Below are 57,671 nucleotides of genomic sequence, written 5' to 3'. Positions count from 1 at the left end.
TTTTATAGGACTTTTTTATTTATTTTTGAATTATATAGATATAGTTTTATTTTTAGGAGGATATAATATGAAAAAACTACTTTTTCTTTCAATCTTAATATCTCAACTGACATTTTCTGAAAAAAATGATTTTTATGATTTTAATATCATAAGAGATGATCTTACTTACAAAACAACTATGCGGTATGAAAATATTCTAAATTTTTCAAAATCTACCGATAAACTAAATCTTTACTCAACCTATGTTGATCTCAGGCAGTATAATGACTATTCTAAAATTTATTGGAACTTAGGGCAGGGATATATCTATCTTTCACAGACTTGGGATTTGGAGTATAGTATCGAAAAAAACTTCGTTACCTACCAGGAAAAAGACCTTGGAGATAAGGATTACGATGGATGGGAGTTAGATTTTTTACTCCGAAATCACTTGGAAAAATTTGATTGGGTAGGACATAGATGGTCCAGGTCATGGGGCTTTGGTACCAGTTATTCCGATGGAGGAGATTTAGAATTTGATCTGTTCGATGAAGAGGTTACCGATATATTTCTTACGTATAGAATATCCACAAACTTTGACAATATTGGACTAGGAGGAAGTTATCTGAGTTTAACTACCAATGGTGGTGGGGTCTTAAGTTCTGTAAAAGATAATGGATACAGATTAAATTTTATAGTAGATACCTTTACAAATTGGGGATATGGGTTCCAAACGGCTAACAGTCTCACCAATGAGCTGCGAAGTTACGGGAATTATAGTGATTCCTATATGCTAAATTTTGCTTCTGTCACATCTTGGACATATGAACTCTCCCATGATTTTGCATTTATTACCGATGTTTTTTTTGAGAGTGAAAATTTCTTTAACGGAACTGACAGGCCAAATAAGATAGAATTTAATATCTTTCCCCACATAGGATATAATAAAAAATTAAATGATTCCTTTCGTTTTTTTGCTAAATTAGGAGTGACTCCCGTATCTATAGTAAAATATTCCAATGGCTTCGACGACAGTGGTTTCTATGCCAAGGGAGTAGCAGGAGTTAGTTATAGATGGTAAGAATTAAGAAAGGAGGTCCGCATATAAACTGTAACCATGAAACTAGACACTTGAAAAAGAGTGTTAGTTTCATGGTTTTTTTGATACAATTTTTTAATAAGAGTTTAAAGGAGTGAATTAAATGTCTAAAAAAGTATTTTCAGATATAGAAGTTACTAAATTATCTAAAAATAAAAATATTTCTAAAGTTTCAAATAAAGCTATTACATATACTTTTGAGTTTAAGAAGAAATTTATTGATGAATACAAAAAAGGAAAGCTTTCGCGCATAATTTTTGAGGAAGCTGGTTTAGATATTGAGATTCTTGGAAAAAAGAGAATCCAAACTGCAAGTAACCGTTGGAGAAAAGCGTTTAAAGAACAAGGAGAATTGGGTTTAAAAGATACTAGAAAAACCTCTTCTGGAAGACCTCTAAAAAGAGAGTTAACAGATTTAGAAAAAATTAAACGCTTAGAAGCACAGATTGAGTATTTAAAAATAGAAAATGAATTCTTAAAAAAGTTAGACGAGATCGAAAGGGGGGATGCTTAAATAAAACTGAGATTTTTGAAGCTATTGAATTAATAGTTAAAAAATATAAGTTAAAATCAAAAATTAAATTCTTATGCTTTCAAGCAGGGGTTTCTAGGTCTGGTTTTTACAACTATATTAATTCAGAAAAAAATAGAAATAATAAAGAAGCTCAAGATTTAAAATCCAAAAAATTAATTTTAAAAGCTTTTAATAGAAGAGGTTTTAAGAAGGGCGCCCGAAGTATCAGAATGATTTTAGAGAATGAATTTGATACTATTTTTAATTTGAAAAAAATAAGAAGAGTTATGAAAAAATACAAAATAATATGTCCTCATAGAAAACCTAACCCTTATAAAAACATAGCTAAAGCAACTAAGGAACATTCAACAGTCCCAAATATATTGAATAGAGAATTTAAACAAGGAATTCCTAGAAAAATTCTCTTAACTGATATCAGCTATTTAACTTATGGGGTTGGCAAAAGAGCTTACCTCTCAACAATAAAAGATAGCAGCACTAATGAAATACTAGCTCATGAAGTTTCACATAGCCTCAGTCTAGATATTGCTTTAGACACAGTTAAGCGCTTAGTTAGAAGAAAGTTTAAACTGCACCCAGAGTGCATTATTCATTCAGATCAAGGTTTCCACTATACTAATCCTAAGTTCCAAAGGTTAGTGAAATCAAATAAAATTCTCCAATCAATGTCGCGAAAAGGGAACTGTTGGGACAATGCTCCCATGGAATCATTTTTTGGACATATGAAAGATGAAATAAATTTAAAACCCTTAAAAACATTAGATGATGTAAAGAAAGAACTATCTAAATATATGAATTATTACAATAACCATAGATATCAATGGAATCTAAAAAAGATGACTCCTGCGCAATACAGAAATCATCTTTTAACAGTATCTTAACCATACCTTTTTTTAAAGTGTCCTTGACAAAGGGTACAGTTTAATATGCGGACCTCCTTTCTTAATTCTTTCTTACTTTATTAATATCTCTCCACCCATTTCTTTTGGTACTTCTATTCCTAACACACTTAATATTGTAGGAGCAAAGTCTGCTAATTTTCCGTCTTTTACTTCTGCATCCTTATATCTATTAGATACCAAGACAAACGGTACATCATTTGTTGTATGAGCAGTAAATGGTACATGAGTCTCTGGATCTTCCATCAGATCTACATTTCCATGATCTGCTGTAACCATTAGTACTCCATCTAACTCTAACATCTTATCTGCGATCTTAGCTACACACTCGTCCACTACTCCTACAGCTTTTTTAGCTGCCTCAAAGTTTCCAGTATGTCCAACCATATCAGGGTTAGCAAAATTTAGTATGATTACATCATATTTATCCTCTTCTAATGACTCTAATACACCATCTGTCACCTCATATGCACTCATTTCAGGTTGTAGGTCATAGGTAGCTACTTTAGGAGAAGCTACTAATTTTCTATCCTCACCATCAAAGGCCACTTCCTCTCCTCCATTAAAGAAGAAAGTAACATGGGCATATTTTTCAGTTTCTGCTGTTCTCAATTGGTTTAGGTTATTTTTAGCTAATACCTCTCCCAATGTATTTACTATCTTATCATCTTTATATATTATATCAGCATCTATAGTTGAGTCATATTGTCTCATACATAGTACTTCTATCTCTTTATATTCTCTTTCAAAACCTGTAAAATCACTATCATTTACAGCTCTTGTTATCTGTCTGGCTCTATCTGGTCTAAAGTTAAAGTTGATAAATACATCTCCATCTTTTAACTGTCCGTCTACACCCTCTATAATTGTCGGCATTACAAATTCATCATTTACTTTATTTGCATATGAATCTTTAACAGCTGTGATACCATCTTTTGCAGTATTTCCAATTCCATTAGCCATAGCATCATACGCTAATTTTGTTCTATCATAGTTATTATCTCTGTCCATTGCATAATATCTACCAGTAATAGTAGCTATTTGACCTACACCCATCTCAGACATTTTAGCTTCTAATTCTGCTACATATTTATCTGCTGATTGAGGAGGTGTATCTCTTCCATCAAGGAATGCATGGATATATACTTTTTCTACTCCTACTTTTTTAGCCATCTCTAATAATCCATAAATGTGATTTATATGAGAGTGAACTCCACCATCAGATACTAGTCCACCTAAATGTACTGCACTATTATTTTTCTTAGCATGGTTAAATGCTTTTTTCAATGTTTCTATCTCAAAGAACTCTCCGTCTTTGATATCCTTTGATATTTTAACTAATGGTTGGTATATTACCCTTCCTGCTCCTAGATTAAGATGTCCTACCTCTGAGTTACCCATTTGACCATCTGGAAGTCCAACTGCTTCTCCTGCTGCTTTAATCCTAGAATTAGGATAATTTTCTATCAACTTACATATATTTTCTGGATGTACATCTGCGATTGCATTTTTTTGTTCCTTGTGATCATTTATTCCCCAACCGTCTAATATCATCAGCATAACTGGTTTCTTTGCCATATTATTCCCTCCATATTATATTTTAAAAGGCACAGATTACTCCGTGCCTTTTCTCAATGAAACTTCACGTTTCTTAAATTTAATTTATTATTTTCCTGCTGCGATGATACCGTAGAATACTTCTGCATCTAATGCAGCTCCTCCAACTAATCCACCATCTATATTTTTTTGTGCTAATAATTCTTTTGCATTTCCTGGTTTCATAGATCCACCATATTGAACAGTAACGTCTTCAGCTACGTCATTTCCGTATAATTCTACTAATACACTTCTTACGAATGCATGAGTTTCTTCTGCCATCTCAGGAGTTGCTGTTACTCCAGTTCCGATAGCCCATACTGGCTCATATGCTACGATTACGTTAGCCATATCTTCAGCTGTTACTCCAACTAATCCACCTTTTAATTGAGTTCCGTTAACTTCGTTAGTTTTTCCAGACTCTCTATCTTCTAATTGCTCTCCGATACATAAGATCGGCTTTAATCCTGCTTTTAATGCAGCTAATACTTTTGCATTTACAATTGCATCAGTTTCACCATACATAGCTCTTCTTTCAGAATGTCCTAAGATTACATATTCTACTCCTAATTCTTTTAACATAGTTGCAGATATTTCTCCAGTAAATGCTCCAGATTCATTTGCATTCATGTTTTCTGCTGCGATAGCTATTGGTGTATTTTCAGTAGCTCTTACTGCTGATTCTAATGCTGTAAAAGGAGCTCCTATGATTACTTCTACTCCACCTAAGTTTTCTTTATCTATTACTAATTCAGCTAAGTTCTTCAATGTGTTAGCTGCTTCTTTATGTGTTTTGTTCATCTTCCAGTTTCCTGCAATTATCGTTTTTCTCATTTTGTGCCTCCCAAATATTATTTTACTTTTCTTTTAAAATTCTAGCATATAAAATTCCATATTTCAAACATTAAATAGTCCACATTTTAATCACAGATGATTAAGTTATTAATCAAAATCCACCCTTCTGTATAAAATCAGGTAACCATAACCTTCTAATTCTACCCTGACTTTATCCCCCAGGATATTATATCTTTTCCCAGAGTAATAATCTGTATAACCTTTTTTCCCCTGTACCGGCAGTTCCACTGTTTTCTTTAGATTAGATCTGTTTATTACTATAATTGCACTTCTACCCTTATACTCCCTCTTATATGAAAGCACATCCGTTTCTGATATTTTTTCCAGACTACCATCTTCCAGATATTTATCTCTGTCCAGATCCAGTATTTCCAGATTACCATTTTTCATTAACTCCTCATCAAATTTTCTGAATTCAGAAATTTGTTTATACCAACCTTCCAAAGTTTTATCGGTAACTACGTCATAAGATATCTCGTCTTTTATAAGATCGGTCTTGAATATCTTAGCTAACTTTCCTCTATTCTTACTATATTTTTTCAGACTATCAGTTTCATTTTCAAACTTTATATCATCCCATATCATTGGTTTTCTGCTATCAGGAGCATCTGCACCCCACATTGCTTTCTCATTCCCATAGTATATCACTGGGCTTCCATCTATAGTTAACTGAATTAAAGCAGCTAATTTTAATTTTTTCACAGCGTTTTTATCCACTAAATCAGGTCTGATATTTATATAATCATCTCTGCCATAATTATTTAACCTGTCAAATTCCCTGTTTGGATTTACCAAACTAGAATAAAATCTATCAGTATCATAGGATTCTATAAAATTCCACCTGGGAGTTTTAATACTGTAAATTTTCATACCACCCTTTACTGTCTCGATGCTGCTGCTGTTATTATTTCCAAATAACCCCTGCATCCAAGCCCCTAACTCATATGAACCTATGATATCAAAACCATTTTTCCCAAAATAATTTTCATTTTCCCCAGTAGATTCTCCAACTAAGATAAATTCATTGTCTATTTCTAAAAGTGCTTTTTTCCACCTGGTTAAAAACACTTTATTGTTCAGATTATTTTTCACATAATATCCATCTATTCCCTTATTTTTATAACCTTTAACCCATTTTGTTGTCGCTGCAATCAAATAATCCTGTAGTGATTCATCCTCTAGGTTTAAAAGTATTTTTTTATTTTCATTCTTTGTATTTTTCGACAACTGATTTCCCTCTAGGATAAACCAGTTTTTATATTTTGAATTATCCCCATTTTTCAAGAGATCTTTATATGCAAAAAATTCAGCTGATACATATGAAAAATTAATATCCAATACCACTCTCATATTTTTCTTATGGATCTCATCCACTAAATTTTGAAATAATTTATCTGAATTAGTCCAAACATCACTTCCTAAACCATTTTCTAATTCTCTGTATGAACTTTTATCTGTCACTCCATAGTCTGGAGAGATGTGCCCATAATCTATAGTATCCAGTTTATGACTTGAATTTGAATAATATACAGGAGATAATTTTATACCTTCAACTCCTAGTCCTTTAAGATAATCTAATTTTCCCATTATTCCTTGAAGGTCTCCCCCATATCTTCTAGTATTTTTTTCTGCATAGGAAAAATATCTGTTTTTAGCTTCGACCTCTGGATATGGAGGAGTATTCCAGTCATCTCCCCAATCTGTTATTTCAAACCCTTGAAGAGTTCCCTTTGTCTGCCACTTTTCCGGAGAGATCAATTCTGATCTTAAAGTTCCGTCACTGAGTCTTCCACTAGGTCTAAAATAATAACCAGGACCAAACTCTGAATAGATAGGGCTATTTTTTTTATCTCCATCTCGAAAACTATCCACATAGATAGAGTACCAGACCATTCCCTCAGCCCAAGCAGGAATTTCCCTCTGCTTATCTTCTATAGTATATGAAAATGCAGTCATATTATCTGGATAATACGATGATTCTTTTCCATAAAAATACTTAAATTTGCCATCTATTACCTCAAAATAATAGTTTATATTTTTCTTGTTTATCTCTTCTATATTTACTGAAAAAATTTCATACTCTCCACGGGATCCCAGGGATTCCATTTCTTTTTTATCCCCATCTAAGACTAAATTTATCTTTTCTATATCATTTTTTCTCACTCTGATTAATATTTTCAGCTGTTTTTTATCCCCATCATAGATCATATATTTAGTTGTAGATCTATGCTCTAGGTCATCTAAAAATATATAACTGTCTCCTTTTTTTGTAACTACAGGAATTGGAGTATCCTCCTCTATCTTTAATATCTCGCTGTTTGAACACCCCATAAATAGAGTCATCCCCATGATAACCAACCATTTTTTCATAATTTTACTCCTTTATTATGTACATAAATTAAGAGTGGTTTCCCACTCTTTTAATTATACTTATATTCCTCTATTTCCTCATCTACTATATCTTTCATATAGGTATCCAAATTTTCCTGAACAAATATCAGCTCACCACTCATCTCTACCTCTAAGATAGTTAAACCGCCTATATAATCACCATTTTCTATGCATTCCTGCACCTTTTTCAAAGTGGTTCTGTACTCCAAAAACATCATATCAAATTCAGGATATCTAAAATCAATCGCTGTATTTTCCTTCATAGAAGCCAAAACATTATATACCCATTCCAATCCATTTTCTACCTCTAAGAGGATCTCCACAGCATCTGTAATTCTGTTACTGTTAAAACTAGCAGATATCGCCATAAGGGCATCAAAGTATTTTGAGATGAAATCACTCATTCCTCCTAAAGATTCCAATATAATTATCTTAGGAGATTTACTGATAAACTCTACTACTCCTATCTGTTCCTTATTGAAGTGATCGTAATAATCCATTCCTTTTCCATCGATATACACGTCAAATAACATCCTTCCATCTCTCTCTAAAAGATCTGTTACCTCTTCTAATACCCATGAGAAACTCTTATCATCTATATCATTCATCGTTAGCTCTCTATTATCTAATATAATTTTCATCTTATTTACCTCATTTTTAAATTTATTTTTTTAGCAGTTTTAGATAAAGCCAAGGTAAATACCACTATCTGTATAGTATCGTTATTATTTTTAATCTCAGTTATAAATTCCTTCATGGTTGAACCTGTCGTTATTATATCATCTATTATTAAAACTTTTTTTAACCCTTTTAATCCCTCTATTTTAAAGGCCGACTTTATATTCTTTCTCCTAGCCTCTGAATTCAAGAGTTCGTACATATGCTTAGTTTCTTTGATCCTGCTGCTTTTTATATAGGAATATCTTCCAAATTTCAGAAGTTCTTCTACCTGATTAAATCCTCTTTCCATAAGTCTTTTATGGCTTACAGGTATCGGAATTATTCCATCTACTTTTTCCTTTTTCATCAACTTATCTAACTCTTCACCTATCAAGTTAAAGAGCAGTTCACCTATATAAAGTTTATTTTTAAACTTATATTCCTCTATTATTTTCTTTAGTTTCTTATCATAATTCCAAAGGTAATATATGTCATTAAATCTCTTTAACTTCCCTTTATCCCTTAGACTTTTATGGCAATTATAACACATATAATGAAGGTTGTCATTGGCTTTTTCAGAACAAAGAATGCAGTTATTTTTAAAAAATAACTGTCTAATGCTGTGGTTTAGGCTCTTCATCTTTATCTAAAATCTTAGCGGAATACATCTCTGTGTACCCGCAATTTGAGCATATTTTTAGATAATATGTCCCTAATTCCAATCTCAACCCTGGTGTTTTTTCTGCCATAAATGTAGTTTTCACTACATAATCTTCCCCTTCACACTTTAAACATCTAAAATTCATAAACAATCACCCCAAATCGCATTCTCAATATGCTCTATTTCATCCCCTAATATAGATATTATATCGAATCTATATGGAATATCCTTTATTTTTTTATCCTTCAAATAAACTGCAGCTGTCTTCACCAATTTTCTCTGTTTGGACCTGGTAATAGATTCCAATCCATTCCCATATTCTGCACTTTTTCTATATTTTACTTCTACAAAAACTATCTCATTTTTTTCTCTATCCCTGCATATGAGATCTAATTCCCCATATCTGGAGTAATAATTTCTCCCCAATTCAAAATACCCTTTTTCAGCCAGATAATTCATAGCTATCCCCTCATATTTTGTACCAATAGACCTATTATCCATCTCTTTCTTCCCTTTCTAACTCGGCTTTTTTTTCATTCAATGCACACATACATATAAAACTTACACATATTAAAGCAGTTATTGCAATGCTCTGTAAGATTATCATCACCATAGTTCTCGCCCCCCGACTCAGAATTATTTGTATTATAATATTACTACATATTTTTTTATTTTAAAAATAAAAAATCCTTAAAAAGTTTTAATACTTTCTAAGGATCTTTATAAAAAGATAATTATCATTTTTTCTTTGTCTCAGATTCCCTCAAATTAAAAACTCCTTTTTTGATTAGAAGCCTTTACCTTTGACTCAGACTAAAATCTAACTTTGATATTCGATTTTAAAGTGAAGTTTATAGTCGTCCAGCTTCAGCAGTATTGTTTCTACAACAACGATCGTGACTTACTAGCTAAGACAATTATAAATCTTCTTGACTTTCTTTGGTTCGTTTCTTGTGTTAAGACAAGAAATGAACCCAGTTAAGGGTGGAACCCTTAGAACTTTTTTTCTCATATCTAAAATAGTGTAGGAGCTAAGATCTTTGTCAAAAAACTATTTCTGTGACAATCTACTTTCCCGTGACTCAAAAGTGCTTCACGATGTTGTTTTGTCCCATACCCCTTATGTTTTGCAAACCCGTATTCAGGATAAAGTTCATCATATTTAACCATAATCCTGTCCCTGGTTACCTTGGCTATTATACTTGCAGCTGCAATGGCCAGACTCTTTCCATCCCCTTTGATTACAAATTCCTGAGGTTCATCATATTCACGAATCTTATGGTTACCATCAATTAAAGCAAGATCAAATTCTGTTCCCCCGGCCTCTAGATCTTCTATCGCTCTTCTCATAGCAAGAAATGTAGCATTTAAGATATTTATATCATCTATCTCTTTTTCGTTAGCTATCCCCACACCTACTTCACAATTAGCTAAGATTATATCAAATAAAAACTCTCTTTTTTTCTCAGTCAATTTTTTTGAATCATTTATCATATCAAACTCTTCTACATAGTTTATTATCTTTACAGCAGATGCCACTACAGGCCCTGCAAGAGGTCCACGTCCAGCCTCATCTATCCCTATTATACTATTTCCGTATTCCTTATCAAACTCCAGCATATTGTTCAAACTTACTCCTCCTCAAGATTAACTCCTTTATTCCTATTTTTCCTCTTAAAAAAGAGGAAAGAAGCTATTCTAATCTAACATTATTAAATATATTCTTTTATTTTTTCTATTACTCCTGCTAAATTGTCTCTTATTTCTTTATTCTTAAATCTAACAGTCACTATACCTAGATTTCTCATATAGTCATCCCGTATTTTATCATATTCTAATCCGTCTTGGCTATCATGTTGTTTTCCATCTAATTCTATACCTAATTTTAATTTTGAACAATAAAAATCAACAATATATTCACCTATGCCAAATTGTCTTCTAAATCTAACTCCTAAGGCATCTAGTTTGATAACGCTCCATAACATCTTCTCTTCAGGAGTCGTATTTTTCTTAAGAACTCGCCTTTTAATTTTAGTTGATTCTTTGTTATAGACAGTCATATTTACTCCTCCTTTCATTTTTTTGTTTTTCATATTATGCCATGCTTTGTTTTCTCTTTGACATTGTAATTTTATAGCTAATAAGAAAATTTCGTACTCGTCAATCGAGAAAACGCCAACAAGGAAGGAGTTAAAATACCTCCAAATAAAAAAAGACAATTAGAGAATCCCTCCCTAGCTGTCTTTATGTTTTTTTATTCTTCAAATTATTATATTAAACTAATAAACTATTATCCCACGCTTTGGTTTCTCTTGGTTAAGAGAAACCATAAGAAGGAGGAGTCGTTTACCCGTTAAATTCTAATCCCAGATTTTTCATTACCTTTTTAAAGTCTTCAGGCAAGTCTCCTATAATTTCCATCTTCTCTCCTGTAATAGGATGAGCAAATTCTAATTTATATGCATGTAACATCTGTCTGTCTGCTTTTTTAGAAGCCTTTCCGTATACGTCATCTCCTAAAATTGTATGATTTAAATACTTCATATGTACTCTTATTTGATGAGTTCTACCAGTTTCTAAATCTACTTCTACTAAACTGAAATATTCAACTTCATTTATTACTTTATAGTTAGTTATAGCTGTTCTACCATTATCTCTAACAACAGTCATCTTCTTTCTATCTTTACTATCTCTGCCTATTTGGTTTTCTATCCTACCTTCTTTGTTCTTTAAGTTCCCTTTACATATAGCTAGGTATGTTTTCTTTATAGTTTTATCTTTAAACATCTCTGTTAATTTAAGATGCGCTTCATTAGTTTTTGCTACAATGATAAGTCCACTGGTATTTTTGTCTAATCTATGAACTATCCCAGGTCTAACTACTCCACTTATAGTAGAAAGATCCTTTATATGATGCATTATAGCATTTACTAATGTTCCGCTATGGTGCCCTGCTGCCGGATGGATTACCATATTTGGTTTTTTATTTATTATCACAATATGCTCATCTTGATAAACTATATCTAATGGGATATCTTCAGCAACAACATCTAAAATTTCATCTTCTAATACAGTTACATTTATCTCTTCATTCCCCTTTAATTTATTTCCAGGACGAGTCTTCTTTTTACCTACAATTTCTACTAATTCATCTTCTATAAGTTTTTGTGTATAAGATTTTGTATACCCCTCTATTTTTTCACTTAAAAAAGCATCCAATCTTGTACCTCTATCTTCAATCTCAGCTTTTAAATTTAATACCTCTTTTATTTCTCTCATATTTTTATATCTCCTTCTATTTGTATTTATCATCGTTTTTACAATTTTTATATAATCTATTTTTTTCTCTTAATTCTAATAAAACATCTTTACTAACCCTGCCCCTAGAGCCAACTGTACTACCATAAGTACCAATGAATATATGATCAGCCTCTTCCCATTCATCAATAAAGTCTTTATATTTATCTTCCCGCCTATCCCAATAAGTGCAAACATCAGCAGATATTTAAAGGTATAGCTAAATATAAGTTTTAAATACTTAACTCCCTCTATATACCATTGTAATTCTATTTTTTCTATCCCGTATTCTAAGAGGGTAAAGAGAGCTCCTACAGCCATAAACCCTTTAACAAAAAATGGCAGTTTTATTTTTTTTGATTCTATTTTCTCATCACCTATAGTTTTTTTCTTTTTTATTTCAGCTATATAGATTAAAACCAAGGGGAAAAATAATAATTTTCCTGTTTTTATCAGGAGTGCCAATCCCAAAGAATCTGCTCCAATGCTATAAGCAGCAGGTATTATATGAATAAATGAACTCAGAGTCCCTCCTATATAGAGAGCAGATTGGGTATGATCAAACCCTAAGAATCTTGATATACCAGGCATGATGACCATAGCCGTCAATCCCAAAATATTCATAGCAATGATAGCAAGAGCAAATTCTTCCTCTGGCTGCCCCAATACTTCTGAAGATCCGGCTATACTCGCTACTCCTCCAGACCCCAAGGTCAGTCCAAATTCTTCCTTTTCACCCATGAATTTAGCCACATATTTGGCAGTAAACAATAACATCACGACCATTAAAAATACAAACCCTATAATTTTAACTCCTAAATCCAGCAGAATTATATAGTTTATTTTTACACCTAGACATGTAATCGCTATGGGTAATATTTTTTTATTGGCAAAGTTAAATCCAGGATAAAACTTATATGCTTTTGGCCCTAAGAATAGATTTCCTACAATTATCCCTAAGATCAATGCCGTATTTATCTCATTCCATCCAAACTTTTTAGATATCCATATGGTTACCACGAGTAAAATTGCAGTTAAACCAAGACCCAGCCCATTCTTTTTTACCATCATCATCTCCTCATTCTATTTTTTAACAACTAGTATTATATCATAATTATAGAGATAATAGTAAAAGCAATTAATAGATGCTGAAGGTCTGTCCTATTTATGGTTTATATGGATAAAAAAATTTAATACGATTTTTCAAACATAAATGCACCTTCCTTTGAATTATAAAGGTCGATGAATGTATTTATGATTTGGGGAGCAAACTGTGTTCCCTTATTTTTTAGGAGTTCCTCAATGGCTTCCTCACAAGTCAATTGATTTTTATAGGATCTTTTAGATGTCATAGCATGCCAGGAGTCAGCTACAGATATAATCTGAGATAACAATGGAATTTCATCTCCCTTTAACCCCTCTGGATAACCCATTCCATCCCAACGTTCGTGATGGTGTAGGATACATTTAGAAACTTTTTTTAAACTATCATTTTTGGAAACTATCTCATACCCGATCTTAGAATGATCTTTAATAATCTTATATTCTCTATCATTTAGTTTTTCTTCCTTATTTAATATTTCAATAGGGACAATTATTTTTCCAATATCATGCATTGTTGCAGCCCAATACAGGTCGTCTAATTCATGACCCTTTAATCCTAACGCTTCACCTATTTCAGCACTATAGGAAGCCACAGCTTCAGAATGCCCCTTTGTATATTTATCATGAAATTCCAAAGCAGTGATGAATGATTGGACAATATCCTGATGAAATTTTTTATTTGTTTCTTCCATCTTAAAATAACTGTTTCTAATCATTTTAAATAATAAAAACGATGTTAAAATAACATAGAAATAACTTTTATATCTTTCTAGAATAATATAGGTAGACATATCTCTAGTTATTAAGTGAAGGATCTTACCAGATGAAAATATCCAAAAAAATCCAAAGAGCATATACGATATTACAATTTTTAATAAACTTTTAGATTCATATTTCACAAAACCCTCCTTATTCAATCAAATTTCTTCTTTCCATATTTTTTAAGATACACTAATTTAATTATACTTTATTTTTTTCACCTTTGGAAATTTAATGTTTTTTTAAGTTTTATTTTCTCTTTTTATCATTACTTTCTAAAAATAAAATAAACTTTTTGATAAAATTTTCTGGTGGTGATTTACATTAAAAAATGTTAAAATATAGGAAATTATATCCACTATAGGTTCATTTTGATTAAAAGGGAAATGGGTTAGATACCCATACGGTCCCGCCACTGTAAAAGTTATGAAACTACACAATCCACTAGATTTTTCTGGGAAGGAGTAGGAGTAAGACAAGACTTGAGTCAGGAGACCTGCCTAATGTGTTTTTATTTTTCTTGCGAGGACAAGGAAATAACTTTTACTATGTAAAAAGTTTTTTAAGTACCTCAAAAGGGTGCTTTTTTTATTCTATAAAACATCATAAGGGGGCTTAAGCATATGTCAAAAATAATCATCTATTTTCTCCTGTTTATAAGTACCTATTCTATGAACTTAAATATCAGTAAATTAGATACTCAAAATAGAAAGGGTACTGTATTTCTGAGTATAAATTCATTTCATAAAATAGGAATAGATTTAACCAGTTCAGAGAATACATTTATTTTAAATACCGATATTGGAGAATACCACCTCAAAAACAATAAAATTATCACACCCTATAGGGAGTATACATACCTCTCTGAACCATTTATATTCCAGGGGAAATATTATCTCCCATTGGAACTTATTCTAGAATTAAATGGATTTCATTTAGAAGGAAATAACATCATTAGATCTACACAACCTAAAAAACCTGACACTCTTCCTAAAAGGGTTATCTCCCTATCTCCCGGTATCACAGAAAAAATATTCGCTCTAGGAGGAGAAGATCTTTTGGTTGGGAGAACTTCATTTGCTTCATACCCAAAAGAAGTTGAAAATATCGATATTGTAGGAACTATGTTTGAGCCAAATTTAGAGGTAATCCTAGATAAAAAACCAGATATGGTTATTGCAGAAACCCATTTTAGGGAAAAATTAATGTCCACTCTAAATTCTTTAAATATTGGAGTAACTAAATATCACACTCCTACAAATATCCCAGAGATCCATGGGAGTATAACAGATTTAGGAGTTCTCTTAGGCAGAAGTTTAGAAGCTCGCGGCTTAAACGCTTCTTTAAAAGATAAGACCAGCTATACCCAATATATATTAAGAGATCAAAAGATCCCAAAGGTTTACTATGTGTTAGGCAGTGGTAAAACTGATATTACCCCAGGAGGAGACACTTTTATAAACTCTCTGATAGAATTAGCTGGCGGAGAAAATACAGCCAAAGAAAAAAGTGGATGGCGGTATTCATTGGAGGAATTGATCCTGAGTAACCCAGATATTATTTTTGGAAGCCAGAGAAGTGTAGATAATATGCTGATGGAGGAAAATTACCATTTTTTAACTGCAATTAAAGATAAAAAATATTATATCATAGAGGACGACAGTATCTTTAACCTCCCTGGCCCCCGGGCTCTTACAGAAGGGATCTATGAGATGGCTAAGATATTTCATCCTGAATTGGCTGAAAAATTAAAATGTTTATACTAAAAAAGCAACGTGATAAACTTAGCTTCTAATATTTTATCAATAAAAATTTGAATTTACTTCGAGGAGAAAAAATTATGAGACACAAAAAAATTATGATTCAAGGAACCGGTTCTTCTACAGGAAAAAGTGTTATCGTAGCTGGTTTAGCTAGAATTTTTTATAAAGATGGAAATAAAGTAGCGCCCTATAAATCACAGAATATGGCTCTTAATTCATATATAGATGGAGACGGATTGGAGATGGGCCGGGCTCAGGTTGTACAGGCAGAAGCCTGCAATACTCCTCCCCGGGCATATATGAATCCTATCCTGATGAAACCTAATTCTGATAACGATTCACAGATCATCATCGAGGGAATACCCCATAAAAACATGGATGCTAAGGAATATTTTAAAAATACAGATTTTTTTAAATCTATTGCCCTAAAAAATTATAAAATTATCGAAGAGAATTACGATATAGGTGTATTAGAGGGAGGAGGTTCTCCAGCTGAGATGAACCTTAGAGATGTAGACCTGGTTAATATGGGAATGGCAGAATTGATCGATTCTCCTGTTATCCTTGTAGGAGATATTGAAAGAGGAGGAGTTTTTGCTTCCCTCTATGGTACTATCCTAATGTTAGATGAGGAAGATAGAAATAGAATAAAAGGAATTATCATCAATAAATTCAGAGGTGACATAGATCTCCTTATGCCTGGAATAGAAGATCTGACAGATCGTCTTGCAAAGGCAGGAATAGATATACCTGTTTTAGGAGTTATCCCATGGGTACCTCTAAACATCGAGGAAGAGGATATCCTCACACAAAAATTCGGTAAAATCCAGGAAAAAAATGATCTGAATATTGCAGTGATTAGACTAGATAAGATGTCAAACTATACAGATTTTGATGCCCTTTCATACTATAAGGATTTAAGCCTTAATTTCACCCTTTCAAAATCTGAAATTTGTGAAGCTGACATCATCATCATTCCTGGGAGTAAAAATACTATCCAGGATCTTATTAAATTAAAGGAATTAGGGATAGATGAAACGATCATTGAACAGAGTAAAAAAGGTAAAGTTATTGTGGGAATCTGTGGCGGTTACCAGATCTTAGGTCAGGAAATTTTAGATCCCCATATGATTGAATCCAAAGACAAAGTAATAAAGGGGTTAGGACTTTTAGATATCACGACTACCATGGAAAAAGAAAAACAGACATTCCAAACTACTGAAAAAATAACTCATAATATCGGCCTTTTGAAGGATTGTATGGGTTGCAGTGTTTCTGGATATGAAATCCACCAGGGAGTTACCCAGTCAAAAGAAAATTCTATTTTTGAAAACAAACCAAATTTAGGAGTATTAAAAGATAATGTCTTTGCTACCTATATCCATGGAGTTTTTGATAATTCGATCTTTACCCGGACTTTTATAAATAACATCAGAATCTCTAAGGGATTAGAACCTATCGATGATTATTTTGATTTTGAAAAATTCAAGACAGATGAATATGATAAGTGGGAAATAACTTTACGTAACTCACTGGATATAGATAAAATATATGAAATATTAGGGGAAAATTCCAATGAAATCTAGATTTTTTACCCTCTCAATTGTACTTCATATGGTAGTTTTTATTGTTTTTTCAAAAATTTCTGATAACAATCTGAAAAAAGGCAAAAACTCTCCTAATATCAATGTTAATTTAACCATGTCTGCCCCGGGAAACGCCACCAAAACCCTGGCCAAAATGACTACAAAAAAAGAAAAGAGCCCCGACAAAAAAACTAAACCTGTAAAAAAGAAAATTAAACCTAAAAAACAAGTGGTTCAAAAAAAGAAAGAAATCATAAAAACAGAACCAAAAATAGTTCAATCTAAAAAAACTAAACCTGAAAAAATAATGAAACCAGTCGATCCTAACCAAATCAAAGCAGATAAGAATATAGAAAAAAACAACAGTGAAGTAGAAGTAGTTAAAAATAGCCCTTCAACTGATGCTGTTTTAGGAGACCAGGAAAACGATAAAAATTTAATAAAGATTGAAAATGGCCAATATGCTCTCAAAAATCAAAAAGTTTCTGGGATCCATGTTGTTATTCAAAAAGAAATCCCCCCTGCATATCCGGATCTTGCTCTCAAGATGGGATACAGGAAAGAAACTTTAGTCAAAGTTAAATTTTTAGTGGATAAAAAAGGTAGAATTGGAGATATTAAATTCTATACAAGCTCTAAATATGGTTTTGAATCTGAGGTTGAAAAAGCCTTAAAACAATGGGTTTTCGAACCTATTCTTTACCACAATAAACCTATGCCTATATATTTTTATAAGGTATTTCATTTTGTTTCTAAGAGTTAAAATTTTATATTTCATGTTACAAAGACCACGATAATATCTATACTTTTTAATGGGTGCACTATGGCAAAAGTTCAGTTAAAAGCAATTTATTAAATTATTTTTTCTTGACATTTATTTTTTTTAGGTGTATCATACTAAAAAATCATACAGGAGGAGAGTCGAATGTTTAACAGATCATTAATTTTTATTACAGTACATCATCATCACCATAGATAAGGATTTGTATTATGATTTAATCATAGTTACAGATCCATGTTGTTTTTCAAAAAAACTTGGTTCTATATCTATGATGATTTAAACGTTAAACTCAACTGTTGTTTAGCCATCTAGATATTCTAGATGGCTTTTTTATTTTCCGGAGATAAAATGGTTGCAATAATAATAATAATAATAATAACTTTTAAAAACCTAAGGAGGATTTATTTATGAAAAAAATACTTATAACATTAATTTTAATATTGGCTGGTGTACAATCTTTTGCATTTTCAATGAAAGAAAAAGATACATTGACAAAGATAAAAAAAGATGGATATTTTACTGTAGGATTAGACGATACCTTTGCACCTATGGGATTCAGAGGAGAAAATGGAGATATCGTAGGTTTTGATATTGACCTGGCCAAGGAAGCAGCCAAGAGAATGGGAGTCGAAGTTAAATTTAAGCCCTGTGACTGGGATGGTATCATCTTCGAACTTAGAAGTAAAAAGATAGATATGGTTTGGAATGGAATGACCATAACAGAGGATAGAAAAAAACAAATCGGTTTTTCAAAATCTTATTTCAGCGGGGAACAAATAATTGTTACTAAAAGTGGCAGTGACATCAAAGGGATCGCAGATCTTGCAGGAAAAACAGTCGGTTTACAGATGGGTAGTTCTTCATACTTTGCTTTAGAAAAAAATACAGTCTATCCAAGTGTAAAAGACGTAAAGAAGTATGGTTCCAATGTAGAAGCTCTTCTGGATTTAGAAGCAGGAAGAACCCAGGCCGTAATAATCGATTCCATGGTTGGAAGATATTATATTGCTAAAAAAGAAAGAAAGGAAAATAAAGATATTTTTTCAATTGTAAAGGAACCTTTAGCTATCGAATACACAGGTATTGGAATAAGAAAAGAAGACACTACCCTTATCACCGAGATAGATAAGATCATAGACGGGATGCAAAAAGACGGAACTTATAAAAAAATATATGAAAAATGGTTTGGAAGGAGAGGTTAAATATGATTGACAGCATCTACTACATCGCAAAGGGACTGGACATTACTCTAAGACTTTACTTTATAACAGTATTATTTTCAGTCCCATTAGGGCTACTTCTTGCATTGGGAGAACTTTCTAAGATTGGAACAATTAAAAAATTTGTAACTTTTTATACATGGATATTTAGGGGTACTCCACTGCTTTTACAACTTTTCTTCATGTATTATGGATTACCGGTAATGGGGATAACACTTTCTCCCCTTGGGGCAGCCAGTATTACCTTTATCATCAATTATTCTGCCTATCTGTGTGAAATCTTTCGTGGGAGTATCCAGGGAATAAATAAAGGCCAATATGAAGCGGCAAAGGTTTTGGGAATGGGTTATAAACAGACTCTAATCAGGGTAATTCTACCCCAGGCTCTAAGAACCGCTCTGCCTCCCCTTTCAAATGAGGCAATAGCCCTTATTAAAGATACATCTTTAGTTTCAATAATCGGTACAGCAGAAATTTTAAGAAATTCAAAGGAATTAGTAACAAGGGATTTTACAATAACTCCATTTTTTATCTGTGGGATATTCTACCTTGTTTTATCTACTTTTATCCTCCTTGTCTTTAAAAAATTAGAAAAAAGGATGGCGGTCTCATGTCAATAAAAATAAAAAACATCAACAAATCTTTTGGAAACTTAAATATTTTAAAAGACATATCTCTCGATATCAATAAGGGAGAGGTCTTGTCTATCATAGGTCCTTCCGGTAGTGGAAAATCTACCCTCCTAAGATGTCTGATAGATTTAGAGGAAATAGATTCAGGGACATTGGAAGTTTTTAACGACCCCCTGGTATGCAGCAGCAGGAATCCTAAAAAAAAGGAGAGGTTTGAAATCTTAAAAAAGATGGGGATGGTCTTTCAATCCTTTAATCTTTTTCCCCATAAAACAGCTATAGAAAATGTTATGGAACCTCTCATAGTTGTGGATAAGATCAAAAAAGAAGTGGCTCTAAAAAAAGCTGCAGAACTTCTAACTATGGTTGGATTAGAGGACAGGATGAATAACTATCCATCAGCTCTTTCCGGCGGCCAGCAGCAAAGGGTTGCTATTGCCAGAGTCCTTGCTAGGAATCCAAAGATACTTCTTTTTGATGAACCTACATCTGCTCTGGATCCAGAGATGGTCAAAGAAGTTCTTACAGTTATTGAATCTCTTAAAAATACAGGAATAACAATGATCATAGTCAGCCACGAGATGGAGTTTGTAAAACAAGTTTCAGACAGGGTAGTTTTTATGGATTACGGAACTGTCCTCGGCTGCGATACACCTGACAAAATATTTAATTCTGCTAGAAATGAAAGGATCAATAAATTTTTAAATAATTTTTAAAATATTTATTGTTATAAAAGCTCAGAAAATATGCTTACAGAGATTTGACCCTCTGCTATTTCCTGAGCTTTTGTTATTACTATGAAATTACTTAATATTTACTTTTTCCTCATCACTATGCTTCTCTAAATATTCATTTTGCACTATATCAATTACAGTTAGCATTTTTTGCTGAACAAAATCATATCCAGTGTCCTTCATGTGTGTGATTATACAGCCACTACAGTCCTTTATTCCATGAGTATATTTGAAATTACCCCCGCACTCTTCTCCTAACATATATAATGGACAATAACAGAATAAACAGTTAAATTTACTCTCATCAGCTATTGTATGACATGGAAAATACTCACATTTCTTGTTTTGCACAAATTTAAAATTTGCCATTTTTATCCCCCCACTGTGCTCTGCACAAATTTATAACTTATAATGGAAAGAGAAAAAATTAAAATAAAACTTCTTCCTTTGAGCCACTGATTTTTTACAATTAAAACTTTTAATCTATCACTGTATAATCTCCGACTAGTTTTTCTTTCTATTAGTTCTCAGTTTTATTCATTATCTCTACTGTTCCTCTATAGTTTATAGTACCATTATCTAGAGATAGTTGTATAGGGTATATTTCCACCCCTGCAGAGATTGCTTTATAAAAATATTCATTGAATTTTGGATCTGTCTCATACCTAGGTCTAAAAATATCTGAACTTCTAAAAACCAGCAAGATCACTGCTGCTCTATCTCCTGACTCCTTTAGTTCAATGAGTTCCTTTAGATGTTTCACCGCTCTCTCACTAGGAGCATCTGGGAACATGGCAACCCTGTCTTCTGCCAGGGAAACCCCTTTTACTTCGACCCATATTTTTTTCCCGTCTTTTTCTAAAAGATAATCTAATCTAGACTTACCGTATTTTACTTCTGCCTTTAGTTTATCTATCTTTCCTATGGGAGATATCTCAAAATCATTTAACAAGTTTTCTGATATATATCTATGAAAGCTCGAGTTTATGAGGATATCTTCTCCATCAGAGGCCCTCCCACTGATGAGGTCCCACTTTGTTTTTCTATTGGGATTAGATGCACGTCTTATTTTCACCCTATTTCCTTCATAGAGGAGCTCCTTTATCCTCCCTGAATCATGGACATGAACTACTTCTTCTGAACCATCATCTAATCTCACATGGGCAATAAACCTATTGGGTCTCTCTAAAAATACTCCCTCTTCATCTATTTGTATCTTATATAGTTCCTTCATTTTGCACCTCTTTTTATTTTTTAGATAAACACCAGATTATCCTCCCGACCTTTTCAAAGGAAGGAGGATAATAAACATCTACTTATATATAGGAAACTCCTCACATAAAGCTTTTACTTCTGCTTTTATTTCCATTAATCTTTTCTCATCTCCTATAGATTCCAGAGCACGATCTATAAAGTCTGCTATGATTTTCATCTCCGATTCTTTCATTCCTCTGGTTGTTATAGCTGGAGTTCCTACCCTTATACCACTGGTTATAAATGGCTTTTCCACATCATATGGAATCCCATTTTTATTTACAGTTATCCCTGCTATTCCCAGTATTTCCTCTGCTGCCTTTCCAGTAATGTTTTTAGGAGAAAGATCCACTAACATCAAATGATTGTCTGTTCCACCGCTCACTATCCTGTACCCTTTTTCTTCCAAAGCCTTTGCTAAAGTTTTGGCATTTGTTACCACTTGTTTTTGATAAGTTATAAAATCTTCACCCAACGCTTCTTTAAAAGAAACTGCCTTTGCTGCTATAGTGTGCATCAACGGTCCCCCTTGAATCCCAGGAAAGATAGATTTATCTATCTTTTTAGCAATCTCCTCATCATTTGTCAGAATCATTCCCCCACGTGGTCCTCTGAGAGTTTTATGGGTAGTTGTGGTAGTTACATGGGCATATGGAATAGGACTTATATGTAAATTTACAGCAACCAGCCCTGCTATATGGGCCATATCTACCATAAGGTATGCTCCTACTTCATCGGCTATCTCCCTGAATCTTTTGAAATCTATTGTTCTTGAATATGCACTTGCACCTGCTATTATAAGCTTAGGTCTAGCTTCATGAGCAATCTGTCTCAATTCATCATAATCTATCGTCTCTGTTTTTTTATCTACACTATAAAATACAGCGTTATAATCCTGCCCTGAAAAATTAACATTTTTACCATGAGTCAGATGACCCCCATGATCCAGTCTCATCCCCAATATAGTATCTCCTAAACTTATAAGAGCTTTGTATACAGCCATATTAGCCTGAGATCCTGAATGAGCCTGCACATTTACATATTTTACCCCGAATAGTTCCGCGGCTCTGGATATAGCTAATTTTTCTGCTATATCTACACATTCGCAGCCACCATAATATCTTTTCCCCGAATACCCTTCAGCATATTTATTGGTCATCACACTTCCATTGGCTTCCATCACAGCTTTGGACACTAAATTTTCTGATGCAATTAATTCTATCCCGTCTTCCTGCCTCTTCTCCTCTTCCTTTATGGCTTCATATATCTCATCATCTATTTCTTTTAAATATTCCATATCAGCCCTCCATCTTCTATTTATTTTTATAATAACAGTATACAATATATTTTTTTCAAAGCAAAAAAAAGTCATGGTTTCCCATGACTTAATTTTTGTTTATCTCTACATCTATAGTTGTCTTTTTTACTGCTCCACGATTTACCATATAGAGATCCTTAGCCTTTAAATATTCTTCCTTAGAGATGTATTTTCTCACATCTATTTGAGTTTTTAACTGATTTTTTTTCATATTTGCATTTATCTGACCAACCTCATCAAATAGCTGGTTGATTTTAAACCAATTTTTTTCCGGATCGTCTATCAATAATTTATTTATTTCCAGTTCTTTTTGATCCAATTCAATAAGCATTATCCTATGTTTTTTTAATGCTGTATTCAAAATATTCTTTGCATTTTCTATATTTTCGTCACTTATTCCAATTGTTGATAGTTCCTTTTCCATGTTACTTATAGATATACTTGAATAGGAGAATATCGATCCTAGTAGCATCAACCCCAGTATTATATATCTTCTCATCAAAATTTCCTCCCTACATTTTAAAATCGCTTACAAAAAAATCTTCCTCTTTAACATTTGACAGTTCTTTCCCTTTCAATAAACTATCATCAAAAAGATTCATCTCTACTGCATTTTTCCCTTCTAAATATTTAGGTAGATCATTTCTATTACTTACCGTTTTTACAAGGCCTTGACTTGCTCTAACATTTTGCGGCTGACTGATATCTCTTACTTGATACAGTGCTGAAGTAGATACTATTCCTACAATAAATAACGAAAGTCCAATGGCACTATTTCTCTTGTTTTTGTGCTTCTCTTCCTCCAATAAAGTCTTATATATATTGACTTTTATCCTTGCCTTCATCTCTGCATTTGTTTTTTCTCTAAAATCATCCATTATAATCCCCCCATCTCCTTCAAGCCTTTATAGTAGACCGATTTTACTGTTGAGAGTTTCATATCTTTTATCTTACCTATCTCCCTAAGTTTATAACCGTATATATCTTTCATGAGTATTATCTCCCTCTCCCTTTCAGATATTAATTGCAGCTTTTCTTCTAACACTATCTTTGTAGTCACATCTTCATTGTCTTCGATACTCAGTACCTCTTCATTTAGTTCAAATGTCTCCTTCTTTCTCCTAAAAAAATCATAGGTTTTATTGATAGCTATCCGATATACCCATGTATAGACTCCACTCTCATTTCTAAATTTTTTCAAATTTTTATAGACAGTTAAAAATACATCTTGGGCTATATCCTCTGCGTCTTCCTTGTTTTTTACCATTCCCAGTATTTTATTGTAGATCCTACTAAAATACGTCTCAAATATCTCATCAAAATTCATAATTTCATTCTCCTATACTACTTTGACGCAACAAACTCATAAAAAGTTTATTTTTTCTCCTCAATATAAGAGAAAATAATTTTTTTCTTACTATTTTTATCAACATCCAATTTAAATCTAACTATTCTGTTGGATATTTTTTCATATTTTTCTTGAGATCTTAATTTAGTCCAGACTTCTGGCAGCTGATCATAGTTTATTTCTAAATCTATCTTTTCCTTACCGGTATTTCTTATTTCAATCTCAATTTCTTTTTTTATCAGATTATTCCCCAAAGAATGACTGCTTTTTATTTTTTTCTCTACCACAACATTAAAACTTTTATTCAGTTTCAAATCATACTTTTCTCCGCCGGGAATAAATCCTACATTTGAATCTCCTACATATTTTTTATCATCCCACACATATATCCTTCCTCCAGGAATAGTTGTCTTACCTATATTTTTTATCTCTACTATCCTGGTTGGATTTTTAGAATATTCCCTGGTCCAATATACATATTTTTCGGCTAAACTTACCTTCTTTGTCTCTAATTTTATATTTTTTTCGCTATTTTTTTTGAGATCAAGTTTGTCTTTTAGCTTATATTCTATTTTATCGTTAGATTCATCTATGGAGATACTATCTGCCATTGCAGATTTCATCCCATAGGCCCTCGATGTTGAAAGTTCAGATATAATTTTTACCTCTGTATCTTTTAAATCTTTTCCCATATTATTATAGATTTTTCCCCATGTTTCCAGATTCATCTTATCTATATCCAATCTATGAGAGATATTTAAATTTAATCCTCTCGTTATATAGGATATATTTATTTTCTTATCCAGTTTTCCTACATCCATTACCAGCTTATTCTCTATTTTTATATGGGCATTGCTTAATTTGAGATCTGGATTATTTAAGATATAGATCTCTCCTGTTTTTGTATCTTTTCCTACTAAGTTTTCCCCATAATCAAGGAGTACCAGTTCATAGGTTCTTCCATCTTTTTCAGCCTGAATAATCTTACCCAAATAAGATTTTAATATGGAGTTGGAATCTGCATTTTTTTCCAATTCCACACCTCTTAGATCTCCTCCTATTAAATTAATAGAACTGATATCTATATTTTTAGAAACGCCTTCATAGGTTATTCTATTATTTTCTCCATCATCTTTTAACTGTAAAGATTCATTGACAACTACCTTGTTGGGATATATTGTAATTTCTCTATCTTTGGTATTTTCAACTCTGTATGCAAATAAATTTATAGAACACAATAAAAATAAAACAGTTTTCTTCATAACTCTCCTCCCATCTCTATTATTTCAGCACTGTTTCCACTTAACTTAATAACAGAATCTTTTTCTATTTTAACCTTTCCATTGGATCTCTGGTCTCTATCATTATCGTTTCTTTTACTAGACCCTACACTGACACCAACACTTATATAACTTCTCGGATTCCAGCTCACTGGATACTCCCCTGGAACCAGATAATACTCACGATCTAAACTAACTATATCACCGCTTAAAAAGATCCTCTCGGCTCTCCCTTCAAATCTTATCTTTACAGCTCCCTCAAAATCCTGGTTTTTTAATATTTTTCCCTCTGTTTTCTTTTTTTCTGTAGAACTACATGCCATCATAAGTAGTAATATTGCCATTATAAATATAATTTTTTTCATATTCTCCTCCTATTACCTCTAGATAAACATTAAAAACTATTTTTTTGTCACGAATCTACACGAATGATATATTCACCCTCTCTCTTAATCTCTCTCCCTTGACATCATAAAAATCATATTTATTAAATATAATTTTTTGTACTCGTCAATCGGGAGAAAAAATCTCCTTGCTACTCTACTTTGTTACTCCCTATGAGGGAGCAACATAAAAAGATGAGGGTCTAACTTTAGAATCTAATTTTTGACACAGATTTCCTCAGATTATTCAACACTAAAAAGAATTTATTCTTGATTAGAATCTTTAATCCATAGAACGCGGATTAAATCTGATTAATAGCTATAATTTTCGCAAATTAAAACTTCCTTTTTGCCACCAACATATCATCAAGAATATACGAATATTAATTTTTATTATAATTAAAAAAATTAAATGTATTAAAACCTAAACCTTTACACAAAGCTCACCAAGGAAAAGCTAAAGAGTTCACTAAGGAATTCTTTTCTTAATCTTTGCCACCAATGTATCACCAATTTAAACACTTTAATGCTATAGCACAGAAGTTTTTCTTTTAAATAAAGTTTATAGTCGTTGAGACTCCAACAGTAATGCTTCTAGAATAATAAACGTGATTTACTCATTAAGACACTTCTTCCGAGTTTCGTCATGCTCACCATATCTATCAGTAATCTCAATAAACCCTCTCTCGCCCTTCGGGCACTCTCTCCCTCCATAGGGAGAAAGAATCTCCTTGCTACTCTACTTTGTTACTCCCTACGAGGGAGCAACCTAAGAGGATGAGGGTCTAACTTTAAAATTTCTTTTCCACATCTTCTTCTATTAACTTCTGCAGCTCCTCCAAGATTTCATCCTCTTTAACTGTTTTTACTACTTTTCCCTTTTTAAAAAGAACTCCTACACCATTTCCGCCGGCTACACCATAGTCAGCTTCCCGAGCTTCACCAGGACCATTTACTACACATCCCATGACAGCTATCTTAATCTGTTTTCCATAATCAGAAAACTTTTTCTCTACTTTCTTAGTCAGTCCTATCAGATCGATCTCGGTTCTTCCACAAGTAGGGCATGAGATAATTTCTGTCCCTGCTTCTCCTATCCCCAATACTTTCAATATTTCTTTGGCTACACCTATCTCCTCAGTTGGATCCTCTGTCAGTGATACACGGATAGTATCTCCTATCCCATCTATTAGAAGACTTCCTATCCCTATGGCTGATTTTATACTCCCCTGAAAATAAGTTCCTGCTTCAGTCACTCCTAAGTGTAATGGATAATCTATCTTATCAGCTATTATTTGATAGGCTTTTCTCATTATCTTTACATTACTTGCCTTTAGTGAGATTATTATATTTTCAAATCCATATTTTTCCAATAAATTTATATGATACATACCACTTTCAACCAAAGCTTCAGGTGTTACTTTCCCATATTTTTTTAAGATCTCTTTTTCCAGTGATCCCCCATTTACCCCTATCCTGATAGGTATATTATATTCTTTAGCTTTTTCTACTACCTCTTTTACCCTTTCATCGGATCCTATATTCCCGGGGTTTATACGTAGTTTATCTATCCCATTTTCTATTGCCAGCAATGCTAATTTATAGTCAAAATGAATATCTGCTACCAGTGGAATCTTAATTTCTTTTTTTATCTCCTTTATAGCTTCTGCTGCGGCTTTATTGTTTACAGTTACCCTTACCAGCTGACATCCCAGCTCCTCCAACTTCTTTATTTGAGCTACTGTTTTTTCTACATCTGCTGTATTTGTATTTGTCATAGACTGAATAATTACATCTTCACTCCCACCTATATAGATATCTCCTACTTTAATTTTTTTAGTATTTTTCATCTTCTTTCACTCCTTTTACCCTCTTCTTGTTATGTCTCTCCCTCAAAGGGAGAAACAAAGTTATTTATATATGTCCTTTCCCCCTATTGAGGGGGAGAGTGCCGATAGGCAAGAGAGGGTTATTCTTCTTTCACTCCCATCTTTAACAATAATTCTATCATCTTTTCATCTTTATTTTCACGGGCTATCCCCATAGGTGTATCCCCATAGGATGAATAATTTTTATCCCCGCCTATTTTTATTATCTCTTCCACTGCATGGTAATATGAGTTGGATATACTTCGAAGGTAGACCTCCCCCAATACATTTTCTCCATCTTTATTTTTATAGTATATATTCAGACCTTTAGTCAAAAACATCTTAATAATGTCCTCGTCATATGCATAGTATATAGCCGAATTTCTCCTGTTATCTGTTAAATTTATATCAGCTCCATTTTCTATGAGAAGTTTTACTATCTCCTTATTTTTTCTTACAACAGTCCACATCAATGGAGTCCACTTTTCTTTATCTGCTATGTTCAGATCAGCTCCCTCTAAAATTAATTTTTCCACATAGCTATTATGCCTTTTCTTAATAAATTTTATAATCAAAGGTTCCCCTAAATTATCTACATAATTTATATCTGCCCCTGCCTCTACCAGGATATCCAGAGATTTCTTGGTTTTTACAAAATCTATAGCTCTTTTAGTTGCTTCATAGGATGTTGTATTTTTTCTTTTTTTAAGAGGAGTTTCCGTCTCTAAATCTACCCCATAGGAAATAATTTCCTTCAGACTTTTAAGACTGTTATTTTTTACTATCTTCATCAAAAGGGTCTCTCCACCTTCATTTATATAGTTGGGGTCAAATCCACTCTCTAAAAATAATCTTAAACTCATGGCGTCATCCAGATCTATACTCTGTTCTACCATGGAATATGGTATCTCTATCTTGTCTACCTCTATAGTTTTTTCTTTCTGCAGACCACTGCAGGATATTAGGAGTGTTCCCAGTATTATAGTTATCAATATTTTTTTCATAAAACCTCCTATATAAATAATTTGAAACCCACAAAACTTTTTTGTCACGAATTACACGAATAAAGAACCTTTCTTTTGCCACTAATAGTCACCAATCTATAAAAATTTTATTGCTATATCACAGGAGTCTTTCTTTGACACAGATTACACAGATTTTTAAAACCAAAACCTCTACACGAAGATCACTAAGGATAAATTAGAGAGTTCACTAAGAGTACCTTTTCTTTTTGATCTTATTCGAAGTTTATAGTCGTTGAGCTTCAGCAGTACTGTTTCTACAATGACGATCGTGTATTACTCATTAAGACATTTATAAACCTTCTTGAATTTTTCCGTTAGCTTTTTTTTCAAGAAAAAAGGTATCCCGTATCAAAGGCGGAAACTTTGGAATTTTCTCCTTCTACCGCTAATTACGCGAATTCATAGAACGTGGATCAAATAAATACTTTATCGTACGGGTAATTCATGAATTACCCCTACATAAATTTAAACATTTTACCCTCTCCCTCTAATTGTACATTATTTTATATAAAAAAAATAGATGTGATTTTTAATCACATCTATTTAAAATTAATTATCTAACTGTTCCTCTTGAAGCTCTCTTTCTGTCACCCTCTGTTAAGAATTTCTTTCTCATTCTGATACTTTCAGGTGTGATCTCTACTAACTCATCGTCAGCAATATATTCTAATGCTTGCTCTAATGTAAACTCTCTACCTGGAGCTAATTTCGTAACTGCATCTGTTCCAGAAGCTCTCATGTTTGTAAGCTGCTTTCCTCTAGTTACATTAACTGTAAGGTCATTTTCTCTAGAATGTTCACCAATGATCATTCCTTCATATACTTCTAATCCAGGATTAGCAAATAAAGTTCCTCTAGATTGTACATTTCCTAAAGAATATGCAGTAGTTGAACCTTTCTCGATAGAGATTAATACTCCTCTTTGTCTAGTTGGTACTTCACCTTTATATGGCTCATAGTCGAAGAATGAATGATTTAATATTCCTGTTCCTCTAGTTTCTGTCATGAATTCATTTCTGAATCCGATAAGTCCTCTTGCAGGTACTTTGAATTCTAATCTTGTATATCCATCAGTTCCTTGAACCATGTTGATCATTTCACCTTTTCTGATTCCTAACTTCTCGATTACTACACCAGTGAATTCGTCTGCTACGTCAATTATAGCTAATTCGATAGGTTCAGATTTTACTCCGTCGATATCTCTCATGATAACTTGAGGTTTAGCTACTTGTAATTCAAATCCTTCTCTTCTCATGTTTTCTATTAATATAGATAATTGAAGTTCTCCTCTACCTTTTACTATGAAAGCGTCAGCAGATTCAGTTCTTTCTATTTTCATACTTACATTATGTTCTACTTCTTTAGATAATCTATCCCAGATATTTCTAGAAGTTACAAATTTACCTTCTCTTCCAACGAATGGAGAAGTACTTACCATGAATGTCATAGCTAGTGTAGGTTCATCTATATCGATTAATGGTAATGCTATTGGGTTAGTTCTGTCTGCTATTGTTTCACCAATATCAAATTTCTCTGTTCCAGCAACTGTTACGATATCTCCACATACTGCTGTATCTAATTCTATTCTGTTCATTCCTTCAGCACCAAATATTCTAGTGATTTTGAAATTTACCATTTCTCCGTCTCTTTTGATTAAAGTTACTTCTTGGTTTTTATTTAAAACACCGTTATGGATTCTTCCAGTTGCTAATTTCCCTAAGTAGTTATCTGGAGCTATGTTAGTTACTAACATTTGCACTGGAGCTGTAGGATCTCCTTCAGGGTCTTTTACATGTTTAACTATTGTTTCAAATAATGGTTGCATGTTTAAATCTTCATCTGTGATCTCATACTTTGCAAATCCATTTTTAGCTGAAGCAAATATTACTGGGAATTCTAATTGGTGATCGTTTGCTCCTAATTCAACAAATAGATCGAATACTAGGTCTACTACTTCTTCAGGAGTAGAGTTTGGTCTGTCGATCTTGTTTACTACAACAATTGGATTTAATCCATGCTCTAACGCTTGCTTTAATACATATTTAGTTTGAGGCATTACACCTTCAAATGCGTCTACTAATAATAATACTGAGTCTACCATCTTTAATATTCTTTGTACTTCTCCACCAAAGTCAGCATGGCCTGGAGTATCTACGATATTTATCTTGTATCCTCCAAAATCAAGAGATGCATTCTTAGATAAGATTGTGATTCCTCTCTCTTTTTCTATATCATTTGAGTCCATCGCTCTTTCAACAAGTTCTTCTCTGTCTCCGAATACTCCTGATTGTCTTAACATTGCATCTACTAATGTTGTTTTACCGTGGTCTACATGAGCTATAATAGCTATATTCTTTATGTTCACTGTGTCTCCTCTTTTGCCTCGTTTGGCATATATTTAATTATTTTATCTACTATATTTAGTCTTCCACAACTTATTTAATTTTTCTAAAATTAATCTTTCATTCTTGTTGTTTTGTGGAAGGTAATAAACTTTATTATTTTTTTTATATTCCTGATATACGAAGTTTCCGTCATATCCATGGGGATATTTATAATCTTTTTTACCTAGATCTGTCAGGTGGGTCGGTACATCCTCTATCATTCCATTTTTTACATCCATCATGGCCGAATTGATAGCCTCGTATGAACTGGATGATTTAGAAGATATAGCCAGATAGATAGTAACCTCTGACAATATAATTCTTACTTCCGGCATTCCTATTTTTTCACAGGCCATAATAGCAGCGTTTGCCATATTCAAGGCTTCTGGATTAGCCAGTCCTACATCTTCTGATGCACTGATCAGTAATCTTCTGGCAATATATCTCGGGTCTTCTCCCCCGTCTAACATCTTGGCCAGCCAATAAACGGCAGCATCCGGATCCGATCCTCTGATACTTTTAATAAATGCCGAGATGGTGTTATATTTATCTTCTTTTTTATGATAACCTGCTTTTCTCTTTTGAAGTAAATTTTCTACTTCCTCCAGATTCATGGTTTCACCAACTTCTGAGATCAATTCCAAATAGTTTAGCGCTACCCTTCCGTCGCCGGCAGACAGCTCCTCAATATAAAGTTTTATCTCTGAGTCCAATTTTGTACCTTTATAAGCCAGTGCATTATCTATAAGTTTTAATATCTCGTCCCTATTTAACTTCTCAAATTCAAAGATCATGGATCTCGAAAGCAGTGCATTATTGAGGACATAGTATGGATTTTCTGTAGTTGCTCCTATGAGAACTATGAGTCCATCCTCTGTATGAGGTAGGAGTGCATCCTGTTGCAACTTATTAAATCTATGGATCTCATCTAAAAATAAAAGAGTTCTTTTATTTTCTAACTCCAGCCTTCTATTGGCCCTGTCTATGACCTGTCTGAAATCATTTAAGTTAGCAGTGGTCGCGTTCAGTTTTTCAAAACTATAGTCAAGTTCATTTGAGATCAACACACCTAAAGAGGTTTTTCCTGTCCCAGGTGGACCGAAAAATATAGAGTTGATCATCTTTCCTTTTTCTATTAATTTTCTTAAAACACTGTCTCTGCCTATGATTTTTTCCTGCCCTATATACTCATCTAAAGTTTCAGGACGCATAGAGTACGCCAGGGGTCTAATCCCATCATAATTTTTTTGAAAAAGTGTATTCATTTCGATCTCCATTATATCACAAATTTCATTATCTGTACAATATTAAAGCAATCTCTTATTGCATTTAACCACGAATAATTACAGCTTTAAATTATTCAATTTCTATATTATTAAATTTATAATCCTATACACAATTAAAGAGGCTAATCCTTTACAGATCAGCCTCCTATCTTTAACTTACTAGATATAGTAATAATGCTACTATTAAAAATCCAGCCGCTACAAATTCAGTAGCTTTAGCTAGGGGTCCACCATCATCGTGTACACCAAAAATACTATTGGTAGCACCTGTTCCTATTCCACCACTCATACCCTTACTTCTGTCAGGTTGAATAATTACTAAAACAATTAAAGAGATAGCAAGTATAAATAAAATTACCGTTAAAAATGTAGCCATTTTCGCCCTCCTAAAAAACCTTTTCTTTCCTTGTATTATAGCTCATTTTATCTGTTTTGTAAAAGAGTATTTAAAAAACATTTTTTATCACTTTGCCAGAGACCACATAAACTTTTTTTGCCACCAATCTACACTAATTTTCTCATAAAGGTAATTCATAGAACGCGAATCTCTTCGATATACACTGAAAATCTTTAATTTCCACAGATTAATCTTTTTTCTTGGTTTAGAAAATGAAATTTATAGTTGTCTAGACCTTACCTTTAATTTTGAAGGCGATATTACTTTACAACAATTATTTTACTGAGAGCGATATACAAATTAAGTTCCGCAGTGAAACGAGGACTGTAGCCCAAAAGCTCGTAGCTATCTTATCCCTACTGTAAAGCCATTTTCAAAATTTCTGCTTTTCTTTGGTTCATTTCTTTTTCAGATAAAAAGTAAATGAACTCAGTTAAGGGTGACACCCTTAGAACTTTTTTTGTCACGAATTATAGACGAATATTAAAACCAAAACCCTTACACGAAGCTCACAAAGGGTAAGCCAGAGAGCTCACTAAGAAATCATTTTTTCTCTGCGATCCTTCGTGTACTCTTTTCACTCTGTGTTGATATCTTTTTTCTTCGTGTCCAATGTTTTTCTATTTTCTTAGTTTTAACCTTAAAATTTAAATCCTGTTCTTAATTATAGCTCCTTCCGTGTATGTATATTTTATACATTCGCGTTCTATTTTTTTATTTTTTCTTCGCGTAACTCTCTTTCCCCTCTGTGTATCTCCGTGTCCAAGTTTTTTCTTTTTTATTTTTAAAGGGAAATTAGAAAAAAGTAGTATAAATGATATATCTCGAACTTTAATTAAAAAACAATTAATTTTTCTAATAAAATTTGTTCGAATCATAATTTTTATCTTTATTTATTGTCTATTTTTATTTGGAAAAGCTGTAGAAAAGTAGTATAATCAGCATAACTTAAATTTTAATTAAAACTTAAATTTTTAAGGAGGTTTTATGAAAGTCATAGTTTTATTTTTCATCAGCTGTATATTTTTATTTGGCGAAACTTTTAAACCTCTTACAGTTTTAATAGATTTTCCCGATTATCGATATACCGATCTTCATAAAATAGAAAAAGAGCTGGTGAATAAACGTAAAGGAGAGGAATTTACTCCTGAGCTATATGCAAATATGTTTTTTGAGCCTGAAAGTTATTTGTCTTACAATAACAAGGAATTTATTTCTGCCAAAAAATACTTTGATCTGGAATCTGGTGGAACCTATAACCTAGAAGGTAGTAAAGATGATATCTATGGATGGTTCACAGCTCCTAAACCTATTGAGTTTTACGGCAAGAATATCAGTGAAGAGGGTGACCGTATAAGAGCTGCCCACCTAGTCCGACTAGCTGTTAATAAGTTAGTTGCTAAAAAAGTAGATTTTTCCCAGTATGATAGAGATAAAGATGGTGTGATCGATGGTCTTATTCTCCTCTATGCAGGAAAGGGTGAACACCTTCCAAACTCCCTTGGAAGTCGGGCAATTTGGCCCCATTTTAATAGAATACAGAATATATCATCCAGTAAATTTTATTATTTTAAAGACCACAATAATAACCTTTGGAAAATAGATAAATACGTTTTTATCCCACAAGATATCCCACTGGACCTTTATATCCATGAGATAGGTCATTTTTTAAATTTGTCTGATCTATACAAAGGTGAGTCAACTATAGGTTATTGGTCTATAATGAGTGAACTCTACTGTGGTAAAATTCTTGGAAGTAAATTAAATTCTTTTGGTGGTTATCATAGGTATAACCTGCAAACAAAAAATAATGACACAAATATCCCTGCTTTTTGGGCTGAGATTCTAAATTATAATCTCAATGAAATAATAAAAGAAGATAAATATATTAAACTTCATAATATCAACCATAAAAAATCTAATAACCTCATAAAAATAGATCTTCCAGGAAAAAGAATAGATGTTCCTGTAGAGGGTAGAAATCTCTACTATACCGATAATTACCTTAACCCAGACAGCAATATTACATTCCCTGTTTTCCTTCCTAAGGATGCAAATAATGTCTTAAAGTTTGATGCTTGGTTTAATTCTAAACCGGAAAAAGAGATAGAAAAAGTTTATATCCGCCGAAGTGGAGAAGAACACTGGCTCTTGTTAAAAAATAAAATCAGAAAAAATAATAAAAGAGGGACATGGATTTCCTTGGAGTTTGATTTAAATTCATTTAACGGAAAATTTGTAGAAATTATGGTAAGCCTGGTTCCGTATAAGAAAGAGGGACCAAAAGGAGCCTATATTTCAAATTTAACAGTCATGTCCGATACCATTAAAAATTTTGACCTAAAAACTACAAAAAAAAAAATTACTCATAATGGTTTTATTCACAGCTTTGGTGATGACCTATTAAAAAAATATATCTTAATTGAGTATAGAAATCCTATAGACAAACGTATAGACGAGGGACTTCTTCGAACTAAATTAAATATCCCCTATAGAAAAGGGCTTTTAATATGGTATATAGATGAAAGTTATTCCAATTCTAATCAGTTGGTAAATATCCTTCCCTCAAATAAAATACCAATATATGAAATTATAGATGGAGATCTGTTTAAACTAAAATTAAAACCATATATCGTTTCCAGCTGGACTTTTTCCTCTATAGATACTAGGGAAATGGGAGTCGTTGGAGAAAAAAGAGTTTTTTATAGAGAGCATATTCATGGGTCAAGTTCATTTTTTATAAAAAAACATCTCAAAATTAAAATATTAGAAGAAAATAAAGGTGACATTAAATTAATAATCAGTTATCACAAATAAATACATTCAATAAAATTTACTATATAAAGGGAGGAAAATTATGAATTTGAAAAAAACCGTTATTTTAGGAGGGCTTTTAATAAGCAGTATTGCAATGGCTGAAAACGCAGCCAATATCGCTGCCTCATCTAGTGCACTTTCAGAGTTAAAAGAGATTTCAAAAGAAAAAACATCTGACAAGTTATTTTATCTCGTAGATGATTTTAGTGGTCTTAGTACCGCACCTGGTTTCTCTTTTGGAGCTCCATCAGGGTTAGTTCCTGGATTCGGGACAGCATTTATGGGACTTGCCGGAACTTCTTACAGTGATGACACCGATGGTGCGTTGGCCCTTGGGGGAGGTTTTGGAGATCCGATTAAATCTGTAGGAGGAGCAGCATCTCTTTCTGTAGGTAGTATCGATACCAGAGATGGAGGAGCTTTTAATAGAGGTTCTGCCAACCTTAGTTTAGGTAAGACATTTACCGCTTATGGTTTTGGAGCTGCTATAGGGGTTTCCAATGTTGATCTATGGCACGATACCAACGATGACAAATTGGATCCTAGTTATTATGCTGCTATAACTAAACTTTTACCAAATGATGTTGCACCAGTTATCATAACTGCAGGGGTAGGAAGTAACAGTTATGCTGATATCAGCAAGGATGATATTGAGACTACTAGAAACGAAAGAAAGAATAAATGGGGAGAATTTATTTCCGGGGCAGTATATGTCCACCCTCAAATGAGTTTAGTCTTAGATTATACCTCTGGTATTACTACCTTTGGTACCAGTATAGTTCCTATGCCAAATTATCCTGTTTCTATCGGGTTGGCTGCACAGGACCTTTTCAAAGAAGATAAAGCTGTAGATGAAGTTAAATTTTTAGGTACATTATCGGTAGGTTTCGCATTCTAATTTTTTACAATGGAGGTAATTTATATGAAAAAAATATTTTTAATATTTGCCCTCACTGCTCTGATGAGTATAGGGGCAAATGCTGAGGAAAATAGTAATGATAATAATGCACAGGCACAACAAGGAGATGTTACAGCTACTGCTGCCCCTGCTCCTCAAAGTAATCTTGCAGATTCCTTTATGGCTGCTTTTGGAATGGAAGTAGATGCTGGCGGCAGCGGTGATGCTGGTCCAGGTATGGGAGGAGACAGTTCAGGAGGTAACATGGCAGTAGGTATGTCTACTATTTCAACTACTTCTACAAATCAGGTTACACCACCTTTCACACCGTACAGCTATCAGAAATAAATTTTTACAAAAAAAGCTCTCAAAATTTGAGAGCTTTTTTCTTTTTAATTTTTAAAACCAAAACCTTTACACGAAGCTCACAAAGAAAAAACCAGAGAGTTCACTAAGAAAATCTGTTCTTTTTAGTTTTAATCGAAGTTTATAGTCGTTAAGCTTCATCCCACTGTTCCTACAATGACGATTGTGTATTACTCATTAAGACATTTATAAATCTTCTTGATCCTCTTTGGTTCTGTTTCTCAGATCAAGCTGAGAAATGAACCCAGTTAAGGATGGAATCCTTAGAACCTATTCCTCTACCTTCTTCATATATGATAAAACTTCTTTCGTATAACTCGAAAAATCTCCGATTCCCTTTTCTACAATAAATTTTATCACATCTAATTCTACAGATTGATATTCATGTATAACTATATTTCTAAATCCAACCATTTTTTCCATAAGATTAGATGTTTTTTCTGTAATAATCCCATTCTCTTTTAATAATACAAATGAATCTCTACTGGATTTTGGTATTCCAAAAGCTAATTTTGAACATAGATACATAGATAAATCTATAGACTGTTGACAGGCTCTTTGAATATTTAAAACAATAGCATCCTGATATAAATAATCATTTAACCTTTTTATATCGCCACCGTATATCTCGTCTATTCTTTTAATACATCTTTCAATACTCTCTACTTTACTCAGTACCACTCTTTTCATTGAATACACTTCCTCTCTTATAGATTTCATCTAAAACTATTTTTCTATCCTCTTCAAAAACTAAATATTTAGCCAAGATTTTATATTCCAACAGATCATTTTTTTCTCTGTCCAAACAATAGATCAGCTCTCCATTTGTTATTATTTCTGCCTGAAAGTTTAAATTAGACCCATTAAAATCTATAAGATCTATCTTCTTTCCTAATTTTTTTTCTAAATCACAAATAAAATCCAATCTGTCATAAAAATTAAAATTTCCTATAACAGCTATGTCTATATCACTCTCTTCCCTCATTTCACCTCTTGAGATAGATCCAAATATATATACCCCATCTATATTTTTTTCTTTATCAGAAAAATATTTCATAATTTTTTTTATATAGTCTTGAACTTTCTCTTTAGATATAAATTGACTATTCTCCTTCATCTTTACACCTCATAATTATCTATTTTTTTTATAATTCATAATCGGATTTAATTTTCTCATCTATCGTTTTAAAAAATTCCTGAAATAAAACTATATATTCTTTTTTTACTTTATCATAAATTTCCCAAGCTGTATCTTGATTATAAGTATGAGAAGTTCTATTTCTATTTTCCATCATCTTAATCCATGCAGTGCCATTTTCTATTAATTCAACTTTAAAAGCTTCTCTAAAAGCTCCTCTAGGGCTATTAACTTCTATTCCATCATATTCTAGATAACCTTTCATAAGTTTCCAACTAAGTTCAAAGACAAATTCAAATCTTTGAATAATCCCATCTAAATATAAATCATCCTCATGGGGATCTTTTTTTAAAGAATCTTCTAACCTACATAAAGCTTTTCTCAAATCTTCCAATTTTAGTTTTAATTTATTTTCATTCATAGTTACTTTTCCCCTTTCATCTGTAAGAAATATTATACACCCTTCTTCATCTATAAATTTTTTTAAATTTTCATTGGTATTTTTTTTATAATCGATTATATCAATTGTATAAGGTAAAGACGTTTTATAAAGTTCATCTTTTAAATCTAATAATTTATCCTCTCTAAATTGAATAACTAAATCTATATCTGAGGTTTTTTTATAATCACCTCTAGCTCTAGAACCAAAAATTTTAACCCATTTTATTTCTTTGGAGTAGTTTTTTAATACTTCTATTAATTTATAAAATTCTTTTTCTGTTAATCCATACATAATTTGCCTCCTCGCAATATCCTATGTTTATATAATAAACTAATAGCTACTTTGGTGATGCCTTTTACGGGTATATTCTACTTTTTATTATACCATAAAAAAAAGAGGTGAATACCTCTATAAAAATATAGTTCATAGGTACACGGATCAGGTCTGATAACAGCTATAATTTTCACTGGTTTAAAACCTTGTTTTTGTCACGAATTACACTAATTTTAAAACCAAATTCCTTACACGAAGCTCACGAAGAAAACCTCTTTTTTTTGAGCCTGACTCAGAACTGACTAGATTCTGGCTTTAATCCATAGCACACAGGTATCTTCGATACTACCCGAAATGGGCATCACCAATATCTCTAAAGTTTATTCCACAAACTAAGAATATTGTGAACACAGAAAACCCTCTAATCTTCACAGATAATTATTTTCTTTGGTTTTTAACCAAAAATCAAATAAAATCCTGCTTCTTCATAGCTTTTAATCCGTGTATGTATATTTTATACATCCGCGTTCTATATTGTTTTACTCTTTGAACACGAATCTCTATCGAGATACACTAAAAAACAAATTTAGAATAGCTAGTATTTTTTCATAACTTATATGAATATTAATTTTGTATACTTAAAAATATTAAATATATTTCTCCATAAAATCCCTTAATTTTTATGATATAATTATAATAATAAATACAGAAATAAAAAGGAGAAATAATCATGGCTAAAAGATGGGATGAAAGAATATCTGACTATAAAAATGCATTGGAACGTCTAAAAGAAGCTATAGAAGAAAGTAAAGTTATAGACTCATCTACCATAAAAGATGGTGTTATACAAAGGTTTGAATTTACACTGGAATTATCTTGGAAAGTAATGAAATATTTCCTTAATTCAGAAGGTCTTACAGAAGCCAAAGCTCCTAGGAGTACTATCCGAACAGGATTTAATAATGAAATAATACAAGATGCCAAATTATGGATAGATATGATAGAGGATCGAAACCTCACTACCCATACTTACTCCCAGTCAACATCAGACGAGATCTATGGAAAAATTATTAACTTTTATTACAAAGAATTAGAAGATTTTTATTTAAATGTCAAAGATAAAGAGGTAGAATAATGTTTGGATTAGAAAGAAGATCTGAAGAAGAATTAAGAGCTATTTTGATTCTTCACGGAGTAGAAAAAGCAATTATTTTTGGTTCAAGAGGAAGCAGTAAATATAAAAAAACTTCCGATATAGATATTGCTATCTTTGGTGATTTTACCAGTACAGAAATAAATTTAATAAGATGGGATATAGAGGAAAGCAGAATAATATATTTTGTAGATTTAGTTCATTTTGAAAGAGTAACCAATGAGGAGTTTAAAAAGAGTATTTTACAAGGAAAAGAATTTAAAATCTATTGAAAGAATCTTTAAATTCATAGGTACGCGGATTAAATCTGATAATAGCTAGAATTCTCACTGGTTTAAAACCTTGTTTTTGTCACGAATTACACGAATGATATACGATTATTAATTTTGTTCATACTTAAAGGAACAAAATTAAGTGTATAATACTTTCCTGCTACAACATAGAAGTTTTTTCTCTTCTTTGGTTAGAACTAGATGTTCTTGCTACAGTTTTCCCATTTAGGGAAAACCTAACGAGAAAGTATAAGAATCTTTGACGCAGACTAGGTTCTGACTTTTTTCTTTTAATTCTTTTTCTGGATGTTATTCTACTTCACAGTATATCTTTTGCGAGTTTCGTCGTACCCACTATGCCCGTCAGGCATCCCGATAAGAAACAGGGATCCACGGTCTCACTCTATAACATCATTTAGAAAAAGTCTGCTTTTCTTTGGTTCGTTTCTTTTTCAGAAAAAAAGCAAATGAACCCGTATCAAAGGCGGAAACTTTGGAACTTTCTTTGTCACTAATTTACATAAATTAAATTTTTTCTTCTTGAGCCTGACTTTAATCTGACTAAACCATGACAGAGGTTATTGCTTCGTCTTTCCCCTCTGTGTAACTCCGTGTCCAAGTTTTTTATTTTATATTTCATAGGTACACGAATTATGTCTTATAATAGCTAGAATTCTCACTGGTTTAAAACCTTTCTTTTTGCCACCAAGGTATACGAGTATTAATTTTTTTCATAATTAAAGAAAAAAATTAAATGTATCACTAATCTAAAATATCCTACTGTTAGACCACAGAAGTTTTTGTTTTTGTCGCATAACTGAAACTTAGAGTTATGAATATAACTCTGTAGTTGAACTTAGTCAGATATTAGAGATTGTTTGAAATTACAATCTCAATATTCCTGTAGATTTTTCAGATTTTTAGAACCTATCAACACAGAGGCTCAGAGGTCGCAAAGGTACACAGAGATTTCTCTGAGAATTTCTATTTTTTTCTCCGGTTATCTCCTTGTCCAAGGTTAAAAAAATTTCTATCTTCGTTTCAAAAATACCCTCTTATTTCCCTCCTAAGGCCTCCTAAAAACCTCCCCTTGTGATTATATAGGCGGTTTGCTTAAAAGGAAAACTGCGACCTCCTATATCCGTTGGTACCATTGGGATTGAGAGGCAATAAATACCTTAGACCAGTGAATAGACTAAAAGTCCAATGATTGGACTAAAGGTCCTCTCACTGGACTTATTTAAGCCTAAAAAAGGGATGAAATTACAACATTCTAAATACAATCACAATCTAATATATATCTATACCTATTCCCATGATTTTCACCTTTTTTACGTCTTTTTAAGATCTTTAAATTATTCAGTTTATAGAATGAACCATTTATACCACTTTTAGAAATCCCAATAAATTTAGAATATTCAGTTGGAGAAAACTCTAATTGAATATACGGTTCTATTAAGATAGTAATAAGAATAATCTTATCTGCCTTTGATAGGTCCCTTCTTTCCAGCACACTCCTAATATGAATAATTGGATCAGATTTGTTTTTAATAAGCATGGGTCTCACCTCCCATCATTTTTGCCACTAATCTACACTAATTTTATAAGATTCTTATTGCAATTACACAGGAGTTTTTTTGTCGCAGATTACTAAAATCAAATTTCTTACACGAAGCTCACAAAGAAATAACCAGATAGCACACTAAGAAATTCTTGTCTTTCTCCGTGACCTCTCTTTTTTCCTCCGTGCATCTCCGTGTCAAAGGTTTTTAATATCTTTTTCTTGGTTATAACCAAAATCAATAATATCCTGCTCCTTCATAGCTCTTATCCGTGGACGCAAAGTTCTATGTTCTCGTTAGAAAACTAATAGTTACTTTGGTGATGCCCTTTACGGGTAGTGTCATTCATACATCCGCGTTCTATGCTTCTTTCTTGGTTTCTTTTAATCTGTGTAAATTTGTGTAATCTGCGACTAAATCTTTTAATTTTTAATTATTTACTTTCAATTAATTGATCTCCGTGTCCAAGTTTTTCTCTTATCTTTTCATTATCCATTACTTCTTACTTCTTACTTCTTACATTTCCCCTCTATATCCACTATTATCTTCAAATAAAGCAGATAGAGGGTAAGGATAAAATATATAAATTCATACTTCTCCTCAAAGACTTCATCCTTTAAACTTTGAAATATCAACTTTTCCAGATGAAAGAACTCCTCCTCTATGGTTTCATCTACAGGAATAAGTTTCTGCCTGGCCTTCATAAACTCCTCCCAGTATTCATGACTCAGAACAACCCTGGCAGGTTCCCCTAATAGAGATTTAAAAGCAGGGATATAATCTCCTACAATCTTACTGAATACTTTCTGGGTTTGGGGATCCATACAATAGATCTTCTGCCTCTGAATCAAATGAAAATAATGAAACAGTTCATGATTTCTTACCACATCAATTTTCTCCCTGCTCCTCCTGATATTTATCAAAAAGGGTAGAGCAGTTTCAACTATCCGAACTATCTCTCGGGTACCCACCTTACTCACCGATATCTGTATAGTTATCGATATAATATCTACTTCTATCATTCTAATCTCCAAATTTTCTATGGTACTCTCTGCTTTAACTACCTCTTTTTGTACTGTGTCTTTCCACTCAGTATAATCGGTATAGTTAGAATAATCCGGCATAGGTTCTCCTGCTGTTTCTTTTCCCATAAGAAGTTCTAAAGTTGCTTTGTCATCAGCAATCTCTTTTAAGTATGCATCCTTTCTTTCATAAGTTTTCATTATTCTTGAAATATTTTCCAACAGTATCAGTTTCTTTTCCGATGTTGTTATCATGACTTTACCTCCTTGGAATTTTAAAAAAGCGATAAGACAGCATATTATATATAATAATTAACTATAATAGTTATATAGTTCTAAGAATTTGAGAATATCCGACCTTTCTATCAGATAAACCCCGCAGATCTTCCTGCTCTTTAACTGATGGTTATAGATATACCTTCTCACAGTAGTTTCATCTACTCCCAAAAGGCTGGAGAGGTATACCACAGTAAAGATTATTTCCCCTGTCTGCATAATTTTAGATTTAACATAAGTCATAGGACTCATCCTCATTTATTTAATAGATTTAAAACCTCAACCTCTTTGTCACGAATTATCACAGATTAAAACTAAATTCTCTAACCCTTTACACGAAGCTCACTAAGAAAACCTCTTTTTTTGAGCCTGACTATCGCAATATTCTTAGTTTATGAAATAAACTTTATCTCAAAATCCTATGTTTATAAAGTAAACTAATAGCATTTTGGTGATACCCCTTGCGAGTAGATATATTGGTGATGCCCCTTGCGGGTAGAATCTTCTTTGTCGCAGATTACACAGATTTACTCTGATTCTTTACCACTAAGAAAATTTTTTTTTCATCAGTGACAATCGGTGGTCATTGATGGATAAGTCTTTCTAAGTTTAAAACCTAAAAATTTAGATCTGTGATTATTAGAGCTCCTTCCGTGTATGCACTAGCATCCGCGTTCCATTTCTTTTAAATTATACAAGCTAGAATTCTTACACGAAGCTCACGAAGGTAAACCCTAGAGAGTTCACTAAGAAAACCTTCTCTTTTGAGCCTGACTTATAACTGACTTTGACTCATAGAACGCGGGTATCTTCGATACACACTGAAAATTCTCTGATCTACACTGGTTAACCTAAACCTCTATACGAAGCAAAAACAAGAAAGTAAACTAAGTTTTATTTCCCTTTGTGATCTCTACCTTTTTTCTCTTCGTGACCTTCGTGTCCAAGGTTTTAATTCTTTTTCGTGTTAATTCGTGACTAGTTCTTTTCTTTTTTCTTTTAACTTTCAATTGTACATTTTCAACTATCAATTATTTTTTCTATCTCCGTGTCCAAGTTTTTAAATCTTTTTCCTTACTTCTCAAGTAAAGTATTGCCTCAAAAGTTCGTAAAGTCAAGGCCCATGCACGATGTCGTGCGTGAATAAAGGAAATTCTTAGATTGTTCAGAATATTTATATAAACCACAGACTAAAATCAAAATATATTTTAATATCTCATCTATAAGCCTCTATTTCATTGGGCTTAACCATGGTTTCATAAATTTAAAATTTTCTAAAAAAAATAAATAAAAAATTTTTAAAATAATCAGATTTTTTGCAAAAAAAAAAGAGGTAAATACCTCTAGATATGAATATTAAATTTATTAAAAGCCAAACCTCTACACGGAGATCACGAAGATAAAACTAGAGAGTACACTAAGAAATTCTTTTTTATTTTTTGTCACGAATGACACGAATTTTTAAACATCCTACTGCTATAACACAGAAGTTTTTTTATTTTTGGTTAGAACCTATTTCTTTTTCTGGATGTTATTCTACTTCTCAGTAGATATTTTGCGAGTTTCGTCGTGCTCACCATGCCCGTCAGGCATCCCGATAAGAAACGGGGATCCATGATCTCACCTATATAACATCATTTAGAAAAAGTCTGCTTTTCTTTGGTTCATTTCTTTTTCAGAAAAAAAGAAAGAACCCGTATTAAAGATGGAATCTTTAGAACCTTCTTTTTACCGCTAATTACGCGAATATTTCAACATTCTACTGCTACTACACAGAAGTCTTTAAAATCATATCTTTGTCTCAGATTATTAAAATCAAATCCTTACACGAAGCTCACAAAGGTAAAACTAGAGAAGTACACTGAGAAAAAAACCTAACCTTTTGTCACGAATTACACGAATCTCACTAAGAAAACCTTTTCTTTTTGACCCTGACTTATAACTGACTAGATTACGATTTCTTTTTGCCACCAAGAGTATACGAATATTAAAAATTAAGTGTACTAAAAACTTAATTTTTAAATGTATCACTAATAATCGCTAATTAAATAAAATCCTGCGATGATCAGAGCTCCTTCCGTGTATGTCAGTGACATCCGTGTGCTATGCTTTTATTTCTTATCCGTTTTTTTATTTTCTGACTTTAATTCATTATTTATTTTTTCAAAATTTATATGCTTATAATACCTATTCCCAATACAGACTTTATATTCTTCCATTATAAATTTTTCATTATTCAATTCATTTATCAGTAGCTCTTCTATATCTGATTTTACTCTCGGTAATTCTTTCTTAATTATATTAAAGGTAATAAATATATCCAAATTCATATAGTCATGAGCTACTCTATTTCTAAAGTCTTTCATCAATTTCCAGGGTATTTCACTATATTTCTCTTTTATATTTTCTGTTATTTTCCCACTAACTTCACCAATATTAATTAAAAGAGATAGTGTAGCATTAAATGGCATTTGATCTTGTGCATCAAAAAAGTGTTCTGCATCATCATATAATTCTGAATACTTTTCAATTTTCCCTACACTCTCTAATATGCTTAATATATATAATAAGTCATTAGCTGTATTTTCCAACATAAATCTTCTCCCTATTAGCTCTATAAAGTACGATTGGATTCGCATATTTTTCTAACATTATATCTACTTTAATACCGGTTTTTTTCTCTAATTCTGCCTTTATTTCTATCCATTTTTTATAATTATCATCATTAACTAGTAGATCTATATCATTTCCATTTTCACCCCTTGCAATAGAACCAAAAATACATAATTCATCTATTTGATATTTTTCTAGTATATGTTCTTGCTTTAATATTTTTTTTAATTCTTCTAAATACATCTCTACCTCCAACATCTTCTTTGTTTATACTACAGTATACCATAAAAAAAAGAGGTAAATACCTCAATATACGAATATTAAATTTATTAAAAGCCAAACCTCTACACGGAGATCTCGAAGATAAAATAGAGAAGTACACTGAGAAAAACCCTAACCTTTTGTCACGAATTACACTAATTCATAGAACGCGGATCTCTATCGAGATACACAGAAAATTTTCTAATCTACACTGATTATTCTTTTTTTCTTGGTTTTCATTGTACATTGTCAATTATCCATTGTACATTTTTTTCTCTATTCTCTGCATTGTACATTTTATTTAAGGTTTTCTCTGCTTTTCTTTAATATTGCAGTAAGTATCTTAATTATTTCTAACAATTCTTCTTTAAGATTTCCCCCTACATTAGAATCAATATAATCTGAAGCTATCAGTAATCTTAACCAATATTTAGTTTCGTTTGCTTCTTTAAGTGCGATACTCATTTTAGATATAAAATCTTTCTTGCTTTGTGCTTCAACACCTTCAGCTATATTAGCACCAACACTAGTTCCAGATCGTAATATTTGTTTAGACATAATATATTCTTTCTTTTGAGTTTGTAAAAATTTATATAAGTTTACAATTCGCAGTGCAAATTTAAAGCTTTTTTCTTCAATTAAATTATTTGCTTTCATATCTCTGCCTCCATAGATAATAAAAGTACAGAAGATAAAAATGCTATCTCTGTACTTTTATATATTATTTTATAAAGTTTTTCCTTCTATGCTGTACTTTCTCTTTTTTTATTTTCATTGTACATCGTACATTATCAATTGTACATTGTCTTAATCGCCCGGCTTGGAGGAGAACCAAAATGTGGTAAAAAATATTGCAATTAATTTTTCTATTATTACACAGTTAAAAACTTAATCATCTTCATTTTTTACTTCAACTACTTTTTTATAATTCCTCATTTTTTTCTTGATTACACCTACAATTTTTTCAACCTCATCAACCTTCATAAGTAAAACTAAAAAAATATAAATAAATACTCCTGCTAATAAGGAAACAAATAATGCTAAACTAGATTTAAACATATTTTTTATCAAGTAATTATAAAATATCTTTGACAGCATACCTGTAATTATAGATGCGCACAATATTTTTATAAAAGATAGAGTCATATTTTTTAATCCAAAAGACCCTATTTTTTTTCTTAAGCTAATAGTTAAAAGTAATGATGTTGATACCGCTGCAATACTACTTGCTAATGCTAGTCCCTTTATCCCCATTATATCAGATAAAACAATATTAAAAATAATATTAACTACCACACCAGTAACTGCATTTATCATAGGAGTTTTCGTATCTTGAAGAGAATAAAAAGCTCTTGAAAGTATCTCTCTATGTCCAATCCCTATCATTCCTATCGAATAAAAAATTAATGAATGAGCTGTTCTTAAAACAGCTGTTGAATTAAAAGCTCCTCTCCCAAAAATTAATTTAATTATTATCTCAGAAAACATCATCGAAATTATACTAATTGGAATGACCAATAAATTTATTACATTTATTGCTTCTATTAATGTTTTTTTATAACCATGTACATTATTTTCCGCTGACATTTTAGATAAGGTAGGGTACATTAAAGAGGCTATAGTGCTTATGAATATACCTTTTACAAACAAATTCATTCTATTTGCATAAGTTAAAGCTGAAATACTCCCTATTATCATTCGAGAAGCAATACTTTTATCAATTAATACATTAATTTGATTAACTGAAACTCCTATAATTACAGGTATAGACAACAAAACCATTTTTTTTAAATAAGGATTATTCCTATCTAACTCAAAGCTATAAGAATAACCTTGTTTATATGCAAAGGGAATAAGAAATAAAAATTGAAAAGCTAATGATAATACACTCCCAATTGAAAGGATTTGAATAGAATAATTATGACTTATAGCTATAAAAATAATCATAATTACATTTAATGGTATCCCCATTAATGTCGGAGCTATAAAACTTTTTTTCAAATGTAAATATCCTGTAAAAATACTTATTCCTACAGAAAAATATATTCCTATTATAGTAATTTTTGTAAAATCAATTGCTAAATTTAACGTTTGATCACAAAGACCAGGAGCAATAACTCTTACAATCCCTCCTGATAAAGGAAATGCTATCATTACTATTAGTGAACATAGTATTATACTGAAATTAATAACATCATTTATAAATTTTTCGGCATCTTGAATTCCTTTTTCTTTTTTTATATTATTATACATAGGAATTAAGTTAGTTGATATTCCTATTCCTATAAAAGAAAAAATTACGGTAGGAATAGTTATTGCTACTAAATAAGCATCTGTTATATTTGAAACACCATAATAATACGATAATACAACATCTCTCCCAAATCCACTTATTTTAGTTATTATTGCTAGCATCATTAATAATATTGTTATTGTTTTCATTTATAGAACCTCATTATATATTTATTTTAATAAGTAAATCAAGTTGATACCTTACGAAAAAGTTTATCCTAATATTAGAGATCACGAATATTCTTAATACTTTTAACCCTCTAAAATCTCAAATTATGACTAGTAATGATTCTAGGAAAATTATATCTATATATATAATTTTTTCAACATAAATTTTAGATGTTACTATTTATTAAACAAGCATAAACTTAAACCAAGTACTTTAATTACACTTATTTCTTCTAAAATTATTTGAATAGAGAATAGGAATTGTTAGAAAAAACATTCTAAAAATTGAATCTACATATCCCATAGAAAAATATGATACACTTTCAAAGAATGAATAAAATAAAAGTGCTATAAACCCAGAAAAATAAATATTACCAATAACTTTATCATTTTTAATTATCATTTTTAAATTTTCAATTGTTAGTTTAAAAATAATAACATGTAATATTAGTTCTATTACACCTCCCCCAACTAATGTTTCTAAGTAAAAATTATGAAATTGACTCGAATATCCCATAGATTTGAGGAGACTTCTACTTGTTAAATAACCTATACCAAACAACCAATTATTTTCATTAAGTACTTGAATAGCAATACCCCAAAAAACACTTCTTCCTGTTGTTCCTGTTTCACTTCTTATTAACATTTTTATAATAAAGTTACTTACTGCATCATTAGAAAAAATTAAAAATAAAAAAACGCTTACAAAACAAATAATCAAAAATTTTGATTTCAACTTTTTTCTAAAGTGTATTAAAAAGAAAATGATTAAAAATATGCTAACAGAACCTGTTACAGTTCTAGAAAGAGTTGCCACTATATTTATAACAAATAATAAATAACAAAATTTACTATAAGCTGATTTTTTTATAAAAAATAAAAAAGTATTAGCTATCATTGAAAATAACAGTAACTGTCCAAAACTATTTCTTCCGATAAAAAATGATTTAAAATTAACAGCATAAGGATTATTTATATTTAAAATATGCCTCAAACCATTAAAATTAATAATTATATTATATAGGCAAGCTATACAACCTAGTGTAACTATATAAAACATAAACTTTTCTAATGCTTTTCTAGAAATTTTAAATTTATATGGTATTACTATAAAAACAAAAAAAGTGATTGCTCTTACAAAAACATTAATAAAATCAAATCCATCTATTTCTAAACCATTAAATAAAGATATCAGTAATGTAATTGCTTGCGACGTTGTCAATATTATTGCTAATGAAATTAATTTTTTATTAATTTTTTTTCCCTTAAACTTTGAGTAGCAATAAATTGAAATTATTACTTGTATCAAAAATATAACTCCTATAGAAAGAGGGTATAAATTTCCTGAACTAAACGTTGAACTTACTAAGGTTGTAATTAATACTGGCAAAAGACTTAGTAGTATACAAAAGAAATAAGTGTTAATAATTTTTACTTCTTTTTTTTTAAAATAAATACCCATTTTTTCTATTCTCCTCTATACAGTTACTTTTATTCTTAACTAAAAATTAATCAAAATACTAATATTAAGTAGCAATTCTATTACAATAAGTTATCCTCAATATGGTCTGAATAACTAAATGAATCATGTTCAAATATTTTATAAACATTCGAGTTCTTTACAACTTTTTTCAATATTTCCTTTTCTTTTTCAAACATTTTATCTATTGATAAATCAGGATTAAAATAATTCATTACAAGCATACTCGGAGATCTATGATAATTAAATTCATATTTATTTAAATTTATAATGTTTTCAAGGATACCTTCCTTTCCTTTTAAAATTTTATTGTCACCTTTAGCTAAAATAACAATATCTGTAAGCTTTGATTCATTAACAAAGCATCCTTTTCCTAAATATTCATCAATAGTTTTTTTCTTTTTAATCGAAACAAGTTGAAATAATGGTATATTTTTTCTTAATAAATTTACTACTTTATCTTTTAAAGATTCTTTTTCATGATTGTAGTACCTAAAAGTACTTGTCCATGGAACAGAAAAAATATTTTCCCCATCCGTTACCGCAATATCTTCAGCAATAAAATTGATTTTTTTTTCTCTACATAAGTTAATAGCTGTAATCGTTTTTCCTGTTCCTGGAGGTCCAAAAATAGCTAAAGATTTTTTTTTGAAATTAACCGCTGAACAATGTAGTGTACTATAGCCATTCATTAATAAAATTCCTGAAATTAAATCACTCATGATATAGCCTACAGAATGTAAATTCATAAACTTATATTTAATATAATTAACATAACTCTTACTCATAATAATTTTTATTTCATTTTTGTCTACTTCAATAGAATATCTTAATTTTGAATTAAAAATAAAATTTCTTTCATAATAAATTTTATTTTTATTTTTATATCCATAAAAATAATTATATTTATCATAATCTTTCTTATTAAATGAATTTTCAAAAACAGATCCTGATTTACGGACATCCAAAATTATTTTTATTTTACAATTTTCATACTCAGATTTATCAACTTTGGGAGCCACACTTCCATAAACCCAATTGAAACTATTTAAATTAGTCTTTAATCCAAGTATCCCTTGAATATATACATAATAATTCATTTCATACTCCTTATTCCCATAGTTAATATTTTAAAACAAATCTAGAATTTTTTTATACGTTAATTTCCTGTCAAATTTGTTTTCTGCTAATTTTCGATTATTTCTTCCCATATTTTTTCTTAACTTTTTATCTTTAAGTAAAATTAAAAGATTCTTTGCTAAATCTTCTGAATTATTATTTATACAATTGATCCCTATGTTGAACTTATCAACTAATTTTCTATATTCTAAAGATTCTTGTGTATTCAAAACAGGTAGTTCTGCTGCGGCATAATCTCCAACCTTGTTAATAATGCTTCCTGCGGAACCTGCTTTAATTGGATTTACCGCTATATCACATTTTTTAAGAACTTTAACCATATTACCATACTCTAATGCTCCTGTAAATTCTATACATATATCTTTTTTCTTAGCATATTTTTCAAAATCAGACCTAAGTGGGCCATCTCCTATAACTATAAACTTTATATTTTTAAACCCTTTTACATTTAAAATACTTATCGAATCTATCACAGAAAGCAAATCATAACTATAGCCTAAAGTACCTAGATAAGTTATCCAGACTTCTCCTGCTTTTTTATCAATACATACTTTTTTATTTTTAAATTTATCAAAATCAGATAAATCAGTTCCCAAAAAAACACTATGTCCTTTCTCTATTTTGTTATTTACTTTTAATGCTCTTTCGAGATAAGTATTTGAAACTGCAACTATTTCATCTGCACTTCTATATATGTAGTTAGCCTGCCTTCTAAATGGTTCATATATTATTTTTCCTATTCCAAAAGGATTAAATGCCATTTTGAAAGCTTCGGGCCAAAGATCTTGTATATCTATTATAAATTTTATATTATTTTTTTTAGCATACCTTGCTGCACATTTTGCAAAACTTAAAGACGGTAATGAACAATAAATCACATCTGGGGTTTTCCTTTTCTTTAAAAAAAGTTCTAGATTTCTACTTAATAAATAGTGACTCAAAAATCTTTTCAGAGAAATATTTTTGGTATACCCTACTTCATTCAACAATGTTATTTTATAAGACAACTTGTTTTGTAGTCTAATGTTCTTTCTATGTTTTTTTTGGGGGTGTGAGAAATTTGATGAACAAATTTCAACGCTATTTTCTTTACTCAATAATTTTGCCAAATAATTAAATCGACAGTTACCTTGCTCTTCTGGGGTATAAATATAATTTGCAATTATTAAAATATCTTTCATATTTTTTTCCTTTCTACATTTAAATCTTTCATTACATAATTTGTTACTTCTGCAACATCTTTTTTTAACACTACTTTTAGTATAGTTTTTATTAGTATTTTCATATCTAAAATAAAAAATAAATTTTTAACATATTTAATGTCTAATTCAAATCTTTTATCCCAATCAAGAAAATTTCTTCCATTAACTTGTGCTAAGCCTGTTATTCCAGGCCTTACACTATGCCTTTTCTTCTCAGTCTCTTTATAATAAGGAAGATATTTCACAAGAAGAGGTCTTGGGCCTATAAAACTCATATCACCTTTTAACACGTTTATAATTGCTGGCAATTCATCTATGCTAGATTTTCTCAGTATTAACCCAAATTTTGTTAATCTTTTTTCATCTGGTAATAAATTACCATTTTTATCTTTTTCATTAGTCATACTTCTAAACTTATACATTTTAAAAATTTTTTCGTTTAAACCTGGTCTATCTTGACAAAATAATACAGGTGATCCAATTTTATTTTTTATAAGTGTAGCTATTATGATTAGTATTGGTAAAACAGTTACTAGCAATACCAATGACCCTAAAATATCAAACAATCTTTTAAAATATTTTTTATACATCTTACCTACCTTCTATACAATGGAAAAAAACCATTATTTATATCTTTTTTCTCTGGATAATTTTCTTCATATTCTTCAACTAACTTATTATAAACTTTTATGTCATGAATTTTTTTACCTATATAAAAATCTAAGACTCCTTCTTCATTAAATGATTTTTTATATTTAAAAATTCCATCATTTTTTTTATAGCCACCACCTAATATAAAATACTTAACTCCTCTTCTTTTAAGTTCTTTTATTATTCCGTGTTTTAATAGATTATTAGGACATAAATTAAAATAATTACTATCGGTTCCTCCTAAATATGAATGACCATATTCACTGCTTAATAACACTAATTCTGTTGATATAATTTCAAATTTATTTTTAGCAAAATAATAAAAACTATTATTTTTTAATTGTGTTTTAAAAAATTCAAAAAAATCTTTTCCAAAATTATAATATTTAAGAGCTTGATTTCTTTCCATCGTTTCAACATAAATAGAATTAAATTTTTCTATATCATCATCTATAAAAGTTTCTACTTCTGCTCTTATTGCTTTATTTATCGATTTTCTATTATTATATTTATAGTTTTTTAGTATTTCTTCCTCTGATTTTGTTAAATCTACATAGATTACTTCAGATATATTTATGCATTCCATGTCAAAGTCTAGACCTTTATAATTCTTTATCATTGGATGAAATCTTATAAATTCTGAAATTATATTATTTTCATCACAATATATATTGAATTTTTTTCTAAATTCACTTAATAAATTAGTTTTATTGCCTTTTACTTTATATAGTGGTCCTCCATATCCATATTGACTTGTTATGTCATAATATTCTGTTTCAAATATTTTTCTTTTCAAAAATGGATAATAAACAAATCCATCATTATTCTCATAGAAAAAAAGAAGCGGTTCTGAATTTTCATGTTTTGAAAAAATTTCTAAATATTCTAATTTATATTGAATATCTCGTTGTTCAATATCTAATTGTAAATATTTATTTTGCCATTCTTTTTTATTGTTAATGTCTATAATCATCTCTATTCCCCTTAAGTTATTTTCTTAATTTTTTTATCATAACAACTCTTTCTATTTTATATTCAAGCATTTCATAAAGTCTAACTGCATTCTTCACAGAGTAAGTAGCATTTAAATCAATTTCTTCAACATTGTTTTCAATCATAAAATTTTCCATTTTAAAAATCATTTTTTGAGCTAACCCTTGCCCACGATGTGAATTTTCTATAAAAATTTGATTCAAGTGCCCTACTTCTTTAAATGTAATTTTTCTATAAAAAGCCCATAAATATCCTACTAATTTATCGTCTTTAAAACTTCCTAATACTAAAATATTTTTATCTTTTGAGTAAGTTAATAACGAAGTGAATTTTTCATCTATAACTTCTTTAGTTATTTCTAGATTAGGAAAACCTATCTTATAACCTTCTTTTAAAAATAATTTTAATTTACTAGAATTTTTTTTTATCTCTTCGGTGTCAATTTTCTTTATTTTATACATTAGAAAACCTTTTTAATTTCCCTACTACAGCTCCTACCTGCTCACTAGTAAGATTAGTACTACAAGGAATATTCAATAAATTATCCACATAATGTCTCGCTTTTTCTATCTTATACGCCTCATATTTCTTCAATGGCTTTTGATCGTGCATCAATCCCCATAATGGTCTAGACTGAATTCCACATTCATTTAATTTAACCAATAACTCATCCCTGTCAATACCGTATTTATCCTTGTCCACCATAATAGAATAGAACCAGTAGTTTGCTCTGGTATCTTCATTGAATGGTAATATTTCCAATCCGTCTATATCTTTTATCGCTTCTTTATATAAGTTATAATTTTTTATCTTATTTTCTATAAACCCTTCCAATTGATTCATCTGGCTTACACCAAAAGCTGATGCTACATTGGTAAGTCTATAGTTATATCCAATCTCGTCATGGGTAAAGTATAGTGGATCAGTCTTAGCCTGAACAGATAAAAATCTTACCTTATCCAAGATATTTTTATCCTTGGCTACAACCATCCCTCCCCCACCAGTAGTAAGGATCTTATTGGCGTTAAATGAATATACTCCGATATCTCCCAGAGTACCTGTATGAGCCTGCTTTTCTCCATCCTTTGTATAATACGAACCCAAAGATTCAGCTGAATCTTCTATTACCTTCAACTTATATTTCTCAGCTATCTCCATAACTTTCACCATGTCTATCGGATTCCCAAATACATGAACTATACATATAGCCTTTATTTTATTCCCACTATTTTTATTCATTAAAACTTCTTGTCCATTGTCCATTGTCCATTGTCCATTGTTCATTAAAAACTCTTCGAGTTTTTCAAGATCCATATTCAGTGTATCGTCACAATCCATAAATACAGGTAAAGCTCCTATATACATCATAGGATTTACTGTTGCTATAAATGTAGCAGTAGGACAGATAACCTCATCTCCTGCTTCTACTCCCATAACTCTATAAGCAACATGAAGTCCAGCACTTCCAGATTGTACTCCTACCGCTTTTTCTGCTCCTACATAGTTTGCCACCTTTTCTTCAAATTCAGTTATGAACCTTCCCCCGGTAGATACCCACCCAGTCTCTATACATTCTTCTATCATAGGAACTATGTCTTTTGATAAATTCGGAACCGATAACGGTATGTTCAATTTTTCCATTCTACTTCCCTCCTATTTCTTTTTCCCTATATTAATTCTATTTTTTTATTTTTAATTATCTATTTCACCACTAAGAAACCTTTTTCTTTTTACCGCTAATTACGCTAATTTCTAATCCATAAAAAACAGATTAAAATCTTTTATTTTTTGACCCTGACTTATAACTGACTAGATCTGACAGAGGTTATTGCTTCGTTTTCCCTACTAACTTTGATTCCTTTCTTCAGATGTTATACTAGCTATTTAGATTTCTAATCGAAGTTTATAGTCGTTGAGCTCCGGCCCTCTGTTCCTACAATGACGATTGTAACTATTAGCTTTCGAACCTATTCCTTTTTCTGGATGTTACCCTGCTTCACAGTAGATATTTTACGAGTTTCGTCGTACCTATTATGCCCGTCAGGCATCCCAATAAGAAACGGGGATCCGTGGTACCACTTATATAACATCATTTAGAAAAAGTGAGCTTTTCTTTCCTCTATTTCTTTTACTCATGAAAAGAAACAGAGCCGTATCAAAGGCGGAATCTTTGGAACTTTCTTCACCCTTCCTTTTTAGCGTTTCCCTTATATGGAAACTAAAGTAGAGGTAGGTGTAAGAAAAAGATTATTTCATAATCTTTTTCTTACCTGTTTTTTAAAATCTTTTATTGAAATAAACAAATAGATTTCTCTTTTAACTAATAACTAAATCTTTTTCTTCCATCCTAACTTTCGTTTCGCCCTTTGAGGGAGAAACATAAGAAGGAGAGGGTTTCACCATCTTGTTCACTTCCTCTGGCTCCCTAAAGGTAACCACCATCTCCTTCATGATCTCCTTCAGTTCAGAATATTTCTGTTCCTTTAGTTTCATCTTTAATCTTTCCAGAGAGATTCCATAATTTACAGTGCTCTGATCTTTCAGTTTAACTATAAATATTTTTTTGTTCTCTGTTTTTTCTGCATCGTTTATATCATAGAGTAACTCTTCATAGAGTTTTTCCCCTGGTCTGAGACCTGTGATCTCTATATCTATATCTTCTCCCAATGTGAGCCCCGATAATTTTATCAGATTTTTAGCCAGATCCATTATCTTTACAGGTTTCCCCATATCTAATACAAATACTTCCCCGCCTTTACTCATAGTTCCTGCTTCTATTACTAGGCTGGCTGCTTCCGGTATGGTCATAAAGTATCTGGTGATCTCTGGATGAGTCAGAGTAATGTTTCTTCCTTCCTCTATCAGTTTTTTAAATAGGGGGATTACACTTCCTTCACTTCCCAATACATTTCCGAATCTGGTTGCCATAAACTTTGTTTTACTCTTGGCATTCTTATCTTCTACCAATATCTCTGCTGCTCTTTTTGTAGCTCCCATTATGTTGGTAGGATTTACAGCCTTATCTGTAGATACCAGGATAAATCTCTCTACCTCGTATTCATCTGATAGATCTATTATATTCTTAGTTCCAAATACATTATTTTTTATAGCTTCCTCTGGGTTATGTTCCATGAGAGGTACATGTTTATGAGCTGCTGCATGAAACACCAGGTCAGGTCTGTATTTTTGAAATAAAAATTCCATCTTATCTTTTTCCCTTACATTTCCAATCTCACTTACAAGATCCAGAGCAGGGTACTTTCTTTTTAATTCTAATTCCAGAAAATATATGGTATTTTCATTTACATCTATGTTTACTATCTTCTTTGGATTATATTTAGCTATCTGTCTGGAAAGTTCCGACCCTATAGATCCTGCTCCTCCAGTAACAAATATTACCTTCCCCTGTATTCCCTTGGCTATATTGGCACTGTTTACAATTATTGTTTCCCGGCCCAAAAGATCCTCTACCTTTACATCCCTTATCTGGTTGAGATAAGAACTTCCTTCTAAGATATCATCAAAGCTCGGTAATACTTTTATGGAAATGTTTTCTGT

56 protein-coding genes and 1 riboswitch (1 of these 57 cut by a window edge) are annotated in these 57,671 nt (G+C 31.4%); of the genes, 13 read left to right on the top strand and 43 right to left on the bottom strand.

What is annotated here, in order from left to right:
• Positions 1 to 67: 67 nt before the first annotated feature.
• Both K337_RS0104320 and K337_RS19535 read left to right on the top strand, forming a co-directional pair.
• Entirely contained in the window at positions 68 to 1,060 is a 993-nt protein-coding gene (locus K337_RS0104320; protein WP_028855512.1) for a hypothetical protein, read from the top strand.
• A 121-nt stretch (positions 1,061 to 1,181) separates the two neighbouring features.
• Positions 1,182 to 2,494 (top strand): IS3 family transposase gene (locus K337_RS19535; protein WP_425414011.1). Its coding sequence is split into 2 segments (ribosomal slippage): positions 1,182 to 1,551 and positions 1,551 to 2,494, totalling 1,314 coding nucleotides; the frame shifts between segments, so codons are not numbered across the junction.
• 72 nt (positions 2,495 to 2,566) lie between these two features.
• On the opposite strand, the gene gpmI is transcribed toward K337_RS19535, so the two are convergent.
• The 12 genes from gpmI to K337_RS17665 form a co-directional block, all read right to left on the bottom strand.
• On the bottom strand, positions 2,567 to 4,090 hold the full coding sequence (gpmI, locus tag K337_RS0104300; RefSeq protein ID WP_028855509.1) for a 2,3-bisphosphoglycerate-independent phosphoglycerate mutase: 1,524 nt from the start codon (positions 4,088 to 4,090) through the stop codon (positions 2,567 to 2,569).
• 87 nt (positions 4,091 to 4,177) lie between these two features.
• A complete protein-coding gene (gene tpiA / locus K337_RS0104295) occupies positions 4,178 to 4,942 on the bottom strand; it encodes a triose-phosphate isomerase (protein WP_028855508.1) in 765 nt (254 codons plus the stop codon).
• Between the two features lie 108 nt (positions 4,943 to 5,050).
• Positions 5,051 to 7,333: an alpha amylase N-terminal ig-like domain-containing protein gene (locus K337_RS0104290; RefSeq protein ID WP_028855507.1), complete on the bottom strand. Its 2,283-nt coding sequence runs from the start codon at positions 7,331 to 7,333 to the stop codon at positions 5,051 to 5,053.
• A gap of 50 nt (positions 7,334 to 7,383) precedes the next feature.
• Positions 7,384 to 7,995, bottom strand: coding sequence for a hypothetical protein (locus tag K337_RS0104285; protein WP_028855506.1), 612 nt, complete (start codon positions 7,993 to 7,995; stop codon positions 7,384 to 7,386).
• Positions 7,996 to 8,000: 5 nt separating this feature from the next.
• Positions 8,001 to 8,654 carry a ComF family protein gene (locus K337_RS0104280; RefSeq protein ID WP_028855505.1) on the bottom strand — a complete coding sequence of 218 codons (654 nt, stop codon included), beginning with the start codon at positions 8,652 to 8,654 and terminating at the stop codon, positions 8,001 to 8,003.
• Complete coding sequence (locus tag K337_RS0104275; protein WP_051251602.1) at positions 8,629 to 8,820, bottom strand: zinc ribbon domain-containing protein; 192 nt, start codon at positions 8,818 to 8,820, stop codon at positions 8,629 to 8,631. Before K337_RS0104275 ends, K337_RS0104280 begins: the two co-directional genes overlap by 26 nt.
• The gene (locus K337_RS0104270) at positions 8,817 to 9,176 is read right to left on the bottom strand and encodes a YraN family protein (RefSeq protein ID WP_028855503.1); all 360 of its coding nucleotides are present in this window, start codon (positions 9,174 to 9,176) and stop codon (positions 8,817 to 8,819) included. The genes K337_RS0104275 and K337_RS0104270 overlap by 4 nt, the downstream gene beginning before the upstream one ends.
• Before the next feature lie 513 nt (positions 9,177 to 9,689).
• Positions 9,690 to 10,295 carry a ribonuclease HII gene (locus tag K337_RS17670; protein WP_037029458.1) on the bottom strand — a complete coding sequence of 202 codons (606 nt, stop codon included), beginning with the start codon at positions 10,293 to 10,295 and terminating at the stop codon, positions 9,690 to 9,692.
• Between the two features lie 92 nt (positions 10,296 to 10,387).
• A complete protein-coding gene (locus tag K337_RS0104255; protein ID WP_156877309.1) occupies positions 10,388 to 10,768 on the bottom strand; it encodes an endonuclease domain-containing protein in 381 nt (126 codons plus the stop codon).
• A 253-nt stretch (positions 10,769 to 11,021) separates the two neighbouring features.
• The gene (locus K337_RS0104250; RefSeq protein ID WP_028855501.1) at positions 11,022 to 11,954 is read right to left on the bottom strand and encodes an RluA family pseudouridine synthase; all 933 of its coding nucleotides are present in this window, start codon (positions 11,952 to 11,954) and stop codon (positions 11,022 to 11,024) included.
• Between the two features lie 75 nt (positions 11,955 to 12,029).
• Positions 12,030 to 13,040, bottom strand: coding sequence for a putative sulfate exporter family transporter (locus K337_RS0104245; RefSeq protein ID WP_028855500.1), 1,011 nt, complete (start codon positions 13,038 to 13,040; stop codon positions 12,030 to 12,032).
• A 122-nt stretch (positions 13,041 to 13,162) separates the two neighbouring features.
• Complete coding sequence (locus K337_RS17665; RefSeq protein ID WP_156877308.1) at positions 13,163 to 13,975, bottom strand: HD-GYP domain-containing protein; 813 nt, start codon at positions 13,973 to 13,975, stop codon at positions 13,163 to 13,165.
• 205 nt (positions 13,976 to 14,180) lie between these two features.
• A riboswitch (cobalamin riboswitch) is annotated at positions 14,181 to 14,353 on the top strand.
• A 105-nt stretch (positions 14,354 to 14,458) separates the two neighbouring features.
• Here K337_RS17665 and K337_RS17660 point away from each other — a divergent pair.
• From K337_RS17660 to K337_RS0104210, 6 genes are all read left to right on the top strand, one after another.
• Positions 14,459 to 15,601: an ABC transporter substrate-binding protein gene (locus K337_RS17660; RefSeq protein ID WP_051251600.1), complete on the top strand. Its 1,143-nt coding sequence runs from the start codon at positions 14,459 to 14,461 to the stop codon at positions 15,599 to 15,601.
• A gap of 74 nt (positions 15,602 to 15,675) precedes the next feature.
• Positions 15,676 to 17,184 carry a cobyric acid synthase gene (locus K337_RS0104230; RefSeq protein WP_028855499.1) on the top strand — a complete coding sequence of 503 codons (1,509 nt, stop codon included), beginning with the start codon at positions 15,676 to 15,678 and terminating at the stop codon, positions 17,182 to 17,184.
• Entirely contained in the window at positions 17,174 to 17,947 is a 774-nt protein-coding gene (locus K337_RS19075) for an energy transducer TonB (RefSeq protein ID WP_028855498.1), read from the top strand. Before K337_RS0104230 ends, K337_RS19075 begins: the two co-directional genes overlap by 11 nt.
• A 425-nt stretch (positions 17,948 to 18,372) precedes the next feature.
• Positions 18,373 to 19,167 (top strand): amino acid ABC transporter substrate-binding protein, encoded by a 795-nt coding sequence (locus K337_RS0104220; RefSeq protein ID WP_028855497.1) that lies wholly within the window; start codon positions 18,373 to 18,375, stop codon positions 19,165 to 19,167.
• A gap of 2 nt (positions 19,168 to 19,169) precedes the next feature.
• Positions 19,170 to 19,805, top strand: coding sequence for an amino acid ABC transporter permease (locus K337_RS0104215; protein ID WP_028855496.1), 636 nt, complete (start codon positions 19,170 to 19,172; stop codon positions 19,803 to 19,805).
• Positions 19,796 to 20,533, top strand: coding sequence for an amino acid ABC transporter ATP-binding protein (locus tag K337_RS0104210; RefSeq protein WP_037029162.1), 738 nt, complete (start codon positions 19,796 to 19,798; stop codon positions 20,531 to 20,533). Before K337_RS0104215 ends, K337_RS0104210 begins: the two co-directional genes overlap by 10 nt.
• A gap of 87 nt (positions 20,534 to 20,620) precedes the next feature.
• On the opposite strand, the gene K337_RS0104205 is transcribed toward K337_RS0104210, so the two are convergent.
• From K337_RS0104205 to secG, 13 genes are all read right to left on the bottom strand, one after another.
• Positions 20,621 to 20,920, bottom strand: a complete 300-nt coding sequence (locus K337_RS0104205) for a cysteine-rich small domain-containing protein (RefSeq protein ID WP_028855494.1) — start codon at positions 20,918 to 20,920, stop codon at positions 20,621 to 20,623.
• A gap of 151 nt (positions 20,921 to 21,071) precedes the next feature.
• Positions 21,072 to 21,785 (bottom strand): DNA/RNA nuclease SfsA, encoded by a 714-nt coding sequence (gene sfsA, locus K337_RS0104200; RefSeq protein ID WP_028855493.1) that lies wholly within the window; start codon positions 21,783 to 21,785, stop codon positions 21,072 to 21,074.
• A gap of 78 nt (positions 21,786 to 21,863) precedes the next feature.
• Positions 21,864 to 23,102: a serine hydroxymethyltransferase gene (gene glyA, locus K337_RS0104195; protein WP_028855492.1), complete on the bottom strand. Its 1,239-nt coding sequence runs from the start codon at positions 23,100 to 23,102 to the stop codon at positions 21,864 to 21,866.
• An 88-nt stretch (positions 23,103 to 23,190) separates the two neighbouring features.
• Positions 23,191 to 23,622: a hypothetical protein gene (locus K337_RS0104190; protein WP_028855491.1), complete on the bottom strand. Its 432-nt coding sequence runs from the start codon at positions 23,620 to 23,622 to the stop codon at positions 23,191 to 23,193.
• A 13-nt stretch (positions 23,623 to 23,635) separates the two neighbouring features.
• Positions 23,636 to 24,001, bottom strand: coding sequence for a hypothetical protein (locus K337_RS19070; protein WP_051251599.1), 366 nt, complete (start codon positions 23,999 to 24,001; stop codon positions 23,636 to 23,638).
• Positions 24,001 to 24,450, bottom strand: a complete 450-nt coding sequence (locus tag K337_RS0104180) for an RNA polymerase sigma factor (protein ID WP_028855490.1) — start codon at positions 24,448 to 24,450, stop codon at positions 24,001 to 24,003. The genes K337_RS19070 and K337_RS0104180 overlap by 1 nt, the downstream gene beginning before the upstream one ends.
• A gap of 47 nt (positions 24,451 to 24,497) precedes the next feature.
• Positions 24,498 to 25,733, bottom strand: coding sequence for a hypothetical protein (locus K337_RS0104175; protein WP_028855489.1), 1,236 nt, complete (start codon positions 25,731 to 25,733; stop codon positions 24,498 to 24,500).
• Positions 25,730 to 26,116, bottom strand: a complete 387-nt coding sequence (locus K337_RS0104170; RefSeq protein ID WP_028855488.1) for a hypothetical protein — start codon at positions 26,114 to 26,116, stop codon at positions 25,730 to 25,732. The genes K337_RS0104175 and K337_RS0104170 overlap by 4 nt, the downstream gene beginning before the upstream one ends.
• Before the next feature lie 809 nt (positions 26,117 to 26,925).
• Entirely contained in the window at positions 26,926 to 27,984 is a 1,059-nt protein-coding gene (ispG, locus tag K337_RS0104165) for a flavodoxin-dependent (E)-4-hydroxy-3-methylbut-2-enyl-diphosphate synthase (protein WP_028855487.1), read from the bottom strand.
• Positions 27,985 to 28,103: 119 nt separating this feature from the next.
• The gene (locus tag K337_RS19065) at positions 28,104 to 29,006 is read right to left on the bottom strand and encodes an ankyrin repeat domain-containing protein (RefSeq protein ID WP_028855486.1); all 903 of its coding nucleotides are present in this window, start codon (positions 29,004 to 29,006) and stop codon (positions 28,104 to 28,106) included.
• A 574-nt stretch (positions 29,007 to 29,580) separates the two neighbouring features.
• A complete protein-coding gene (typA, locus tag K337_RS0104155; protein WP_028855485.1) occupies positions 29,581 to 31,392 on the bottom strand; it encodes a translational GTPase TypA in 1,812 nt (603 codons plus the stop codon).
• A gap of 42 nt (positions 31,393 to 31,434) precedes the next feature.
• A complete protein-coding gene (locus tag K337_RS0104150) occupies positions 31,435 to 32,676 on the bottom strand; it encodes a replication-associated recombination protein A (protein ID WP_028855484.1) in 1,242 nt (413 codons plus the stop codon).
• Positions 32,677 to 32,848: 172 nt separating this feature from the next.
• Positions 32,849 to 33,073: a preprotein translocase subunit SecG gene (secG, locus tag K337_RS0104145; protein ID WP_028855483.1), complete on the bottom strand. Its 225-nt coding sequence runs from the start codon at positions 33,071 to 33,073 to the stop codon at positions 32,849 to 32,851.
• Between the two features lie 1,008 nt (positions 33,074 to 34,081).
• On the opposite strand from secG, the gene K337_RS0104140 reads away from it, so the two are divergent.
• The 3 genes from K337_RS0104140 to K337_RS0104130 are packed head-to-tail and all read left to right on the top strand — an operon-like array spanning position 34,082 to position 37,157.
• Positions 34,082 to 35,911: an immune inhibitor A domain-containing protein gene (locus K337_RS0104140; protein WP_028855482.1), complete on the top strand. Its 1,830-nt coding sequence runs from the start codon at positions 34,082 to 34,084 to the stop codon at positions 35,909 to 35,911.
• A 40-nt stretch (positions 35,912 to 35,951) separates the two neighbouring features.
• The gene (locus tag K337_RS0104135; protein ID WP_028855481.1) at positions 35,952 to 36,809 is read left to right on the top strand and encodes a hypothetical protein; all 858 of its coding nucleotides are present in this window, start codon (positions 35,952 to 35,954) and stop codon (positions 36,807 to 36,809) included.
• Positions 36,810 to 36,833: 24 nt separating this feature from the next.
• Positions 36,834 to 37,157, top strand: coding sequence for a hypothetical protein (locus K337_RS0104130; protein WP_028855480.1), 324 nt, complete (start codon positions 36,834 to 36,836; stop codon positions 37,155 to 37,157).
• A 288-nt stretch (positions 37,158 to 37,445) separates the two neighbouring features.
• Here K337_RS0104130 and hepT read toward each other — a convergent pair whose 3' ends face one another.
• Genes hepT through K337_RS0104115 form a run of 3 tightly spaced genes read right to left on the bottom strand, consistent with a single transcriptional unit; the run spans position 37,446 to position 39,046 of the window.
• Entirely contained in the window at positions 37,446 to 37,865 is a 420-nt protein-coding gene (gene hepT, locus K337_RS0104125; RefSeq protein ID WP_028855479.1) for a type VII toxin-antitoxin system HepT family RNase toxin, read from the bottom strand.
• Positions 37,843 to 38,292, bottom strand: coding sequence for a type VII toxin-antitoxin system MntA family adenylyltransferase antitoxin (gene mntA, locus K337_RS0104120; protein ID WP_028855478.1), 450 nt, complete (start codon positions 38,290 to 38,292; stop codon positions 37,843 to 37,845). The genes hepT and mntA overlap by 23 nt, the downstream gene beginning before the upstream one ends.
• A 28-nt stretch (positions 38,293 to 38,320) precedes the next feature.
• A complete protein-coding gene (locus K337_RS0104115; protein ID WP_028855477.1) occupies positions 38,321 to 39,046 on the bottom strand; it encodes an HI0074 family nucleotidyltransferase substrate-binding subunit in 726 nt (241 codons plus the stop codon).
• A gap of 712 nt (positions 39,047 to 39,758) precedes the next feature.
• On the opposite strand from K337_RS0104115, the gene K337_RS0104110 reads away from it, so the two are divergent.
• Both K337_RS0104110 and K337_RS0104105 read left to right on the top strand, forming a co-directional pair.
• Positions 39,759 to 40,163 carry a nucleotidyltransferase substrate binding protein gene (locus K337_RS0104110; RefSeq protein WP_028855476.1) on the top strand — a complete coding sequence of 135 codons (405 nt, stop codon included), beginning with the start codon at positions 39,759 to 39,761 and terminating at the stop codon, positions 40,161 to 40,163.
• Positions 40,163 to 40,453: a nucleotidyltransferase family protein gene (locus tag K337_RS0104105; protein WP_037029161.1), complete on the top strand. Its 291-nt coding sequence runs from the start codon at positions 40,163 to 40,165 to the stop codon at positions 40,451 to 40,453. Before K337_RS0104110 ends, K337_RS0104105 begins: the two co-directional genes overlap by 1 nt.
• A gap of 1,273 nt (positions 40,454 to 41,726) precedes the next feature.
• Here the strand turns inward: K337_RS0104105 and K337_RS0104100 are convergent.
• The 15 genes from K337_RS0104100 to K337_RS17630 form a co-directional block, all read right to left on the bottom strand.
• Positions 41,727 to 42,011 carry a hypothetical protein gene (locus K337_RS0104100; protein WP_028855474.1) on the bottom strand — a complete coding sequence of 95 codons (285 nt, stop codon included), beginning with the start codon at positions 42,009 to 42,011 and terminating at the stop codon, positions 41,727 to 41,729.
• Positions 42,012 to 42,524: 513 nt separating this feature from the next.
• Positions 42,525 to 43,292, bottom strand: coding sequence for a hypothetical protein (locus tag K337_RS0104095; RefSeq protein WP_028855473.1), 768 nt, complete (start codon positions 43,290 to 43,292; stop codon positions 42,525 to 42,527).
• Between the two features lie 57 nt (positions 43,293 to 43,349).
• Positions 43,350 to 43,556 carry a helix-turn-helix domain-containing protein gene (locus K337_RS0104090; RefSeq protein ID WP_028855472.1) on the bottom strand — a complete coding sequence of 69 codons (207 nt, stop codon included), beginning with the start codon at positions 43,554 to 43,556 and terminating at the stop codon, positions 43,350 to 43,352.
• Positions 43,557 to 45,424: 1,868 nt separating this feature from the next.
• Positions 45,425 to 45,907, bottom strand: a complete 483-nt coding sequence (locus K337_RS17640) for a HepT-like ribonuclease domain-containing protein (RefSeq protein WP_051251598.1) — start codon at positions 45,905 to 45,907, stop codon at positions 45,425 to 45,427.
• Complete coding sequence (locus K337_RS0104080; RefSeq protein ID WP_051251597.1) at positions 45,888 to 46,169, bottom strand: nucleotidyltransferase family protein; 282 nt, start codon at positions 46,167 to 46,169, stop codon at positions 45,888 to 45,890. Before K337_RS0104080 ends, K337_RS17640 begins: the two co-directional genes overlap by 20 nt.
• A gap of 315 nt (positions 46,170 to 46,484) precedes the next feature.
• Entirely contained in the window at positions 46,485 to 46,844 is a 360-nt protein-coding gene (locus K337_RS0104075; RefSeq protein ID WP_028855470.1) for a four helix bundle protein, read from the bottom strand.
• 231 nt (positions 46,845 to 47,075) lie between these two features.
• Complete coding sequence (murJ, locus tag K337_RS0104070) at positions 47,076 to 48,629, bottom strand: murein biosynthesis integral membrane protein MurJ (RefSeq protein ID WP_028855469.1); 1,554 nt, start codon at positions 48,627 to 48,629, stop codon at positions 47,076 to 47,078.
• Between the two features lie 232 nt (positions 48,630 to 48,861).
• On the bottom strand, positions 48,862 to 50,109 hold the full coding sequence (locus K337_RS0104065; RefSeq protein WP_028855468.1) for an O-antigen ligase family protein: 1,248 nt from the start codon (positions 50,107 to 50,109) through the stop codon (positions 48,862 to 48,864).
• An 80-nt stretch (positions 50,110 to 50,189) separates the two neighbouring features.
• Positions 50,190 to 51,227 (bottom strand): phosphoenolpyruvate carboxykinase (ATP), encoded by a 1,038-nt coding sequence (locus K337_RS0104060; protein WP_028855467.1) that lies wholly within the window; start codon positions 51,225 to 51,227, stop codon positions 50,190 to 50,192.
• Between the two features lie 30 nt (positions 51,228 to 51,257).
• Positions 51,258 to 52,448: a glycosyltransferase gene (locus K337_RS0104055; protein ID WP_028855466.1), complete on the bottom strand. Its 1,191-nt coding sequence runs from the start codon at positions 52,446 to 52,448 to the stop codon at positions 51,258 to 51,260.
• Complete coding sequence (locus K337_RS0104050) at positions 52,445 to 53,059, bottom strand: sugar transferase (protein WP_028855465.1); 615 nt, start codon at positions 53,057 to 53,059, stop codon at positions 52,445 to 52,447. The genes K337_RS0104055 and K337_RS0104050 overlap by 4 nt, the downstream gene beginning before the upstream one ends.
• 5 nt (positions 53,060 to 53,064) lie before the next feature.
• A complete protein-coding gene (locus tag K337_RS17635) occupies positions 53,065 to 54,093 on the bottom strand; it encodes a GNAT family N-acetyltransferase (RefSeq protein WP_051251596.1) in 1,029 nt (342 codons plus the stop codon).
• A gap of 16 nt (positions 54,094 to 54,109) precedes the next feature.
• Entirely contained in the window at positions 54,110 to 54,574 is a 465-nt protein-coding gene (locus tag K337_RS0104040; protein ID WP_028855464.1) for a GNAT family N-acetyltransferase, read from the bottom strand.
• A complete protein-coding gene (locus K337_RS0104035; RefSeq protein WP_028855463.1) occupies positions 54,567 to 55,754 on the bottom strand; it encodes a LegC family aminotransferase in 1,188 nt (395 codons plus the stop codon). The genes K337_RS0104040 and K337_RS0104035 overlap by 8 nt, the downstream gene beginning before the upstream one ends.
• Before the next feature lie 675 nt (positions 55,755 to 56,429).
• Positions 56,430 to 57,671, bottom strand: partial view of a polysaccharide biosynthesis protein gene (locus K337_RS17630; RefSeq protein WP_051251595.1) — the 3' portion only. It continues 690 nt past the right edge of the window; 1,242 of the gene's 1,932 nt are visible here — the last part of the coding sequence; the start codon falls outside the window, past its right edge — the gene reads right to left on this strand; the stop codon is at positions 56,430 to 56,432.

Origin of the sequence: Psychrilyobacter atlanticus DSM 19335, from assembly GCF_000426625.1 — a bacterium.
In the GTDB taxonomy this organism is placed as follows: Bacteria; Fusobacteriota; Fusobacteriia; order Fusobacteriales; family Fusobacteriaceae; genus Psychrilyobacter; species Psychrilyobacter atlanticus.
This window is presented reverse-complemented; position numbering and strand designations above follow the sequence as displayed.

Bases quoted from the DNA above. Each gene is read 5' to 3' on its own strand.
- K337_RS19070 (WP_051251599.1), bottom strand. From the start codon at position 24,001: ATGGATGATTTTAGAGAAAAAACAAATGCAGAGATGAAGGCAAGGATA.
- K337_RS0104180 (WP_028855490.1), bottom strand. From the start codon at position 24,450: ATGAATTTTGATGAGATATTTGAGACGTATTTTAGTAGGATCTACAAT.
- K337_RS17635 (WP_051251596.1), bottom strand. From the start codon at position 54,093: ATGATTATAGACATTAACAATAAAAAAGAATGGCAAAATAAATATTTA.
- K337_RS0104245 (WP_028855500.1), bottom strand. From the start codon at position 13,040: ATGGTAAAAAAGAATGGGCTGGGTCTTGGTTTAACTGCAATTTTACTC.
- K337_RS0104080 (WP_051251597.1), bottom strand. From the start codon at position 46,169: ATGTATTTAGAAGAATTAAAAAAAATATTAAAGCAAGAACATATACTA.
- K337_RS0104255 (WP_156877309.1), bottom strand. From the start codon at position 10,768: ATGAAAAACAAAAAAATGAAAGGAGGAGTAAATATGACTGTCTATAAC.
- sfsA (WP_028855493.1), bottom strand. From the start codon at position 21,785: ATGAAGGAACTATATAAGATACAAATAGATGAAGAGGGAGTATTTTTA.
- K337_RS0104150 (WP_028855484.1), bottom strand. From the start codon at position 32,676: ATGAATACACTTTTTCAAAAAAATTATGATGGGATTAGACCCCTGGCG.
- K337_RS0104090 (WP_028855472.1), bottom strand. From the start codon at position 43,556: ATGACTTATGTTAAATCTAAAATTATGCAGACAGGGGAAATAATCTTT.
- K337_RS0104320 (WP_028855512.1), top strand. From the start codon at position 68: ATGAAAAAACTACTTTTTCTTTCAATCTTAATATCTCAACTGACATTT.
- K337_RS0104105 (WP_037029161.1), top strand. From the start codon at position 40,163: ATGTTTGGATTAGAAAGAAGATCTGAAGAAGAATTAAGAGCTATTTTG.
- K337_RS0104095 (WP_028855473.1), bottom strand. From the start codon at position 43,292: ATGATAACAACATCGGAAAAGAAACTGATACTGTTGGAAAATATTTCA.
- K337_RS0104270 (WP_028855503.1), bottom strand. From the start codon at position 9,176: ATGGATAATAGGTCTATTGGTACAAAATATGAGGGGATAGCTATGAAT.
- K337_RS0104175 (WP_028855489.1), bottom strand. From the start codon at position 25,733: ATGAAGAAAACTGTTTTATTTTTATTGTGTTCTATAAATTTATTTGCA.
- K337_RS19065 (WP_028855486.1), bottom strand. From the start codon at position 29,006: ATGAAAAAAATATTGATAACTATAATACTGGGAACACTCCTAATATCC.
- K337_RS0104285 (WP_028855506.1), bottom strand. From the start codon at position 7,995: ATGAAAATTATATTAGATAATAGAGAGCTAACGATGAATGATATAGAT.
- K337_RS0104170 (WP_028855488.1), bottom strand. From the start codon at position 26,116: ATGAAAAAAATTATATTTATAATGGCAATATTACTACTTATGATGGCA.
- K337_RS0104050 (WP_028855465.1), bottom strand. From the start codon at position 53,059: ATGTATAAAAAATATTTTAAAAGATTGTTTGATATTTTAGGGTCATTG.
- ispG (WP_028855487.1), bottom strand. From the start codon at position 27,984: ATGAAAAATACTAAAAAAATTAAAGTAGGAGATATCTATATAGGTGGG.
- K337_RS0104140 (WP_028855482.1), top strand. From the start codon at position 34,082: ATGAAAGTCATAGTTTTATTTTTCATCAGCTGTATATTTTTATTTGGC.
- K337_RS0104035 (WP_028855463.1), bottom strand. From the start codon at position 55,754: ATGGAAAAATTGAACATACCGTTATCGGTTCCGAATTTATCAAAAGAC.
- K337_RS0104275 (WP_051251602.1), bottom strand. From the start codon at position 8,820: ATGAATTTTAGATGTTTAAAGTGTGAAGGGGAAGATTATGTAGTGAAA.
- hepT (WP_028855479.1), bottom strand. From the start codon at position 37,865: ATGAAAAGAGTGGTACTGAGTAAAGTAGAGAGTATTGAAAGATGTATT.
- K337_RS0104205 (WP_028855494.1), bottom strand. From the start codon at position 20,920: ATGGCAAATTTTAAATTTGTGCAAAACAAGAAATGTGAGTATTTTCCA.
- K337_RS0104280 (WP_028855505.1), bottom strand. From the start codon at position 8,654: ATGAAGAGCCTAAACCACAGCATTAGACAGTTATTTTTTAAAAATAAC.
- K337_RS17670 (WP_037029458.1), bottom strand. From the start codon at position 10,295: ATGCTGGAGTTTGATAAGGAATACGGAAATAGTATAATAGGGATAGAT.
- K337_RS0104210 (WP_037029162.1), top strand. From the start codon at position 19,796: ATGTCAATAAAAATAAAAAACATCAACAAATCTTTTGGAAACTTAAAT.
- K337_RS0104220 (WP_028855497.1), top strand. From the start codon at position 18,373: ATGAAAAAAATACTTATAACATTAATTTTAATATTGGCTGGTGTACAA.
- K337_RS17640 (WP_051251598.1), bottom strand. From the start codon at position 45,907: ATGTTGGAAAATACAGCTAATGACTTATTATATATATTAAGCATATTA.
- K337_RS0104190 (WP_028855491.1), bottom strand. From the start codon at position 23,622: ATGAGAAGATATATAATACTGGGGTTGATGCTACTAGGATCGATATTC.
- K337_RS0104130 (WP_028855480.1), top strand. From the start codon at position 36,834: ATGAAAAAAATATTTTTAATATTTGCCCTCACTGCTCTGATGAGTATA.
- K337_RS0104115 (WP_028855477.1), bottom strand. From the start codon at position 39,046: ATGTATGGATTAACAGAAAAAGAATTTTATAAATTAATAGAAGTATTA.
- gpmI (WP_028855509.1), bottom strand. From the start codon at position 4,090: ATGGCAAAGAAACCAGTTATGCTGATGATATTAGACGGTTGGGGAATA.
- glyA (WP_028855492.1), bottom strand. From the start codon at position 23,102: ATGGAATATTTAAAAGAAATAGATGATGAGATATATGAAGCCATAAAG.
- K337_RS0104055 (WP_028855466.1), bottom strand. From the start codon at position 52,448: ATGAAAGATATTTTAATAATTGCAAATTATATTTATACCCCAGAAGAG.
- K337_RS0104250 (WP_028855501.1), bottom strand. From the start codon at position 11,954: ATGAGAGAAATAAAAGAGGTATTAAATTTAAAAGCTGAGATTGAAGAT.
- K337_RS17660 (WP_051251600.1), top strand. From the start codon at position 14,459: ATGTCAAAAATAATCATCTATTTTCTCCTGTTTATAAGTACCTATTCT.
- K337_RS0104135 (WP_028855481.1), top strand. From the start codon at position 35,952: ATGAATTTGAAAAAAACCGTTATTTTAGGAGGGCTTTTAATAAGCAGT.
- K337_RS0104075 (WP_028855470.1), bottom strand. From the start codon at position 46,844: ATGAAAGCAAATAATTTAATTGAAGAAAAAAGCTTTAAATTTGCACTG.
- K337_RS0104230 (WP_028855499.1), top strand. From the start codon at position 15,676: ATGAGACACAAAAAAATTATGATTCAAGGAACCGGTTCTTCTACAGGA.
- murJ (WP_028855469.1), bottom strand. From the start codon at position 48,629: ATGAAAACAATAACAATATTATTAATGATGCTAGCAATAATAACTAAA.
- K337_RS0104100 (WP_028855474.1), bottom strand. From the start codon at position 42,011: ATGCTTATTAAAAACAAATCTGATCCAATTATTCATATTAGGAGTGTG.
- K337_RS0104215 (WP_028855496.1), top strand. From the start codon at position 19,170: ATGATTGACAGCATCTACTACATCGCAAAGGGACTGGACATTACTCTA.
- mntA (WP_028855478.1), bottom strand. From the start codon at position 38,292: ATGAAGGAGAATAGTCAATTTATATCTAAAGAGAAAGTTCAAGACTAT.
- K337_RS0104290 (WP_028855507.1), bottom strand. From the start codon at position 7,333: ATGAAAAAATGGTTGGTTATCATGGGGATGACTCTATTTATGGGGTGT.
- K337_RS19075 (WP_028855498.1), top strand. From the start codon at position 17,174: ATGAAATCTAGATTTTTTACCCTCTCAATTGTACTTCATATGGTAGTT.
- tpiA (WP_028855508.1), bottom strand. From the start codon at position 4,942: ATGAGAAAAACGATAATTGCAGGAAACTGGAAGATGAACAAAACACAT.
- K337_RS0104110 (WP_028855476.1), top strand. From the start codon at position 39,759: ATGGCTAAAAGATGGGATGAAAGAATATCTGACTATAAAAATGCATTG.
- K337_RS0104065 (WP_028855468.1), bottom strand. From the start codon at position 50,109: ATGGGTATTTATTTTAAAAAAAAAGAAGTAAAAATTATTAACACTTAT.
- secG (WP_028855483.1), bottom strand. From the start codon at position 33,073: ATGGCTACATTTTTAACGGTAATTTTATTTATACTTGCTATCTCTTTA.
- K337_RS0104040 (WP_028855464.1), bottom strand. From the start codon at position 54,574: ATGTATAAAATAAAGAAAATTGACACCGAAGAGATAAAAAAAAATTCT.
- K337_RS0104060 (WP_028855467.1), bottom strand. From the start codon at position 51,227: ATGAATTATTATGTATATATTCAAGGGATACTTGGATTAAAGACTAAT.